This window comes from Rhizobium sp. BR 362, assembly GCF_036528765.1.
Classification (GTDB): Bacteria; Pseudomonadota; Alphaproteobacteria; order Rhizobiales; family Rhizobiaceae; genus Rhizobium.
This window is the reverse complement of sequence record NZ_JARWGH010000036.1, coordinates 1-45,989: the sequence shown is the minus strand read 5'-3', so window position 1 is coordinate 45,989 and position 45,989 is coordinate 1. Positions and strand designations below refer to the sequence as shown.

At 58.8% G+C, this 45,989-nt stretch carries 44 protein-coding genes and 1 pseudogene; 21 read left to right on the top strand and 24 right to left on the bottom strand.

What is annotated here, in order from left to right:
- The 5 genes and pseudogenes from QDY28_RS26455 to QDY28_RS26435 all read right to left on the bottom strand — a co-directional run.
- The coding region (locus QDY28_RS26455; protein ID WP_331383797.1) for a hypothetical protein at positions 1–233 on the bottom strand (233 nt) is incomplete at its 3' end.
- 180 nt (positions 234–413) lie between these two features.
- A pseudogene (locus tag QDY28_RS26450) lies at positions 414–603 on the bottom strand (FAD-dependent oxidoreductase); the annotation flags it as partial.
- A gap of 131 nt (positions 604–734) precedes the next feature.
- Positions 735–1,712, bottom strand: coding sequence for a glycine betaine/L-proline ABC transporter substrate-binding protein ProX (gene proX / locus QDY28_RS26445; RefSeq protein ID WP_331384337.1), 978 nt, complete (start codon positions 1,710–1,712; stop codon positions 735–737).
- 304 nt (positions 1,713–2,016) lie between these two features.
- Positions 2,017–3,120 (bottom strand): GlxA family transcriptional regulator, encoded by a 1,104-nt coding sequence (locus tag QDY28_RS26440; protein ID WP_331384336.1) that lies wholly within the window; start codon positions 3,118–3,120, stop codon positions 2,017–2,019.
- Positions 3,121–3,165: 45 nt separating this feature from the next.
- Complete coding sequence (locus tag QDY28_RS26435) at positions 3,166–4,716, bottom strand: trimethylamine methyltransferase family protein (RefSeq protein ID WP_331384335.1); 1,551 nt, start codon at positions 4,714–4,716, stop codon at positions 3,166–3,168.
- 170 nt (positions 4,717–4,886) lie between these two features.
- Here QDY28_RS26435 and QDY28_RS26430 point away from each other — a divergent pair, with 170 nt between their 5' ends.
- Entirely contained in the window at positions 4,887–5,837 is a 951-nt protein-coding gene (locus QDY28_RS26430; protein ID WP_331384334.1) for a LysR substrate-binding domain-containing protein, read from the top strand.
- Here QDY28_RS26430 and QDY28_RS26425 read toward each other — a convergent pair.
- Positions 5,814–6,917: a mandelate racemase/muconate lactonizing enzyme family protein gene (locus QDY28_RS26425; protein ID WP_331384333.1), complete on the bottom strand. Its 1,104-nt coding sequence runs from the start codon at positions 6,915–6,917 to the stop codon at positions 5,814–5,816. The genes QDY28_RS26430 and QDY28_RS26425 overlap by 24 nt on opposite strands.
- A gap of 162 nt (positions 6,918–7,079) precedes the next feature.
- Between QDY28_RS26425 and QDY28_RS26420 the strand changes: the two genes are divergently transcribed.
- The 3 genes from QDY28_RS26420 to QDY28_RS26410 all read left to right on the top strand — a co-directional run bounded on the left by QDY28_RS26420 (position 7,080) and on the right by QDY28_RS26410 (position 10,273).
- Positions 7,080–8,045, top strand: a complete 966-nt coding sequence (locus QDY28_RS26420) for an ABC transporter permease (protein WP_442967594.1) — start codon at positions 7,080–7,082, stop codon at positions 8,043–8,045.
- A gap of 11 nt (positions 8,046–8,056) precedes the next feature.
- Positions 8,057–9,079 (top strand): quaternary amine ABC transporter ATP-binding protein, encoded by a 1,023-nt coding sequence (locus QDY28_RS26415; RefSeq protein WP_331384331.1) that lies wholly within the window; start codon positions 8,057–8,059, stop codon positions 9,077–9,079.
- Positions 9,080–9,400: 321 nt separating this feature from the next.
- Positions 9,401–10,273, top strand: a complete 873-nt coding sequence (locus tag QDY28_RS26410; protein ID WP_331384330.1) for a TIR domain-containing protein — start codon at positions 9,401–9,403, stop codon at positions 10,271–10,273.
- A gap of 110 nt (positions 10,274–10,383) precedes the next feature.
- Here QDY28_RS26410 and QDY28_RS26405 read toward each other — a convergent pair whose 3' ends face one another.
- The 9 genes from QDY28_RS26405 to QDY28_RS26365 all read right to left on the bottom strand — a co-directional run bounded on the left by QDY28_RS26405 (position 10,384) and on the right by QDY28_RS26365 (position 19,919).
- Complete coding sequence (locus tag QDY28_RS26405; protein ID WP_331384329.1) at positions 10,384–11,556, bottom strand: patatin-like phospholipase family protein; 1,173 nt, start codon at positions 11,554–11,556, stop codon at positions 10,384–10,386.
- An 11-nt stretch (positions 11,557–11,567) separates the two neighbouring features.
- Complete coding sequence (locus QDY28_RS26400) at positions 11,568–12,311, bottom strand: acetoacetate decarboxylase (RefSeq protein WP_331384328.1); 744 nt, start codon at positions 12,309–12,311, stop codon at positions 11,568–11,570.
- A gap of 42 nt (positions 12,312–12,353) precedes the next feature.
- Entirely contained in the window at positions 12,354–13,160 is an 807-nt protein-coding gene (locus QDY28_RS26395; RefSeq protein ID WP_331384327.1) for a 3-hydroxybutyrate dehydrogenase, read from the bottom strand.
- Between the two features lie 281 nt (positions 13,161–13,441).
- A complete protein-coding gene (locus tag QDY28_RS26390; RefSeq protein ID WP_331384341.1) occupies positions 13,442–14,461 on the bottom strand; it encodes a LacI family DNA-binding transcriptional regulator in 1,020 nt (339 codons plus the stop codon).
- Positions 14,462–14,787: 326 nt separating this feature from the next.
- The gene (locus tag QDY28_RS26385; RefSeq protein ID WP_331384326.1) at positions 14,788–15,558 is read right to left on the bottom strand and encodes an L-iditol 2-dehydrogenase; all 771 of its coding nucleotides are present in this window, start codon (positions 15,556–15,558) and stop codon (positions 14,788–14,790) included.
- Between the two features lie 24 nt (positions 15,559–15,582).
- Complete coding sequence (locus QDY28_RS26380) at positions 15,583–16,692, bottom strand: ABC transporter ATP-binding protein (RefSeq protein WP_331384325.1); 1,110 nt, start codon at positions 16,690–16,692, stop codon at positions 15,583–15,585.
- Positions 16,693–16,701: 9 nt separating this feature from the next.
- On the bottom strand, positions 16,702–17,535 hold the full coding sequence (locus tag QDY28_RS26375) for a carbohydrate ABC transporter permease (RefSeq protein ID WP_442967593.1): 834 nt from the start codon (positions 17,533–17,535) through the stop codon (positions 16,702–16,704).
- A gap of 11 nt (positions 17,536–17,546) precedes the next feature.
- A complete protein-coding gene (locus QDY28_RS26370; RefSeq protein WP_331384324.1) occupies positions 17,547–18,455 on the bottom strand; it encodes a carbohydrate ABC transporter permease in 909 nt (302 codons plus the stop codon).
- Positions 18,456–18,605: 150 nt separating this feature from the next.
- A complete protein-coding gene (locus QDY28_RS26365) occupies positions 18,606–19,919 on the bottom strand; it encodes an ABC transporter substrate-binding protein (protein ID WP_331384323.1) in 1,314 nt (437 codons plus the stop codon).
- A gap of 285 nt (positions 19,920–20,204) precedes the next feature.
- On the opposite strand from QDY28_RS26365, the gene QDY28_RS26360 reads away from it, so the two are divergent.
- Both QDY28_RS26360 and QDY28_RS26355 read left to right on the top strand, forming a co-directional pair.
- Positions 20,205–21,194 (top strand): tagatose kinase, encoded by a 990-nt coding sequence (locus QDY28_RS26360; RefSeq protein ID WP_442967592.1) that lies wholly within the window; start codon positions 20,205–20,207, stop codon positions 21,192–21,194.
- The gene (locus QDY28_RS26355; protein WP_331384322.1) at positions 21,191–22,459 is read left to right on the top strand and encodes a class II D-tagatose-bisphosphate aldolase, non-catalytic subunit; all 1,269 of its coding nucleotides are present in this window, start codon (positions 21,191–21,193) and stop codon (positions 22,457–22,459) included. The genes QDY28_RS26360 and QDY28_RS26355 overlap by 4 nt, the downstream gene beginning before the upstream one ends.
- A gap of 123 nt (positions 22,460–22,582) precedes the next feature.
- On the opposite strand, the gene QDY28_RS26350 is transcribed toward QDY28_RS26355, so the two are convergent.
- Complete coding sequence (locus tag QDY28_RS26350) at positions 22,583–22,996, bottom strand: SgcJ/EcaC family oxidoreductase (protein WP_442967595.1); 414 nt, start codon at positions 22,994–22,996, stop codon at positions 22,583–22,585.
- A 222-nt stretch (positions 22,997–23,218) separates the two neighbouring features.
- Between QDY28_RS26350 and QDY28_RS26345 the strand changes: the two genes are divergently transcribed.
- The 6 genes from QDY28_RS26345 to QDY28_RS26320 all read left to right on the top strand — a co-directional run bounded on the left by QDY28_RS26345 (position 23,219) and on the right by QDY28_RS26320 (position 29,801).
- The gene (locus tag QDY28_RS26345; RefSeq protein WP_331384320.1) at positions 23,219–24,403 is read left to right on the top strand and encodes a LysR substrate-binding domain-containing protein; all 1,185 of its coding nucleotides are present in this window, start codon (positions 23,219–23,221) and stop codon (positions 24,401–24,403) included.
- Positions 24,404–24,810: 407 nt separating this feature from the next.
- Complete coding sequence (locus QDY28_RS26340; RefSeq protein ID WP_331384319.1) at positions 24,811–25,413, top strand: MFS transporter; 603 nt, start codon at positions 24,811–24,813, stop codon at positions 25,411–25,413.
- Between the two features lie 12 nt (positions 25,414–25,425).
- Complete coding sequence (locus QDY28_RS26335; protein ID WP_331384318.1) at positions 25,426–25,818, top strand: hypothetical protein; 393 nt, start codon at positions 25,426–25,428, stop codon at positions 25,816–25,818.
- A complete protein-coding gene (locus QDY28_RS26330) occupies positions 25,755–26,153 on the top strand; it encodes an MFS transporter (protein WP_331384317.1) in 399 nt (132 codons plus the stop codon). The genes QDY28_RS26335 and QDY28_RS26330 overlap by 64 nt, the downstream gene beginning before the upstream one ends.
- 333 nt (positions 26,154–26,486) lie before the next feature.
- Entirely contained in the window at positions 26,487–27,581 is a 1,095-nt protein-coding gene (locus QDY28_RS26325) for a glycosyltransferase family 4 protein (RefSeq protein WP_331384316.1), read from the top strand.
- 15 nt (positions 27,582–27,596) lie between these two features.
- Positions 27,597–29,801, top strand: coding sequence for an amylo-alpha-1,6-glucosidase (locus QDY28_RS26320; RefSeq protein ID WP_331384315.1), 2,205 nt, complete (start codon positions 27,597–27,599; stop codon positions 29,799–29,801).
- A gap of 772 nt (positions 29,802–30,573) precedes the next feature.
- On the opposite strand, the gene QDY28_RS26315 is transcribed toward QDY28_RS26320, so the two are convergent.
- Both QDY28_RS26315 and QDY28_RS26310 read right to left on the bottom strand, forming a co-directional pair.
- On the bottom strand, positions 30,574–30,897 hold the full coding sequence (locus QDY28_RS26315) for a hypothetical protein (RefSeq protein WP_331384314.1): 324 nt from the start codon (positions 30,895–30,897) through the stop codon (positions 30,574–30,576).
- 214 nt (positions 30,898–31,111) lie between these two features.
- Positions 31,112–31,852: a response regulator gene (locus QDY28_RS26310; RefSeq protein ID WP_331384313.1), complete on the bottom strand. Its 741-nt coding sequence runs from the start codon at positions 31,850–31,852 to the stop codon at positions 31,112–31,114.
- A gap of 36 nt (positions 31,853–31,888) precedes the next feature.
- Between QDY28_RS26310 and QDY28_RS26305 the strand changes: the two genes are divergently transcribed.
- The gene (locus QDY28_RS26305; protein ID WP_331384312.1) at positions 31,889–32,095 is read left to right on the top strand and encodes a hypothetical protein; all 207 of its coding nucleotides are present in this window, start codon (positions 31,889–31,891) and stop codon (positions 32,093–32,095) included.
- A gap of 38 nt (positions 32,096–32,133) precedes the next feature.
- Positions 32,134–32,505 (top strand): hypothetical protein, encoded by a 372-nt coding sequence (locus tag QDY28_RS26300; RefSeq protein ID WP_331384311.1) that lies wholly within the window; start codon positions 32,134–32,136, stop codon positions 32,503–32,505.
- A 576-nt stretch (positions 32,506–33,081) separates the two neighbouring features.
- On the opposite strand, the gene QDY28_RS26295 is transcribed toward QDY28_RS26300, so the two are convergent.
- Complete coding sequence (locus QDY28_RS26295; RefSeq protein ID WP_331384310.1) at positions 33,082–33,342, bottom strand: DUF982 domain-containing protein; 261 nt, start codon at positions 33,340–33,342, stop codon at positions 33,082–33,084.
- Positions 33,343–33,495: 153 nt separating this feature from the next.
- Positions 33,496–34,695, bottom strand: coding sequence for an ROK family transcriptional regulator (locus tag QDY28_RS26290; RefSeq protein WP_331384309.1), 1,200 nt, complete (start codon positions 34,693–34,695; stop codon positions 33,496–33,498).
- Positions 34,696–34,918: 223 nt separating this feature from the next.
- On the opposite strand from QDY28_RS26290, the gene QDY28_RS26285 reads away from it, so the two are divergent.
- The 6 genes from QDY28_RS26285 (at position 34,919) to QDY28_RS26260 (ending at position 40,981) form a co-directional block, all read left to right on the top strand.
- The gene (locus QDY28_RS26285; protein ID WP_331384308.1) at positions 34,919–36,157 is read left to right on the top strand and encodes an extracellular solute-binding protein; all 1,239 of its coding nucleotides are present in this window, start codon (positions 34,919–34,921) and stop codon (positions 36,155–36,157) included.
- A gap of 75 nt (positions 36,158–36,232) precedes the next feature.
- The gene (locus QDY28_RS26280; protein WP_331384307.1) at positions 36,233–37,117 is read left to right on the top strand and encodes a carbohydrate ABC transporter permease; all 885 of its coding nucleotides are present in this window, start codon (positions 36,233–36,235) and stop codon (positions 37,115–37,117) included.
- Entirely contained in the window at positions 37,117–37,962 is an 846-nt protein-coding gene (locus tag QDY28_RS26275; protein ID WP_331384306.1) for a carbohydrate ABC transporter permease, read from the top strand. Before QDY28_RS26280 ends, QDY28_RS26275 begins: the two co-directional genes overlap by 1 nt.
- Positions 37,959–38,981, top strand: a complete 1,023-nt coding sequence (locus QDY28_RS26270) for an SIS domain-containing protein (RefSeq protein ID WP_331384305.1) — start codon at positions 37,959–37,961, stop codon at positions 38,979–38,981. Before QDY28_RS26275 ends, QDY28_RS26270 begins: the two co-directional genes overlap by 4 nt.
- Complete coding sequence (locus tag QDY28_RS26265; RefSeq protein WP_331384304.1) at positions 38,982–39,911, top strand: PfkB family carbohydrate kinase; 930 nt, start codon at positions 38,982–38,984, stop codon at positions 39,909–39,911. It abuts the gene before it with no gap.
- A complete protein-coding gene (locus QDY28_RS26260; protein ID WP_331384303.1) occupies positions 39,908–40,981 on the top strand; it encodes an ABC transporter ATP-binding protein in 1,074 nt (357 codons plus the stop codon). The genes QDY28_RS26265 and QDY28_RS26260 overlap by 4 nt, the downstream gene beginning before the upstream one ends.
- Positions 40,982–40,987: 6 nt before the next feature.
- Here QDY28_RS26260 and QDY28_RS26255 read toward each other — a convergent pair whose 3' ends face one another.
- From QDY28_RS26255 to QDY28_RS26240, 4 genes are all read right to left on the bottom strand, one after another.
- Positions 40,988–41,737, bottom strand: coding sequence for a 2OG-Fe(II) oxygenase (locus QDY28_RS26255; RefSeq protein ID WP_331384302.1), 750 nt, complete (start codon positions 41,735–41,737; stop codon positions 40,988–40,990).
- A gap of 174 nt (positions 41,738–41,911) precedes the next feature.
- Entirely contained in the window at positions 41,912–42,535 is a 624-nt protein-coding gene (locus QDY28_RS26250) for a hypothetical protein (RefSeq protein ID WP_331384301.1), read from the bottom strand.
- A gap of 72 nt (positions 42,536–42,607) precedes the next feature.
- Positions 42,608–43,690, bottom strand: a complete 1,083-nt coding sequence (gene ada / locus QDY28_RS26245; RefSeq protein WP_331384338.1) for a bifunctional DNA-binding transcriptional regulator/O6-methylguanine-DNA methyltransferase Ada — start codon at positions 43,688–43,690, stop codon at positions 42,608–42,610.
- A gap of 141 nt (positions 43,691–43,831) precedes the next feature.
- Positions 43,832–44,281: an ester cyclase gene (locus tag QDY28_RS26240; RefSeq protein ID WP_331384300.1), complete on the bottom strand. Its 450-nt coding sequence runs from the start codon at positions 44,279–44,281 to the stop codon at positions 43,832–43,834.
- Between the two features lie 378 nt (positions 44,282–44,659).
- Between QDY28_RS26240 and QDY28_RS26235 the strand changes: the two genes are divergently transcribed.
- Entirely contained in the window at positions 44,660–45,727 is a 1,068-nt protein-coding gene (locus QDY28_RS26235; protein WP_331384299.1) for an IS110 family transposase, read from the top strand.
- Positions 45,728–45,989 lie beyond the last annotated feature (262 nt).

Genomic DNA, 45,989 nt, shown 5'->3' with positions numbered 1-45,989 from the left:
TAATATCTCCCCGTTGGCGGGAGGCGGAACCCCGAAAGGGGCGTGAACGGCAAAGCCAAACTCCTATACGAGGTCACCGGCCAGAACCGGGCCTCAAGATGGTCGTTCGGTAGCAGGCGAAGGCTAATCTCCTTAACAGGGTCCAATGCCCTAATTTTCGATCCAGCCTGAAACCTATCCGCCTCTCCCAACACCTTTAACAGCATCGGGCGCATCTGCCGCTCACCGACCATTCATGCCATCTCCTTAAACCGTATAGGAATGTGCTTTGAGAATTCTGCATCTTCGTCCCGAACGCCAGAGCCGTGAGGTGCAAAGTAGTGAGCGAGTTGAGTTCACCGGCTGAGATGTGCCTCAAGGCTTACCGTCGAAAGGACTGGCCGGGAGCACATATCAGTGTTGAAAGGAATGGCTTACCCTTCGCACCAGGCCTGAAACTCTTGGCAGCGGATCACCGAATTGATGCCGAGCCACGCAAACGGCTCTGGTGACGGTGCCGAGACCGTTTTCACAGCAGGCCGAAGACAATCCTTCCTCGATCTCGCCGAACGCCGGCACGTGATTGCGTTCGAAGGGTAGGCTCTTAAGGCGAGGAGACTTGGCGGCATGTTCGCGCGGCAGAAAGTTGGAACCGGCGCGGGCCTAGCTCTTGGCATCCAGGCAAAAATTCCACCGCCTGATCGTCCCAGACGCAGGCGATGACGCTGCCGCCTAATGCGGCAGCGTCTCTGCGACTACTTTGCGGCCTTGGCTTCGGCGATCCACTTGTTCCATTCGGACTTGTGTGCCCCGATCCAATCGGTCACATGCTTCATGATCTGGTCGTTGGATTTCTCGCCATCGTTCACGAGCTTGTTTTCAGCATTGATGTCTTCGATGGGGATTTGCGCCAGCTCAAACCATTTCTTGGCCGACGGATTGGCATTCACGAAGGCGGTATTCGCGATGACCATTTGATCATTCACCGGAAAACCGAGATTGCCCAGACCCGGAACCGTGGTGTTGTCCGTCTTGCCGTCGGGAAGATCGGTTTTCTTGACGTTCAGCCAGACCACTTCCTTGCCCGGCCGAAGCACAGCCGAAACCCAGAGCGGCGTCCAGGTGTAGTAAAGGGTGGGCTTGCCTTCCTTGATCCGCTCGATCGCATCCGGGATGATCGAGAAATAACCGCCCTGCTGATGCTCGACAGTGTCGCGAAGGCCGTAGGCATCGAGCTGATGTTCGATCACGCGTTCACAGCCCCAGCCGGGCTCGCAGCCGTAGAGGTCGGCCTTTCCATTGCCGTTGGTGTCGAAAAGCTTTGCCTTTTCCGGGTCTTTCAGGTCTTCAAGATATTTGATCCCGGTTGCGTCCGCTGTCTTCTTGTCGATGAGATAGCCCTGCAGGGAGTTGCTCGTGAGCTTTCCAAGCCGGATAAGCTTTGCGTCGCCGCCAGCTTCCTTCCAATAGGCTTCGTGGAGCGGCTCCCAATGCGCCGCGTAGAAGGTGAGATCGCCGTTCGCCACTGCGACGTGGGCAAGCTGGACCTGAGTTTGCGTGGGCTCGGCAACATCGTATCCGAGGTCTTTCAGCCCCTGCGAGACAATGTAAGTCTGGAAGAGTTCTTCAGTGATCCCGGACCAGGCCGGCTTTACTTGATCGGCTGCCGACGCGACGCTGGCCATTGCCAAAAATGATGCCAAAAGGGCAGCAGCAGTGGACTTTATCTTCATGATGTCAGTTCCCTTTTTTTGGATGACGCTCATCCTTCCGAACCGTGCAGCGCTGAGCGTCTTTAGCTCTGCTTTCCAATTTTCCTCCCGAGGAGTGATGAGATTGGTAACACATGTATTTCGAACTCAACGCCGCAAAAAAGTAGCCCGTCAGGTGACTTTAATGCACTGATCTCATTGCGTTGTTTGCCCTTGGTGAACGGATGCCGTCGCCCCGCCGCACGTGGATGCGACGAGGTCGTTCTGACCGAAATTTGCTCGCTGCTGGGGGATCGCAGACCCGCAAAGTGCCGAATGCGGCGCTTTACTGGAATGGGGTATGTTGCTTCTTCTTCCGAACGCCAATTGTCTTCATAGATTCCAGTCTCGTTTGCTGGGGGCTACATCCGTACAGAAGACGGTAGCATTTCGAAAAGTGAGTGGCCGAGACAAAGCCGCACGCGACCGCAATGTCGACGATCGGTTTGTTGGTCGCCTTTATCAGTTGCCTCGCCCGGTCGAGACGCAGCTTGACGTAATATTTATGCGGGGAGGTGCCGAGATAGGTCTCGAACAGACGTTCGAGCTGCCGCCTGGAAATCGTCAGAATATCCGCAATCCGGTCGAGCGAGAGCGGTTCGTCCAGGCACTTCTCCATCAGCGCGAGCGCTTCACGAAGCTTGTTGCTGGTGCAGTGAATGGCCCATGGATACCAACCCGTCTGTCGATGCGTCCGATCCCTTGCTCCGTCGGCGACATTGCGTTTGCAGACATCCACCGTGAGATATGTGCCGAGCGTCTGCTCGAGAAGCGCAACGGCCAGATCGAAGGCGGAGGTTTCCCCCGCACAGCTCCATATGCCGCTGTCTCCCGTGTAGATAACGTCGGTCACCTTTGGTCCGTTGAATGTCTCCGCAAAGGCGGCCAACTGTTCCCAGTGGATAGTGCACTCGGTGTTTTTCAGCGCACCCATTTCGGCCAGCAACCACGTGGCCGTTCCAAGCGCGACCACCGGTATATTCTGCCGGATGCAGAGCCGCAGCGCGCCAGACAGCTCTGCCGGCGCGCCGAGTTGCGTGGTGCCGTCCGCGACCAAGACGACCATTTCCGTGCGCGCTGAGGATGCCATTTTAGGCATGGCGTCCGAGAACTGGAATTGCGTCGGCATCGCCAATCCAAGGCTGCAGGTTTCGGAGACGCCCGATCTGCTTGCGAAAGTCCAGACGAACCTCCGCCTTCCCAAAATCGCGTTTGCCTTTTCGAACGGCGCGAGAAACGAGGATAGGCTGAGCAACGAGAAGCCGGGGAACAAAAGCACCGCAATCGTCGCTGTGTCCTGCAGACCGCGAGAGAGCGACGGGGCAGACGTAATCGCCTGACCCGCCAAGTTCGCTACTTCATCCTCCGACCATTCCGATATCCGTCTCATGTCTCCGCTCCCTTGCGAACGCGGCGTGCGAGGCAATGCGAAGGATCAATGATCTTCGTTCAGCGCGTCGACGGCAGGGATTTCGCGGCTGCGGCGGTCGATGTACGCACGCAGTTCCTCGTCGACGGATTCGTCGAGTTTGGGCTCCTGATACTCAGACAACAGGTATCGTGCCTGCTCCAGCGCGCGCTGCTTGATATCCTTGGACCCGTCGGCAATCCATTGCTCGATCGAGTTGTTGTCGAAGAGTCTCGGGATAAAGAATGCCTTTTCGAAGTTCGCCTGGGTATGCGGATGGCCGAGATAGTGCCCGCCAGGGCCGACGTCGCGAATGGATGCCAGCGCCTCGTCGAAGTCGTCCCATTTGATGCCTTCGGCCATGCGGTAGCCCATCGCGCAGACTTCGGAGTCCACCATGAATTTCGCGATCGAGCAGTGCATTCCCGCCTCGTTCCAGCCGGCCGAATGCCAGATGTAATTCGCGCCAGACATCAGGACTGCCATCATCGTCATGGCGCTTTCGTAGCCCGATTGAGCGTCGAACATCTTCGCGCCGCCCAAGAGGTTCGAGGTACGCCAGGGAACGTTATAGCGGCGCGCCATCTGGCCGATCATGAAGTTCATCAGGGAAATTTCGGGCGTTCCGGCCATCGGCGCGCCCGACTGCATCGAAACGGTCGATAGATAGTGCCCGTAGATCGCAGGGCATCCGCGGCGTACGACTTGCGTATAAGCGAGCGCGGAGAGAGCCTCGGCGTTTAGCTGGGCGACCGCGGCCGCGGTGGAGGCGGGAGTGTTGGCGCCGCCGAGCACAAAGGGCGAGCAAAGAACCGGTTGGTTTCGCCGATTGAACGCCCGCATGGCGCCCAGCATTGTCTGGTCCCAAACCAGGGGCGAGTTGCCGTTGCAGTTTCCGGTGGCGACCGCATGCGTTTCCATGAATTCCGCGCCGAACAGGATCGCACACATATCCAGCACATCTTCCGCATTCTTGGGCGACGTCGTCATACCCATGAACATCTTGTCCGAATATTTCATCGACGAATAGGTTATGTGGAGGTGGCGGTGGGCCACCACGATGTCCATAGGCTCGACGATGTGGTGCGCCGACGAGTGCAGCGCGGGCATCATGTGAGCGAGTTTGTGGAATGTCCCAAGGTCGGCGATCGTCGGCCCGCGGCGGACGTCATCGAGGTCACGCATGTAGGGTGCGCCCGTCATCGGCACGAAAATCGATTTCTTGCCGCCGAGCTCCACATTGTTTTCCGGATTCCGGGCGTAGTATTTGATGTCGGACGGGATGGTCTTGATGAGGTCCATGACGAGGGCGCGGTCCAGATGGACCCGCTCGCCCCTGACGTCTGCCCCCACGCCCTTCCAATCCTCAAGTGCGATCGGATCGCGGAAAACGACGCCGACCTCTTCGAGGATATCCAGCGAAGCGTTGTGAATCAGCTCGACCTGCTCTTCGCTCATCGGCTCCGTATTGGGAAGTCCGCGCTTCAGCGTCGGAAGCATCTGGAATTTCGGAGTGGTCCGTAGCATCCGGCGGGCGTCTCGGCCGCCCCTTCTTGCCGCGTTGGGTTGCACGCTCATAGCGCCTGTTCTCCCCTGAAATATTCTCTTGATGTGCGGGAAACTCGACGTCGCGCACAGACAAGACTAATGACCGAGGCCCGCGGAATAACCAAATGCAAAAGTCTCACGCGGCAGTTGACTATTATGCTAGCGTGCTGACTCGCCACTGCCTTCGGAGTTGAGGCCCTATGGTTCGCAGGTTTTACGACCTCCCATCGTTGACAACGCTTGCCGTCTTCGAGGCATCGGCGCGCCATCTGAGTTTCAAACTGGCAGCCAGCGAGCTGAACGTGACGCCGGGCGCCGTCAGCCGTCAGATCAAGGCGATCGAAGACGAGGTGGGTGTGCCGCTATTCGTCAGGAATGCGAAGGGTGTGGCCCTCACCCCTGAGGGGGAAGAACTCTATGGTGTGCTGGCCAGCGGATTTTCGAAGGCTTCGGAAGTGGTCCGCTCGATCAAGCGCGGCGATCGGGCGCGAAACGTGACAATCGCTTGCACCGACGCGTTCGCGACGATGTGGCTGATCCCGAGAATGCCTGACTTCTGGCGTCGACATCCCGAAATTGCGGTGGACCATCTCATTTCCGATAACGCCAAGGACTATCGACGAGCCGAAGTCGAACTTCGAATACGCTATGGGTTCGGCGCATGGCTCGATGAAACCGCAGAACTGTTGTTTGACGATACGATCTATCCAGTATGCGCTCCGGGTTTTGCTGCCGAACACGAAGGCGTCACCGCCGCGGGCCTGGGGGAATTGCCTCACCTGCATGTGGATTGGGTCGATCCGGATTGGGCAGGATGGGACGAGGTTTTGCTGCGGGCCGGAATCCCTCACGGTCACGGCGCCGGCCGGCGGTTCGGCAAATTCAACGTTGCGCTACAGGCGGCCATGGCGGACCAAGGCGTCGCGATCGGGTGGGACCGCTTGGTGCGCCATCTCATAGACGAAGCAAAATTGGTGCGGATCACCGACCTGGTGATCCCCGCACCGGGCGCATATTATCTGACCTGGAACAATAACCGCGAGCTTTCGGTCGCGGCTACTGTGTTTCGCGATTGGTTGCGCGAAATGGCCGAGCAGGAGCGGAAGATCACGCCCAACAAAATGGTATCAGCCAAAAGACAGGACTGGTGAGCCGAGCTTCGACCTATCCGGGTTTACGCCAAGGCCTGGTCCCGTCGGGACTTTGATGCGCCCGCCTTCGATACGAACGGGATTTTCCTGGTCGTAATGTCCTTCGATATAGGGCGCAGCGATCCAGGAGCCTTCGAACCTTGATGGCGCAACGGTGGCGCCCACGTGCACGCAGGCCGCGGCGATGATGTCGCCGCCCCAGGCGTCGTCGCAGGTATGCGGCAGGCCGCGCGCATCGCAGATGTCGCGGACGGTCCTCAAGGCCGAGATGCCTCCGAGGCGGGTCAATTTGAGGCCAAAACCGTCCACCAATCCTCCCGAAACCGCGCGCATCACGCTGTTCACGTCCTCCGCCAACTCATCCATGTAGACCGGATGGCAAAGCTGATGGCGAACGGCCGCGATCTCCTCCATCGTATTGCAGGGTTGCTCCATCACCATGGAGATATCCCGGCAACGCTGCGACAGGAACATCGCGTCCCGGCTCGTCAGGCTTCGGTTCGCATCGGCTGCAATCCTTATCCCAGGTTTGATCGCCTCCTTCACCTTATGCAGCGTCTCGATGTCTTCCTCGACATCGCGACCCCCGATCTTGAGCTGAATGCGGGCATAACCTTCCAGTTGGCGCTCCCGAGCTTCCCTCGCCATTTCGTCTGGTGAGGCCGTGGTTATCGAATAGTACGTCGGGATCGTGTCTCCGGTGGCTCCACCGAGAAGGTCGCAGACGCGTCGGCCGTAGCTTTTGCCTGCGATATCCCAGGCAGCAATGTCGACCGCCGCCTTGGCATAGCGGCTGCCGTTGAGCGCAGCGTCCATGGCGCGGTTCAAGTGGCCAATATTCCGGGGATCGAGGCCGATGAGACCGGGGCCGATCTCCTCCAGGGCGGCACGAGCGCCCAACATGTGATGCGGTTGATAGACCGGTCCGACCGGACATGTTTCCCCGTAGCCAGTGATGCCTTCATCCGTGACGAGCTCGACCACAGTGCTCTGCAGGAACGTCACCGTCGCGGACGCCATTTTGTATCCGCCCGCAACCGGCAGATCGACATTATATACGTTTATTGCCGTCAGCTTCATCGAGATCTCCATCATTGCAGATGAGCCGAAGCTACGGCGTTTAGCCCGCCCGATGAAAGCTGAAATAAAGTCACCTGACAGTCTATTTTTTTGCGCCGGGTAAAGAACGCCGGATGTGCTATTCAAAATTATTAACAAGACCTAATAAAAAGAGGGAACATAATGGCGGACTGCGGAATTCTTGACCCGTTTGCTTGTGGTAAGCTTCCACTTGCGGATTGGATGACGGTCGGTCTCAGATGGTTGGTGGAGAATTACCGCCCCTTCTTCCAGGCCGTGAAAGGCCCTATCGACTCGATGCTCCAGTCGTTCTCGGCTGCGCTCAGCGCGGTGCCCCCGACGGTGGTGATCGTCGTGGTCACGCTGGTGGCCTGGCAAATCGCGGGCATGCGGTTGGCTGTCGGGCTGGCTGCGACCTTGATCTTCGTGGGCTTCATCGGGGTCTGGCCGGAGACCATACTCACCTTGTCGATCGTCCTGACCTCGCTGATCTTCTCCATCGTGATCGGTCTCCCGCTCGGCATATGGGCGTCACGCTCCGAAACGCTTCACGCGATCCTCCGACCCCTGCTCGATGGGATGCAAACCATTCCGGCCTTCGTTTATCTGGTCCCCGTCGTCATGCTCTTCGGTATCGGCAACGTGCCGGGAGTGATCGTCACCGTCATATTCGCTGTCGCGCCCGTTATAAGGTTGACATATCTCGGGATGAAGCAAGTACCGGTCGACGTGGTCGAAGCGATGCGGGCCTTCGGTTCGACCGAGTCTCAGCTACTTTGGAAGGCGCAGTTGCCGTTGGCCTTGCCCACGATCATGGCGGGCGTCAACCAGACTCTGATGATGTCGCTTTCGATGGTCGTCATCGCTTCGATGATCGCCGTCGGCGGCCTCGGCCAGATGGTGCTGCGGGGCATTGGACGTCTCGATATCGGCATAGCGACGGTCGGCGGTCTCGGAATTGTCGCCCTGGCGATCGTGTTGGACCGCCTGACGCAGGCGCTCGCGAAACCGACGAAACGGGGTGAATGGCTCAGGCGTGGGCCGGTCGGCCTCATCCGGTCCTGCATCAGGAGCTCTTATGGCCCTGCCGGTCAGGACGTGCCGCAATCGTCGGCCATCAAGAATTGAGGAATGCACCCATGACCGAGACAGTCATCGAATGCACGAACGTTTGGAAGATTTTCGGCGAAAAGTCGAAAGAGGCTCATAGGGCCATCAACGATAACGGGCTGAGTAAGAGAGAAATACTGGAACGATACGGCTGCGTCGTCGGCGTGGTGGACGTCTCGTTCACGGTGGGAAAAGGGGAGATTTTCTGCATCATGGGGCTTTCCGGTTCCGGAAAGTCCACATTGGTCCGGCATATCAATCGCCTTATCGAACCGACAGCGGGCGAAATTCGCGTTGCCAATCAGAACGTCAACTCGCTGCAGGGGCCGCAGCTCAGGCAACTGCGGTCTCAGAGCGTGGGAATGGTCTTCCAGAACATGGCCCTGCTTCCACACCGTACGGTGACCGACAACGTTGCTCTAAGCCTGGAGCTACGTGGTATGAACCGGAACGAGCGTCACGAGATCGCAGCCGAAAAGCTCAAGCTGGTGAGTTTGGATGGCTGGGGCGATCGCTTCCCCGATGAGCTATCGGGCGGAATGAAGCAGCGCGTCGGCCTTGCGCGGGCAATGGCCGCGGATCCGGAGATCCTGCTGATGGACGAGCCGTTCTCCGCCCTCGATCCACTTGTCAGACGACAGCTCCAGGAGCAGTTCCTCGAACTATCGAAGGTGCTCAAAAAGACGACCGTATTCATTACGCATGATCTGGACGAGGCGATCCGCCTCGGAACGCATATCGCCATCATGAAGGACGGACGGTTCGTCCAGGTGGGAACTCCCGAACAGATCGTGACGGAGCCGGCGGACGAGTACGTCGCCGATTTCGTGAAGGGAATTTCCCGATTGGAGTTGGTCTCCGCCGGAAGAGTGATGCAACCTGTCGGAGCGACCCATCTTTTCGCGTCCGGTCCAACGGTCCTTGCAACGGACAAGTTGTCGAGGCTCCTGCAAATCGCCAAGGAGCATGATGGCGAAATCACCGTTCTCGACGGCGAAAGGCCCGTCGGGGTGATTTCTCGGCACGATCTCCTGAATGCGGTCAGCGGATGATTTCGATCTCGACCGAGCTGGTCCGATAGACCTCCCAACTTGTCGGATTTCTCCTAGTTCCCGGCAAGTGCCTTGCTGGCAATGACAGCGTCATTGCCAGCATTTTTCTGCCAGCGGCGTCCCGATGTTCTCGCCCGCCGCGGAAAGGGATGGCACCAATGCTCGCCGTGACGTTGATCGGCGTATTGTTCGACACGATTGACTGCGAAGATATCGCCGCATTCAATCTAAGCGTTCATCAGCTCGTGACTTTATGGCACCAACGGTTTATTTGTTAGAGACATAACAGTGCCATGCACGGTGAAATGGTGGGAGGGCGGCATGTACAATCTGATCGTCTCCAGCAGAGAGGAACCGTGGGACGGAACGCCATTGGACATCGATCTCAGTCGTTGCGTCAGCATATTTGAATATACAGAACAGGCGATTGCCGACAAATTCGACGTAACCGCAGAGGCGTCACAACTGCAACTCATGCGGTTGCCGACCGTATTTGCGCACGAAACCTTCCGCGAGCGTTCCCCGCATTTCGGCGTTATCCGAGATATCGCCGTTCGCGAAAGGCGTGTTCACGTCGACTATGAAATTCAGCCGCTTCCAAAGTTTCTCACATGGCATGATATGGTGGACAAGCAATTTGTCCTCGGGCTTGGCGATTGGGAAATGAACCGCACTCATTGGGCGGTAAAGGACGTAAACTTACCCAAAGAGCTGCAGCTCTTAGGACTTACGCTGCCCTCTTGGACGAATCCTGTGGGCAGTGCGGTGAACATAAACTCTCATCGCTTCGACGTTGGCTTGTCGTTTCCTGCTGACGCAGCAAGCTTTGTTGCAAAAGTTGCGGCTCAACTAGAAAAGCACATTGGCCCTCATTACTACTTTTACGATTATAATTACCAAGGACAACTAGCGCGACCAACAGCCGACACCCTGCTGCAGGACATTTATCAGAACCGCTCCAAGCTGATTGTCATGTTTGTCGGCTCCGATCATCAGTCGAAGAAATGGTGCGGCATGGAATGGAACACCATCCGCCAAATCACAGCGCAACGGCAGCGGGACCGCGTCATGTATATTCTGCTGGACCATGGCGACTTTGAAGGCGTTTTGGGGACTGATGGGTACCTGGACGCCCGCGACTTCAGCCCCGGCGAAATAGCCGATGCAATCACGGAGAGAGTTCAGTTTCTTTAGCTCGCGGACGACCACACGACCTATCCGATCAGCGCATGTGGCGAAACTCGCCCATCGCAACGCTCTTTGTTGAGAGCGTTACGGGTCGTCTGGGATAAATTTTAGCGGGATCAGCTCGGATCGTTCCGGTGAACGTCGTGCACGGTCATGCCGATCGATTCCGGCGGCTTTTCCAACCAACGGCGATGCTTCAGGGTCTTGCGCGTGTCCTGATAGCCGGAATCCCAGTGCTCGCGCATCGAGGTGCCCGAGAATTCGTAGTCCTTGGCGTCGCTCTCATAGATCTTCTGCTGGTAGATGAGATGGACGATATTGATTTGCGGCACGTCCTCCATCGCCAACAGGAATCGCCGGTCATCGTCGGTCAGCGCTTCCGGCGGCACGCGCAGCAGCGCCTGGCGCAGCTTCAGCCGCAGATTATGCATGCGGCGGAACGTATCCGTATTGTTGCGCGTACGGCTGGAATACATGATGTCCTTGTGCCGGGCGAGCACATCAGCCATGTCGCGGGGTAGGATGCCGCGCGCGCTGAAGAGGTCGACCTGGAAAACCAGCGTGTCGCGCACCTCCTCCTGCTCCAGGAGATATTGCAAAGGCGTGTTCGAGACGATGCCGCCGTCCCAGTAATATTCATTCTCGATGCGGACGGAGGGGAAGGCCGGGGGCAGCGCACCGGAGGCCATGACATGCTCCGCGCTCAGCACCTCGAGATGGCTGTCGAAATAGCGGTAATTGCCCGTGCGCACATTCACCGCACCGACACTAAGCCTCTGTCGGCGATCGTTCAGCAGGTTCCAGTCGATCAGGCGGTTAAGCGTCTTCTTCAGCTCCGAGGTATCGTAGAAGCTCGTTGCGCCCACAGCACCCGGAAGCTGGAACCAGGGATTGATCTGATTGGGCGTGAAGAAGCCGGGCAGGCCCGACATCATCGTCAGCATCGAACTCGTCTGGTTGCGCATCTTGCGGAACGCATCGCCTTCCGGCGTGAAATGCCAGATCTTGCGATGAGAGATCGTCTCCCAGAAATCACGCAGCCGGTCGAGGCGGTTGCCACGCGTATTCCCGGCGATGATCGCGGCGTTAACCGCACCGATCGAGACGCCGGAGAGCCAGTTGGCCTCGATGCCAGCTTCGTGGAGTGCCTGGAAGACACCGGCCTGGTAGGCGCCAAGCGCGCCGCCGCCCTGGAAAACGAGGCCGATCGACTGATAGGCCGCAAGAAGATCGGCGATATCGGGCGTTTCGGATTTAAGCTCGGGCTGGAGCTTGATCTGTTCGTCCATGATCCTGCTCCTCAGGCCGGTTCGCGCATGTAGTCATGCACGACCTCGCCGAGACCCAGCGTCAGGTCGGCGATAAAATGCATGGCCGAAACAATCTCCACGACCGGCAGACGGGCGACGTCGGCGATGACGTGACGGAAGAGCTGCAGGTCGGCAGGTCCCGTCCAGGCACCCTTCACGTTGATGTCTTCGAGATGATAGCGCACCAGCTCGCAGATGCGCGGCGTCGCGTCGACATGCGGGATGATCTTGACCAGGAAATTCGGCTTGGCAAGCGAATGGGCGACCTCGGCAGCGTTGAGCGTGCGGTGTTTGTAGCCCATGCTAGCGGTAGCGCAGAGGACGGAACCGTAGTGCAGCGTGCCGACGATTACCTCACCCTCGTGGACGAGCTTGGGATAGGCGAGCTTTTTCGGAAAGCCCCAGATTTCCCGGCCGCCGGCGATCGGCGCATCGTCGTCGAGATACATGGCGTGCACATAAACGCCCTCTTCGCCCCGGAAGCGGACAGGGATCACCTGTCCGGACTCCGTGTAGTCGCCGAAGCCGGTCGAGTCCGGCATTTTGATGAACTCGTATTTCACGATGGGATCGACGATCTCCAGCGGCTGCGGCACGATAGCCCTAAGCGCGTCGGGATCCGTGCGATAACTGATGATGACGTATTCCCGGTCGATGAAGCGATAGGGACCTGGCGGGTAGGCAGGGTTTGTCAGCGGCATGGCATAGGCGTTGCGTACGTCGGCGGCTTTCATGTCGGGCGTTCCTCGTCATAAGAAAATTGGACAGGTCGGCGATCAATACGCAGTCCAGCCGCCGTCGACGGGAAGGATCGTGCCGGTCATGGAGGCGGCTTCCTCGCTGGCAAGGAAAAGGGCCAGGCCCGCGACCTGATCGACCGTCACGAACTGCTTGGTCGGCTGCGCTTCGAGGAGCACATCGTGGATGACCTGCTCCTTGGTGAGGCCGCGCGCCGCCATCGTGTCGGGAATCTGCTTTTCGACCAGCGGCGTACAGACATAGCCGGGACAAATTGCGTTGACCGTGACGCCGTTGGTGGCAGCTTCAAGCGCGACGGTCTTGGTGAGGCCGGCAATGCCGTGCTTGGCCGCCACATAGGCGGACTTGTAGGGGGATGCCACGAGGGCATGGGCAGAGGCGATGTTGATGATGCGGCCGAAACCACGCTGTTTCATGCCGGGCAGCGCCGCCTTGATGGAATGGAAGGCGGCGATCAGATTGATCTCGATGATTGCCTGCCATTTCTCATCCGGAAACTCGTCGATCGGCGCGACGTGCTGGATGCCCGCATTGTTGACGAGAATGTCGCAGCTACCGAAACTGTCGAGCGCCAGCTTGATCATCTCACCGATTTCGGCGCCGGAGAGCATGTTGGCCGGCGAATAGAGGCAACGAACACCGAAATCCGTTTCGATTCCGGCGCGCTCTGCCTCGATGGCATTGGCGTCGCCCAACCCGTTGATGACGATATTCGCGCCCGCGGCGGCAAAGCGTCGGGCAATGGCAAGCCCGATGCCGCTCGTGGAGCCGGTGACCACGGCGGTTCGGTTGGCAAGGGCTTTCGGCTGGGTCGCGTCGCTCATCGGGTTCTCCAGTGTCGCTTTGGCGAAGGGCATCTTCACGTAGCTTTGGATCACGCCGACATGTCGCTGGTATGACTAGCCCAGCATAGCACTTAAAAGTTGCCGTGAAATGGAGACCTATAGGAAGTCTGGATCGCTTGGTCCGATGTAAGCTGGGCGCGAAACATCGCAAATCCGGATCAAATCACCGGTGCGGACCCCAAATGCGTTGTTTCAAATGCCGAGACGTAACATCTATTTGATCGGTCACTGACGACCACGTCGATCAAACTTTGCCTCCGTCACGCGGATTCCCGAAGCATCAGATCGCCAGACAACAAGAAGCGACCCGTGGGGCTGAAGTTTTCTCTCTCTGAATCGGCCTCGCCAAGCATGGCAAGAAGCATATTCACGGCGCGTTCGCCGATCTCGCTGACATTTTGGGCGACCGTCGTTATCGGCGGACAAGCGTATCGCGACAAGGGATGATCGTCGTGACCGGCTATTCTGATGTCGGCGTTGCTCCCATGCCCGACCTTCAGCCCCAATTTGTAGGCAGCCGCGATTCCACCGAATGCAATACGATCGTTGGCGCAGAGGATGGTCTTGGTGGGCAGGCCGTTTGGACTCCCTGCAAGACGCATGGTTTCCTCGAAGCCAAACCGCTCGAAGTCCCAGGTGCGGACCTTCGGCACCGGCAACACGTGCGGCGTCATTCCAAACTGAGCCATTGCATCGAGATACGAGTTCTCGCGTGTCCTCGCATTGGTATTGACGTCCGGCATGCCAAGATAGCTTGGGGGCTCTCCGGAACGACACAGGTAGTCGACTATAAGCCGGAAGCTCTGCTCATTGTCGGTTCCGACGAATGCGGACGTGTCATCCAACGGCGAGTCGACGTAAACAAGAGGAACACTCCGCCCGTACTCGGCCAGCGTTCGCTGGTGAGACTCCACGCCAAGCGGCGCAATGATCGCACCGGCCACATTCAGCGATTTGAGGGTGCGGATCGCCCTGTCCTCGAGATCGGCCTGACCATCGGTCGACAAAACAAGCGGGAAAAAGCCCGCTTCCGTCGCCAGCGCCTCAATCCGGCGCGTCAGAGCCATGTAGAAGGGGTCGATCGAGCTCGGAATGATGATGCCGACAATATTCGTGCGCCGGCGATTGAGATTGACCGCGAAAAGGTTCGGCCGGAAGCCGGACTTTTTCAGAGCGACCTCGATGGTTTCCCGCGTCTTCTTTCGAACGGAGCTCGGATCGTTGAAGTATTTGGATACGGTAGGACGGGATAGACCGACAAACTCTGAAAAGTCCTCCATCGTTTTGATCGGTTTCGGCACGACCCATGTCTCCTAACGTTACCATAGAGTGTCTATCCGACTCTCTTCTGATGGAAAAGAGTGTTCCCCCGATCGGGAAAAACCGAAAGTCGATCCGCCGCGAACTGCACCTTCCTCATGCGTGATCCTCCACCTTTCTCGAAGAAGGGCAGCATCTCCGATAACGGAAAAACGATACGATATCAGCCGCACCCGGCCGCCCTGACGTGCACCAGCGCGTGGCCGGCGGCGCGTGAAGGAAGCGGCACGTCTGCCAGTGCCGCGGTCCCCTTCTTTAAAAAGATCTGGCTTTCACCGTCATTTTCTCAGCTCAGCCAGTTGCCGCCGTCGACGTTGTAGGTCTGGGCGAGGATGTAGTCGCTGTCGGACGATGCCAGGAAGACCGCGAGCCCCTTGATGTCATCAGGCGTTGCGAACCTGCCGATCGGCACGGACTTCGCGACGGCAGCCTTCTTCTCGCCAGGCTTCAGTCCTTCCCATTTGGCGAAGTGGGCGTCGACAATGTCCCAATGTTCGCCATCCACCACTCCGGGAGCGATCGCGTTGACATTGATGCCATACTTGACGAGGCCCAATGCCGCGGACTGTGTCGCTGAAATGATTGCGGCCTTTGACGCGCAATAGAGCAGCACGAGCGCCTCGCCTCGACGGCCCGCCTGGCTTGCCATGTTGATGATCTTTCCTCCGCGACCGCGCGCGATCATGACATTGGAAACGGCCTTCATCATAAAGAGAGGACCCTTCAGATTGATCGCGAAGACCTTTTCATAGCTGGCTTCGGTAATTTCGTTGATCGGAGCCATGTCGAAGATTGCGGCGTTGTTCACCAGAATGTCGATGCCGCCGTACTTCTGATCGATCTCGCTCACGACCGTGTCGATGGCAGCGAGATCGGTCACGTCAAGCTTCATGGCGGAAACGTTTGGGCCCAGCTCTTGGGCGGCCTGCGTCGCGCGCTCGATGTTGATATCGGCAATCACCACCCTTGCGCCTTCCTTGACGAAGGCCTCGGCAAAGCCGAGGCCGATTCCGCGCGCGCCGCCCGTGATGAGGGCAATTTTGTCTTTCAGTTTCATGGTTCTTCTCCCTAAGTGAGCGTCCTAGTGGGACGCATGGACAGAGATTGTGCTCTGAGCCCTTTGCAGGGCAATGCCGTTTTCATCGAACAAATGGCCGTCGGCAGGATTGAAGGACAGCGAGACCCGTTCATGCAATCGATGCATGTCGGCACCGTCCGTTTCCACGATGACAAGCTGCTCCGGTGCGACCTGCACGTAGACGTAGGTATGGCCTCCAAGGCGTTCGACGACCATGACCTCGCCTGATATCTGGCCTTCCCTGCAGATCCGCAGATGCTCGGGTCGGATGCCCAGCGTCAGGCTCGCCCCGGAGCCGACGTTGCCAGCGGCCGGGACCTGCAAAGTCGAGCCGCCAGGCAGGGACACCGAAACGCCGGACGCGCTGGCGTTTAAAGCCGTAACAGGAAGGAAATTCATGGCGGGCGAACCGATGAACCCCGCAACGAACCGGTTCACGGGGTTGTGGTAGAGTTCCATCGGTGCACCGACCTGCTCGATCCGGCCGTCGCGGAGCACCACGATCTTGTCCGCCAGCGTCATAGCCTCCACCTGGTCGTGGGTGATGTAGATCATCGTCACTCCGAGTTGGTCGTGGAGACGGGCCAGCTCGATGCGCATCTGCACGCGCAGGGCAGCATCCAGGTTGGAAAGCGGCTCATCGAACAGGAAAATTCGCGGTGAGCGGACCATCGCACGCCCGATAGCCACGCGCTGCCTCTGTCCGCCGGACAACTGCTTTGGCTTGCGGTCGAGAAGGTGCCCAAGCTGCAAGAGGGACGCTACCTCGGTTATTTTGTGATCGCGCTGCACTTGCGGAACGCCCGCAAGCTTCAGCGCAAATCCCATATTGTCCTTGACCGTCATGTGCCGATAAAGCGCATAGGTCTGAAATACCATCGCGAGCCCGCGCTGGTCGGGTGGAACGTCATTGGCATGGTCGCCGTCGATAACGAGATCGCCGCTGCTGATGTCCTCGAGCCCGGCGATCATGCGCAGCAGCGTCGACTTCCCACATCCGGACGGCCCGACGAAGACCACGAACTCTCGATCCTTGATGTCGAGATCGACGCCTTTGATGACGTCGACCGCACCGAAGGTCTTCTTTACTTCCTTGAGACTGAGGGTAGCCATGTCGTTTTCCTATTTAACCGCGCCGAACGTCAGGCCGCGCACGAGTTGGCGCTGGGTCATCCAGCCGAAGACGAGGATTGGGGTGATAGCGAGCGTGGATGCCGCCGAGAGCTTCGCCCAGAACAATCCCTCCGGCGAAGAAAACGAGGCGATGAAAGTCGTAAGACGTCCGGCCTTGGACGCCGTCAGGTTCAGGCTCCAGAACGCCTCGTTCCAGCAGAGAATCGTCGACAGAAGGGCCGTGGAGGCGATCCCAGGCAGGGTGAGCGGGAGCAGGAGATACCAGATCTGTTCAAGGGTGCTCGCGCCATCCATGCGGCTCGCTTCGAGAATCTCGTGTGGCACGTCCTTGAAGAATGAGTACAGCATCCACACGACGATCGGCATGTTCGACAACGTGAACACGATGACCATGCCGCTACGGGTATCGAGAAGGCCGGTGTCGCGGAACAACAGATAGATCGGTACGAGCACTCCGACGGCCGGAAGCATCTTGGTCGACAGCATCCACATAAGCAGATCCTTGGTCCGCTTGCCCGGAAAAAATGCGGCCGCGTACGCCGCCGGAATCCCGATAACGAGGCATAGAGCAGTCGAACCAAGGCTTTCGATGATGCTGTTCAGGGCATATTGAAGATAGTCCGCGCGCGCATTGACATCCACGAAGTTCTCCAGCGTCGGCGTGAAGAAGAGTTTCGGAGGAGTCGCTACGGCGTCGATCTCGGTCTTGAACGCCGCCATCAGCATCCACAGGATCGGGAAGAACATGAGGAAGGAAGCGGTCCAGCCTCCAATGCCGCACCACAGCTTCTGAGAGCGGAAAATGTGGTTTCGTTTAGCCAAATCCGTTCTCCTCAATTTTCCAGGTTGCGTGCCACCGTCCGGATCAGGAAGGCGGCGACGATGTTGGCCAGGATGATCGCGAAGACGCCACCGGCAGAGGCCGCGCCCACGTCCCACTGAAGAAGGGCCTTGTTGTAGATGAAATAAGTCAGGGTCGTCGTTGCAGTCCCCGGCCCGCCCGCCGTCGTGACCTGGATTTCGGCGAAGACCGCAAGCAGGAAGATGGTCTCGATCATGACCACGACCGAGATCGGCCGAAGCAGGTGCGGCAGAATTATGTGAACGAATGTGGACCACCCCTTGGAGCCATCGAGACGTGCCGCTTCCATCTGCTCGCGGTCCAAAGACTGCATGGCCGTCATGAGGATGAGCGTCGCGAAGGGTATCCACTGCCAGGCGACGATGATGATGATCGACGTCATCGGCATCTGCACGAACCAGTCGATCGGCGTCAATCCGACAAGCTTGGCGAGATAGGCAAAGAGCCCGTTGACAGGATGCATCAAGAGGTTCTTCCATATCAACGCCGTCACCGTGGGCATCACGAAAAACGGCGCGATGATCAGCAGGCGGGCAACGCCACGTCCCGCGAACTCGATGTCGAAAAGGAGCGCGAACATCACGCCGAAGCCGACCGAAAGTGCGAGGACAGCGAAAAGGATGACGAGAGTCCTGAGGATCGCCGCCAGAAGACCGTCGTCCGTTATCAGATAGGAATAGTTGTCGAGGCCTGCGAAGCCCGCGCTCAATGGATCCAGCAGATTGTAGTACTGCATGGAGAACCAGAGCGTCAGCACGAGCGGAACAATCATCCATGCGAGGAGAAGGCCGACGGCCGGAGCTAAAAGCGGGCCTGTGCGGACCGAACGGCCGGAGCGCCTCTGCGTCCGCCGGATGAATTCACCCGAAATCGTTGTCATCGAAAACCTCTTCGCAATGCGTCGGCCGCTGGCCGGCAGCGATCAACGGAGCGATTGGAGAGAAGATAAAACCGGAGTTCCGGCGGCTGACGCTGCCGGAACCCTCCGGGAGGAGCCCGCGGTAGCGACACCGCGGGCGAAGCCGCTATCTCACTTGAGGTAACCGGCCTTTTTCATTTCGCGCTCGACCTGCTTCTGTGCACTGTCGAGTGCAGCATCAACCGTTTGCTGACCGGCAAGTGCCGAGGCGATCTGCTGACCGACGAGGGTGCCGATGCCCTGGAACTCGGGGATGGCGACGAACTGGACGCCGGTGTAGGGAACCGGATCCTTGGTCGGGTGGGCTGGATCGGCTGACAGGATGGCCTTGAGTACGGTATCGGCGAACGGAGCCGCCTTCTGATATTCAGCCAGCTCATAGGTCGATTTGCGGGTGCCGGGCGGAACCGCAACCCAGCCTTCCTTCTCGCCCACCATCTTCACATACTGTTTGGAGGTGGCCCATTTGATGAAGGATTTCGCTGCTTCTTCCTTCGTGGAAGATGTCGGGATTGCGAGGTTCCACGACCAGGACCAGCTTGATCCATTCGGCGTCACGTTAACCGGGGCTCGCGTGAAGGCAATCTTGTCCGCCACTTGGCTTTGCTTGGGGTCGTAAACACGGCCGGCTGCCGAGGTAGCGTCGATCCACATCGCGCAATGACCGGTCGAGAACAGAGCCTGATTCTCGTTGAAGCCGTTCGAGGTCACGCCGGGAGGGCCGTCCTTCTTCATAAGGTCGACGTAGTCGGTAATGGCCTTCTTCCATGGTTCCGAGTTGACCTGGGGCTTCCAGTCCATGTCGAACCAGCGGCCGCCATAGGTGTTGATCATGGTTCCGAGAAAGGCCATGTTCTCGCCCCAACCCGGCTTGCCGCGCAGGCAAAGGCCGTACTGCTCCTTGGACTTGTCGGTGAGCTTGTCGGCGAATTCCTTGATCTGATCGTAGGTTGGCTGATCGGGCATCTTCAGTCCCGCAGCGTCGAACAGATCCTTGCGGTACAGGGTAAACGAGCTTTCTGTGTAGAACGGTATCGCGTAGAGCTTCCCGTCTACGGTCAGACCGGATTTGATGGGCGCAAGCAAATCGCCGTAGTCATAGTCGTCGCCGAGGTCGTCGATCGGCTGAAGCCAACCCTTCTTGCCCCAGATCGGCGCCTCATAGCCGCCGATCGTCATGATATCGTACTGGCCACCCTTTGTTGCGATGTCCGTGGTCAGCTTCTGGCGAAGCACGTTTTCTTCCAAAATGACCCAGTTCAGCTTGTTGCCGGTTTCCTTTTCCCATTCCGGCGACAACTTCTGCATGATGATCATATCGCCGTTGTTGACGGTCGCGATGGTCAACTCTTCGGCTTGAGCAAGACCCGCCGCGAGCACGCAGCCGGCGACAGACGATAGCAATACTTTCAGAAAATTCCCCATTGTCTCGGTCCTCCTTACGAGCGTTAGCGCACAAAAGTTACGTGCGTAAATATTAAATCCATCAAATGTTATGTTCTTGTCAACACAAAGATTCCGATACGAGCTGGAAAGACCCGCCGTTGTGCATGCAATATACTGGAATTGATTATGAATTTTTTTCTGCTTACAAACAGGGCTACAATTACGCCGATCGAAACCAGTGCACTCACAAACTTTTCGTGCGTAAATTTTATTGACATAATCACGCGCGACGATTATTCAAAGCCGATAGCATGGAGGACGAATATGGCTATGCCTGCCGCAAAACTGGCACCCGAAAAACTAGGGCCGACGATCACCGTCGGTGAAATCCTCGTGGAAGTCATGGCAACCACGACAGGCTTTGGTTTCAAGGAAGCACAGATCCTGTATGGCCCGTTTCCGAGCGGAGCGCCTGCAATCTTCATCGATCAGATTGCGCGTCTAGGCGGCGCGGCGGGAATTATCGCAAGCGTCGGCAATGACGATTTCGGAGCCCTGAACGTCGAACGGCTGCAAAACGACGGTGTCGATACTTCGGCAATTTCCGTATCCCCGGATCGTCCGACGGGGAGTGCCTTCGTCCGCTATCGAGACGATGGATCGCGAGACTTCATCTTCAACATCATGCATTCGGCTGCCGGCGCAATCGAATTGAGTGCCGAGGCAAAGGCGCTCATCGCGCGGGCTGGTCATGTTCACGTCATGGGATCGGCTTTTGCGATACCCGGAGCGGATGTTGCTATCAGGACTGCCATCGAAGCCGTGCATCAAAGAGGCGGATCGGTTTCATTCGATCCGAATGTCAGGAAAGAGCTTCTCGGAAGCGGCAGCCTTCGGCAACAGTTCGAATACATGCTTCGGAATGCCGACCTGCTTCTGCCGTCGGGAGAGGAACTCTTCGTTGCTGCCGGTATCGAGAACGAGGCCGCCGCTATAACACGCCTGCTGGATCTCGGCATCGATGAGATTGTTCTCAAGCGTGGCAAAGACGGCGCGACCTACTTCGGAGCTGGAGGCGCGCGATATGATTTCTGCGGTTTTATCGTTGAGGAAATCGATCCTACGGGCGCAGGTGATGCTTTTGGAGCGACCTATCTCACATCCCGGCGTCAGGGACTTGGGCCAGAGGCCTCCCTTGAGCGGGCAGCGGCGGCCGGAGCCCGCAACGTGACCCTGCAGGGACCAATGACAGGTCTCCCTAACATTGCCGAACTGGACGCATTTATCGCGTCTACCCCGCGGAGAACAAAATGAGCGCTTTTCTTCGAAACCTCGCCGAGGCACGACGCGCAGGGCAACGGGTTGGAATAACCTCCGTCTGTTCGGCTCACCCCTGGGTGCTCGATGCGACCATGTCTCTGGCTCGCAAGAACCCCGGGCCGGTGCTCATCGAGGCAACCTGTAATCAAGTCAATCGGTATGGTGGATACACCGGCAAAAATCCTGCTGACTTCGCAAAAGAAGTCCTCGAATTGGCAGGGGCCAGAGGTATTCCGGCATCCGACATCATCCTCGGCGGCGATCATCTGGGGCCAAACCCATGGCGCAAGGAGACCTCCGCAGCCGCTATGACTAAGGCCGAGGAACTGGTCGCTGACTATGTGAAGGCCGGCTTCACAAAAATACACCTGGATGCGTCCATGCCGTGCAGCGACGATCCTAAGGTACTCGGCGATACGATAGTTGCAGAGAGAGCAGCAAAACTTGCCGCCGTCGCCGAGCGTGCCGCAAAGGAGATCGGAACGCAGCCGCTCTATGTTCTCGGAACTGAAGTTCCCGTGCCAGGCGGCGCGAACCACGTCCTTGACATAGTGGAGCCGACGACAGCTTCGGACGCGCAAGCAACGATAGATACCCACCGCGAGATTTTCACGCGACATGGCCTTTCTGAAGCATTCGACCGGTGCATCGCCTTTGTCGTCCAGCCCGGCGTCGAATTCGGCAGTGAAAACGTTGTCTCCTACAAGCCCGAACTTGCACGCGAACTCACCAAGGTTCTCGACAAGGAGGACAATTTAAATTTCGAAGCCCATTCGACGGACTATCAAACCGAAGCGTCGTTGGCTGCCTTGGTTCGGGACGGTTTTCCGATTCTGAAGGTAGGGCCGGGCCTCACCTTCGCGCTGCGTGAGGGCCTGTTTGCGCTTGATCTGATCGCGACCGAATTGAACCGTGGCTACTCCAGACGCCTCGCCTCAACGATGGAGCGGCTCATGCTGGAGAACAAGAGCGACTGGCAGGGTCACTACCATGGCAGCCACGCCGAAATCGCTTTGCAATTGCTTTACAGCTACAGCGATCGCATCCGCTACTATTGGGGCCTACCCGCTGCAGTGCAGGCAGTCCGAGAGTTAGAAAATACCTTGCGGGGTCGCTCCATTCCGGAGACGCTGGCAAGCCAGTTTCTTGGACGTATTGCCGAAAAGATTCGTCCAGGCGATGACGTTCCGACCATCGTAAAGCTCTATGTGTCCGATGTTCTCGATACATATGGCCGCGCGTGTCGCTCAGCAACTTGATCTTCGCGCGGTATGACAGGCGTCACAGTCGCCGATGGTGACCAGACCTGCGCCGATCGATTTGGTCGAGGTGTCAATTTGGAGGAGCGCCGAGGAATCCCGGCGCTCCGTTCGTAAATGGGCTTAGCTCGGATGCTTTTCCGGCATGGCGGATGAATGGTGTGTCGAGATCAGCCACTTTCCATCCTTGAACTCATAGGTGAAGGTGTAGCGTGCCGGCACCTTGGTGCCATCCTTCAGGATGAAGGTGTAGATGCCGGTATCAAGCGCGTCGTTGCAACCGACTTTGATCGTGCGACTGTCGATCTTCCCCTCCGGGTGCTTTTTCAGAAAGTCGACGAAATATTCCTTGCGCTCCTCTTGCGTCAGCCGCGGCTTGTTCGACAGGGTCGGGAGCAGAACGGCATCAGGGGCATAGTTTTCGACGACCTTTTCCGGGTCGAGCGTCGCCAGGGACGCGTTCCAGCGATCAAACAACTGCTCCACCTGGGGTTTGGTGATCGGCGCACATTCTTCAGCCAGAGCCGGCGTCGCCATAAGAGCAATCACGGAAGCGGCAAGCAGGCGTCTTTTCATATCAGTCTCCATCTTCGATCTTATCTTCCGGCAACACTTGCGCCGGCGTCTCAGAGATGGTTTGCCGCTTCCTAGACCGCGTCTGCCGAATGGCGCCAATCGCATATGCCGAACAGCATATGCATTATGACCGATCGACATCTATCTAAGGAGCGCCAGGGCGCTCAAAGGACCAGAAAGCACATGGAAGAAGCAATCGATGCAATGGCGTCGCCCATTCGCGAATTGCGGCGGCTTTACAGAGACGCTGAAGCGAAGGCTGCTCGGCTGCGGCTCATCGTCGACGTGCGCTCCATGCTCGATCGCGCGCCGTGGGAGGCTACCGTCGGCGAGGTTCTATCCGCGATCGCTGCCTTTGCCGGCGCAAATACGGCTTCGATCCGTTCACAGACCGGCGAGATTTGGCAGTGCGCCGGACAGGCGGGCTCAAGTCAATCGATCTCTGATATCGCCGAGACGAAGTTCATGGGCACTGCGTGGATGGCCGAAGAGCAATTGGAACTGCGTCTATCGAAAACCGCCTTTCCCATTCATGACGATGATCGCAAGACGATCAAGATCGTGGCGGATCAGCTTGCTGCGTTTTTGAAGGCCGAACGCCAGCATGCTGTCCGCGAGCGGCTAACGTTCGATCTTCAAGCACGCGAACGCGAACTGGCTCGGCTCGTAGAGGCGATGATTGGTGCGCAAGAGCAGGAGCGCCGCCCCGTCGCCTATGATCTGCACGATGGCGTCGCTCAATCCTTGGTGAGCCTGCTTTTTCATCTCGAGGCGGCAGGCGTTGCGACCCATGCGATGAACCCGGCCAAACAGGCCATCGAGGGCGTCTATGCCGAACTGCTCGGCGGTCTGCGGCGCGGCGAGATCGATTTCCTGATCGGGGCGATGCGCAATCCGCTTCCGATCGATGACGTCGAGCAGGAAACGCTGTTTAATGACATCGTGGTGATCGTCTCAGGCAAGCGCCACCCCCTCGTCGGAAAAGACTCGATATGCATAGGCGATCTGGCATCCTATCCCTGGGTGGTTGCAACAAGCGGCACGCCGATCAGAACCCATTTCGACGCCCTGTTCCAAGGCCGATCGCAGGGACCGAGAAGCGTGGTCGAGTCCAGCTCGCTGATCCTGATGCGTGAACTCCTCGATCAGACCGACCATCTCGGTTTCGTTTCGGGTGGCCAAGCGGCGGCGGAGATCAAGCGCGGCCTTATGACGTCCCTGCCGTTCGATCTCACCCATACCGAACGGCCGATCGGCATCACGATGCGCAGGGGGGTGGCTACCCACAGCCGCTCAGGCAGCTTTTCTCGACGAGATCCGCGAGGAAGCGGCCGCGAGGCAAACTTGCGGCCTATAGCCTTCCCTTAAGACGCTTTCCTGAAATGGCCATGCGGCATATCCGCCGTCTTGATACGAGCGCGCCCAGGCCGTGGGCCCATCTCAGGAGCCCCGAACCATTGGCTAGATGCGCCGGATTGCGGCGCGAAATGGTGGAGGTTTCGGAATGTTTTCGATCTTCCAGACTATCTCGCCTGCGATGCAGTCCCTCTATAGCCGCCGCTTATGCAGCGGACCTCTGATTGGATTGGAGGTCGTCATGCAAGACGCGTACTGCTTGGCCCGTCAACGCGGCGCAGGGCGGAGGAGGTTGACGGCGAAAGTCGGTCAAGGGCTTCCACAAAGCCATTTCCCCAAGCGGATTGCCCATGGGTGAACCAGAACGCCCAGCATCAAGCCTCGCGCGCAGACGCGCAACCATCATGTCGGAGGAGTACATGACACAGCCATCCGTCCTGGAGATCAGGTCTTACATAAACAGCCGCCCGATGTCGCGAATGCAATGGACACTGACTGTTCTCTGCTTCCTGATCGTCTTCTGCGACGGCATGGACGTCGCCATCATGGGCTTTCTCGCTCCGGCGATCACGGGCGATTGGGGCATTTCCAAGCCTGCCTTCGGTCTGGTGATGGCCGCCGCGCCGGTTGGTCTGGCCATCGGCGCGATCTTTGCGGGCTCGTCTTCCGATTGGTTCGGCCGTCGCCGCGTACTGCTCGGCTCGGTCTTCGCCTTCGGCGTCCTGAGCCTCCTCACTGCGCTCGCTCAAAGTCCGACAGAGATGGCGGTTCTCCGTTTCCTGACCGGCCTCGGCCTCGGCGCCGCAATGCCCAACACGACAACGCTGCTATCTGAATACGTCCCCGAGCAGAAGCGCTCCGTTCTTCTGGCGATCATGTTCACTGGCTTCAACTTCGGTTCGGCGATCATCGGCTTTGTGGCCGCATACCTGTTGCCGAAGTTCGGCTGGCATTCGGTGCTCGTCTTCGGCGGCGGCGTGCCGCTCGCGCTTTCCGTGATCCTGTTTTTCCTCCTTCCGTAATCGGCCCGCTTCATGGTCGTCCGCGGAGCTGGGACCGATCGCATCCGCAAAGAGCTATCGCAGGTGGCGGGCGAGGATTTCAGGTCGGTCAGCGAATTCACGCTCGAAGACGAGCCGGTGACCGCGAGCCAGCCGGTCACGCTTCTGTTCACGCCGGCATTCATCATCCGCACCCTGTCGCTGTGGCTGTGCTATTTCATGGGGCTGCTGGTCATCTATCTGACGACGAGCTGGCTGCCGACGATGATCACGGATGCGGGCATGCCGATCGGGACGGCAGCGAATGTCACCGCCAGGTTCCAACTCGGCGGCACGATTGCGCTGTCGTGGTCGGCTTTGCGATGCAACGCATCGGTTCGAAGAGCGCCATCTCGATATCATACCTGCTCGGCGCGGTTGCGCTGATAGCGCTTGCCTTCAGCGGGCTGACGTCGGCAGTCCTCGCACTGATCGTCGGAACAGTCGGCTTTTTCATGAGCGGCGGCCAAACCGGCCTCAATGCCTACGCGCCAGGCCGCTATCCCACCTTTGCCCGCGCGACCGGTGTGAGCTGGATGCTGGGCATCGGCCGGCTGGGCAGTATTCTCGGTTCATCGATTGGCGGTCTGCTGCTCGGCCTCGGCTGGGACTTCCGCGGCATCTTCTGCGCGCTCGCGGTACCCGCGGCGATCGGCGCCGCTGCAATCCTGATCAACGAACTGCAATTGACGCCGCAACTTCAACAACGAGCGACGAGATAATTGCCCATGCGGCTCCCAATCTGAGCCGCATATTTTCTCTGCAATGACGTTTCCGCTAGCAATATCCGAAGAGGCCTTCCAACGTCCGACACAGGTGCAATCGAACCTTGCCCGCTTTGCATCGTTATCTAGTCATGAAATGCATCATGTCCTGTAACGAAGTTCTGGAAGCATTGAAGTCGCTTGGTAACGACCAATTTTTCGCGCCGCAACATCTAGGTGTTTGTGTCGATCTCTTCAAAGCTTGCCGCTCCGATCGGTCTGCCCCCCGTCCGCGTTTAAGCGCCCGGGTGGGATGGCCGACGACGTTGCTCTCTTGAGGAGGTTTCACTGATGAAGATTGCTCAGATTGCGCCGCTCGCAGAAAGCGTTCCGCCTAAGCTTTATGGAGGAACCGAACGCATCGTTTCCTATCTCTGTGAAGAACTTGTCGCCCAGGGGCATGACGTGACCCTTTTTGCCAGCGGCGATTCCGTCACGAGCGCGAGGCTGATACCCTGTTGCGACGTGGCGCTGAGGCTCAACGATGCAGTCAAGGACCCCGTGCCGCATCATGTTCTGATGCTGGACAAAGTTTGCCGGCGGGCGGATGCGTTCGATATCCTGCATTTCCATAACGACGTGCTGCATTTTCCGCTGATCCGCGATTTCGTCGATCGTGCGGTAACCACCCTGCACGGGCGTCTCGACCTGCCGGACCTCTATCCCTTCTACCGGGCTTTTACAGACATTCCACTGGTCTCGATCTCCAACGATCAGCGCCGGCCGATGCCCCCGGTCAATTGGTCGGGAACGGTCTATCATGGCTTACCGGCAAATCTGCTTCCCTTCACGGAGAAGCCGAAAGGCAACTACCTTGCCTTTCTTGGCCGCATCTCACTCGAAAAGCGCCCTGACCGCGCGATCGAGATCGCAAGCCGATCAGGCATGCCCCTGAAGATCGCGGCAAAAATCGACAATGTCGACAAAGAATACTGGAAGACGGTGATCGAACCGATGGTAAAAAGCCATCAGAATGTCGAATTCATCGGCGAGATCAATGACCAGCAGAAGGCCGATTTCCTCGGAAATGCCCGCGCGCTGCTCTTCCCGATCGACTGGCCGGAACCGTTCGGCCTTGTTATGATCGAGGCAATGGCGTGTGGTACGCCCGTTATCGCCTTCCGTTGCGGCTCGGTGCCGGAGGTGATCGACGACGGCGTCTCCGGCATTCTGGTCGACAGTGTCGCCGAAGCGGCAGAAAAACTCGAATGGGCGCTGAAGCTCGATCGCCGAAGGGTGCGGGCAACTTTCGATAAGCGCTTTACCACGGAGCGGATGGCCAGGGACTACCTGGACATATACCGGCAACTACCCGGTACCTGCAAGAAGGTCGCCCCGCTGCACTCCTCCGAGGACTACGCCGTGGGTCTGGAGGCCGTCAATTAATCAGAGGAGAGGAAAATGCCGATCGTTTCCTCCGACAGTCTTCCGGCGCCAGCCGCGTCCGGTGCGCCGATCGCTCAGTTCTTCGTTCCGGCTACCGCTTCGCTGCATGAGCGGCAGCCGCTGACCTTGAAGCATGGCGACACTTTCGCCGTCTTCGATCGCAATGGGGACGTCCTTTCCGGACCGGATAGTCCGGAGGGAATTTTCCATCGCGACACCCGCTATCTCTCTCACCTTCACCTGACGATCAACGGCCAGAAGCCGATGCTGCTGTCTTCGACATTGCGCGACGACAATGCCACGCTCACCTGCGATCTCACCAATCCAGATCTTTTCGACAGGACCGGAAAGCTCATCCTCGGACACGATCACATCCATCTGCGCCGCACCCGCTTCTTGTGGAACGGGCGTTTTCACGAACGGCTGACCGTGCGCAACTTCGATGAGGGACCGCTGAACGTCCGCGTCGAGATTGCATTTGCAGCCGACTTCGCCGATCTCTTTGAGGTACGCGGCACGGTGAGAGCAAAGCGCGGCCGTCATCTCCCGCCGGCCGTCTCGGAAGACGGCATCCTTCTTGCCTATGAAGGGCTCGACGATCGCGCACGATCGACGAGGCTCTCCTTCGACCCTCTTCCGGACGAATGTGGCAATGAACACGTATTTTATGACGTGCAGCTTGCTCCGCACGAAACCCGATCACTTTTTATCGAGATTGCCTGCGATCCCGCCGAAACCGACAAGTCAAGCTACTGGTCCTTCTTTTTTGCCTTGCGTGACGCGCGCCGTGCACTGCGCGCCCGGTCGTCGAGAGCAGTTTCGATCGTTACGTCCAATGAGATATTCAACGAAGCAGCACGGCGCTGCACTTCGGATCTGAATATGTTGATGACCGAAAAGCCGGAGGGGCCTTACCCCTATGCCGGCATTCCGTGGTTCAGCACAGTCTTCGGCCGCGATGCGCTCATAACCGCCCTGCAGGTACTTTGGCTCGATCCCGAGATTGCCCGCGGCGTTCTCGGCCATTTGGCGACGAACCAGGCGACGGAAATGGATCCCTCCTCGGATGCCGAGCCCGGCAAAATTCTGCACGAAGTCCGTTGCGGCGAAATGGCCGAGCTTGGGGAGGTACCCTTCCGGCGCTACTACGGCAGCATCGACTCCACGCCATTGTTCGTGATGCTGGCAGGCGACTATCTCAAACGGACCGGCGACCTTGCGGCCATCGAGCGCCTGCTGCCGCATATCGAGGCGGCCTTGTCTTGGATCGACGACTATGGCGATCGCGACGGCGACGGCTTCGTCGAATATGGGCGGCTGACGAAAGAGGGCTTGATCAATCAGGCTTGGAAAGACAGTCATGATTCCGTCTTTCATGCGGACGGAACGCTGGCCAAGGGTCCAATCGCAATCGCCGAAGTCCAAGCCTATGTCTATGGCGCCTGGCAGGCTGCAGCGGAGATATTCCAGCGGCTCGGGCAGGCGGAGCGCGCCGCAAACCTGGTTGTGAGGGCCGATGGGCTGCGCCGAGCCTTCGATGAGGGCTTTTTCGACGAGGAGCTCGGCACCTATGCGTTGGCGCTCGACGGCGATAAGCGACCTTGCAGGGTTCGATCGTCGAATGCCGGCCATGCACTGTTTACCGGCCTTGCCTATCCGGAGCGGGCAGAACAGGTTGCCCGCACATTGATGACCGCCTCATCCTTCTGCGGCTGGGGCATTCGCACCATCGCCTCGACGGAAGCGCGTTATAATCCGATGAGTTACCACAACGGCTCGATCTGGCCGCACGACAATGCGCTGATCGCCAGGGGCCTTGCAGCCTACGGTTATCGCGCGGCAGCAGCGAGGATATTCGACGGGCTCTTTGCCGCGTCCACCTATATCGACCTGCGGCGGCTTCCCGAACTTTTCTGCGGACTATCGCGCCAGCGGGCACAAGGGCCGACCTTCTATCCCGTGGCCTGCTCCCCGCAAGCCTGGGCGGCGGCCGCACCGCTCTTCCTGCTTCAATCCTGTCTCGGCCTCAGTTTCAATCCGAACAAGCTGCAGATCAGCTTTCATGAGCCGCAGCTTCCCACATTCCTTGATGAAGTGATCTTGCGGCGCCTGCAGATCGGTTCCGGTTCGGCCGATGTCGCCTTGCGCCGCTCTGGTCGCCATGTCATGGTCGACGTTATCGATCGCAAAGGCGATATCCGGATTCTCACGACTGCATAACCGAGCGAAATCATGCGGGCGCTAGCTTATCAGGGATCGGCCTCAGCCGATTTGGCGCCTACGACGGCTGATTTAACAAGCCGAGATAGAGCTGGGCTTCTTTCTCCAGATCGTCGCAGAGCTCCTCGTATTCTCCCAATTGATCGGCATTGACTCGTGTCAGCCGCAGCCGATCTCGCTGCAAGACCGCTTGGCTATAGCTTTTGCATAGATCTCTGAACCAAGGAGCATTGTTGGGGTGCGCACGAAGGCCGGGGCATCTTATCGCGAGGGAAGCCCAGCCATGTCTGAAAAGATTGATACGTCTGCTTTCCATAGCGAACGATCTTAGATCAGAACGAGCTAATCTTTGCAGTTGGCCGATTGGCTTCGTTCATAAGCCGATGGAACAAGTCGTTTTCCCTGGCGTTCACCCAAACGGGCGAGTCGATCCCCGTCCTCGCCTGGTGGCTCCAAAAGGCGCCACGAGAAGGTCTGTCGCCAGCATTGCGGCCCCGCCGGCTGACGGCAGACTTGTTTGAAGTTATGATCTGCCTACTCCGCAATATCGGCTGCGCGCCTCGCGCGGAAAGTTCAGCAGCGTTCAGGTGTGGATGCGGACCGAATCCGACGCCGCGGGACGGATAGCTGGATTGATCCAGGAACCCGCCGCTGGCAGGGGCGCCGCCAACGACGGGTTGGCTTGGAGGCCGGTCGGAAAGGGGAACTTTCCAACTAGTTTGCAAACGGTGTCCTACTAGGTTTGTTCCACCAAAGCGGGATTTTATCGGCATTAACGAGGGCGATGGCTCTCGTTAATGCCGACAAGCGCGACAAGCTGATGTTCGTCGTGAACCCCTTCCCTGAAAAGCTCGATGATCATTGCCGCCACTTGCTCGCCTTCTTCGCTTTCGCGCGAAATATTCCTTTTGAGCAGAATGGCATCAAAGGCGCGCTGACAGGTGTCCAAGTCGATTGAATCGAGAGCCAAGTCACGCTTGCTGAGATACCTGCTGATCATTCCGTCCTTCCTCCGCCTGGCGCATTTGCCGATTGGAAATGATGTAATTTTCGGTCTCTGCAATTTCAAGAATTTGCCGGGAACCGAAGACAGCATAACGCTTTTCAGACCAAGTACGCTAAGCCACTGTCATTAGGCTGAACGTCGCTCTTTCAGGCGTGGTTTTTCGGAGGGGCACTGTTGGACGAGTTGGCCGTCATCCGCATGGTGCGGTTTCGGGGATAGAACTGCCGCTGCTCCCTTTCAATCAGGGGAAGATGCCCGCAAGGCACGCCTTGCGGAGATAGAAAGACGGGCGCCAGGTCATATATCAATTGGCTTCAGAAACTGGCGTCGACAGCAGATTGATCAAGGCTTCGAATTGGTAGGGCTTGGGCAGAAACGATACTCCGCTTGCCAGGTCGAAATTGCCCAACCCGACATGCCCGGACGTGACCACGACCCTCGTCTTAGGCGAAAGGGCACGAATCCGCGAAACCAGCCCGAGGCCGTCCATTGATCCGGACATATTGATATCAGTGAACACGGCATCGACGTTCCTGCGGTTCAGCAGGATAAGAGCCTCATCGGCGTTGGCAGCCTCCCAGACCTCAAACCCCGCATGCTCGAGCGCGTCGACAGCGGCGAACCGGATTATCGGTTCGTCATCGACGACCAGAACGCTTTTAATCTCGTCCCATTGCTCGTCGGTAGTATCGGAAGCGCCCGCCTCTTCAAGTTCGAGTTGCTCACGTTCGGCCACAGCTTGCGACCAATGTTCGCGGTCTCGTCCGGAAGGGAACCCCTCCTGCTGCCAGATCTCGTGTGCGCGTCTGCTGATCCAATTATAGCGATCCGTGTCCATGGATAATCCTCGTTCGTCGCCTTCCCAACGCTGCTGCCCCAGCGCGGTTCCTTCGATTTCCATGTGATTTCGATCAAGCACGACCAGATGCAGGTTCCGAGCTCGTCCACTCAGGTGGCCGCCGCCGTAGCAACCGGAATCCGCCGCGCGCACTATCCGTGGATCAGCGGAGTTTTGGTTCTCCTGCTTCTTGACATCGCTCGGCAACCTCCAATCTCCGCCTAATAAAGTGGAGGAGAGCTTATGCAAAGGACGTGGTACGTCGAGACCTATTTGGAAGATGGACTGTCTGCGGACGGCTTTGAAGAGCATGCCACCTACGAGGCGGCATTGAATGCCGTGAAGGCTATTCGCGACGCTGGCAAGTCTGCGCGCTTCATGGCCCCGGTCGGCGCGACAAAGGAGCAGATAGCATCATTCGATGAGCTTGGAATGGTTCAACGGATCTAGCTGCGGTCTTCGTCAAATTACATCAACGAGATGATCAAATGGTCGACGGTATGAGAGATGACCTGCTGCAGCAGCGCAAGACGTTGTCTCGTCAGGTCGAAGCTGCAAAACAACTGTTGGCGGACCTTGAGCGGGAAGACGTTCAAATCGTCAAGGGCCAAGTCGATCCTATGGTCGACAAGGGAAATTTGACGCGAAATTTCAGCCGGGAGCTGAACAAGCAGATCGAAGTGATGGCGGATACTATCGCGCTGATGGATCACATCATCGTCCATCTGGAAAAAGATGAGCCTTATTCGCCTAAAGATAGCGGGGCATCGCCAAGGTCTTCAATCGACACCAATAATCGCGAAGTGATCCAATATCCCGAGTTCCTGGAAGGCGACGGCGGTCCGGGAAGCGGCGGGTGAACCCACGGCCGAACTCCGCCGCCAATACTCGCCACGCGTCCACTTTTGCAGAGATGACGGCTCTCCAAAACTACTCTGCCGGCGTTCAGCGAGGCGGTCGCAAACTCGCCTGGCGGCTTGACTTTCCAATGGGTCGGCCCATTTCCTCCCCATCGTCAGCAACCGAACACAGAGGCGCTGACGGCTGAGAGATTTTAAGCGCTCCCGCCTGCATCCACGGGTGTGGCGATCCGATGTTCCACGCGAAAGAGCGGATTCATTAAATCGCACTCAAAGTCACGATACTCGATCGCCGGAATCCTCTCCTTCGAAAGACCATCGATCATCAGAGAACTGCCGTTGATTTCTGGTGTTTTCGCCGGCATTCGACCATGGCATTCCGATCAGGCGGAGACGGAAAAAACATGGTTGAGCAAAATCGCAGTCTTCGGCGGGAACAATGATCACACCGGCAAGTTCGATGCGCCGCCGGAGACACACCTTGCCACTGATGTGACCAAGGTGATGTGATTTCCTGTTGCCGTTAGCAGAAAACCCGTCGCTGCTAACGGCACTTTTTTGCGTGCTCTTCTTAGATTAGGTTTTGCCGGCAGCAAAACGCAGCCCGGCATTTTCGACTGCCGTCATGAAGGCGGCGCGCGCATCGTCAATCGGCAGCTTTCCGTCATGAGCATCGAAGAGAGCTTGCATCACCGCCTGAAAAGCCGTCTCGCTACGCTCGCCCCGCCACTCCTCAAACATGTATTGCGCAGCACTTTCGGTGCTGTTGACAATGACATACCTGCCAGGAACGTAGGTTTCGACGTTTACGGGATCATCCCACCACTGACGTTTCATCTTCTTGAATCCCCGGCGTGCCGAACTCTGTCAGAAAAAATTGTTCCTTGCTCGCAGACAAGAGCGATCACCATCCATTTTTCGGCCGCTTATCATCCACGGTGCCGATCGATAGGGCACTGGCTCGGGCTGGCGGGAAATTCCTAGAAGTCACTAGTCTTTCAAAATCGCCGCATAGCGCGGGTCGAATTCCTGGCTGATGGGGCCGGCGGCCGCTCCGAGCGCGACGGACCAGGGGTCGGCAATGCCGGTCTGCAAACGCGCGACTGTACGATCGCGGCGCTCGGCGATCGACGGCAGCAATGGCCCCATGGCCGTAATGAGACGCTCCACTAAGATGCGCGGTGCACTGCCGCACAGGATGACGGTCTGCGGGTCGAAAATGGTTTCGATCAGATGCACGCTCCATCTGAGATCGGAGGCGGCGGCTTCGATCCATGCAACGATTCTGCGATCATCGGCCGATACAAGATCATGGATTTTGGCATAAAGATCCGGATCGGCCGGGTCGAGCGATAGATATTGATAGAGTGAGGCCAAGGACGCGCGATGTTCGAGCGGGGTCGACCGGCCTCCCACCGTAAGCAAGGCCATCCCGATTTCGCCGGCATTGCCGTTCGCGCCGGTATAAAGTTCGCCGCCGAGAATAAGGCCGGCACCGATGCCATAGCCGACATAGAGGCAGACCGCATGATCAAGCCCGTGCGCTGCCCCCACCATGCGTTCGGCAATCGTTGCCGCGGCGGCATCGTTTTGAATGCTGACATCGAGACCGGTGCCGACGGCAAGGGTCTCAAGCAATGGAAACTTCTGCCAGGCCTCCATCATCCAGGGATCGTCGCCATTACCGGCGAGCCCGAAGGGGCCCGGCATCGCCGCACCGAGACCGATCAGCCTCTCCTCGGATTGCATCGCGATCTCCGCCAATTGCCGCCGGACATCCGCCACAAGGTCGAGAATGACCTTGGCCCCCGTCGCCGGTCCACCCGAGGGAAGCTTCGCCTCCAGCCGGACAAGCACATTTCCGACGAGATCGACGGCAATCGCTCTCGTCATATGCCGATCGATTTGCAGGCCGATCGCAAACGCCCCTTGCGGGACAAGGACATATGGCGTCGAAGGCTGCCCGCGGCCGTTTCGCACCGTCTGCTGAGACGTCACCAGACCATCGCGTTCAAGCTCGTCGATAATGTTGGAAACCGTCTGCTTCGTCAGCCGCGTGGCGCGCGCCAAATCCGCCCGCGAAAGCGCTCCATTGACGCGCAATGCGTCGATCATAACCCGGCGGTTATGGGCACTGGTGCCTTCGTGGTTGGTGCCGCTTTTGGCGCGGATCGGACGGGCATCGTTCATCTGCAATTCCCTCTTGACAGCAGTAGAATATTGAAGAAGTAATTAAGTCAAGACAATTGACTTAATAGAAACCGGAGAGTTTCGTGGGAACAAGAGGGCCGGTAGACGCCCGACGATGATCCGAAAATGATCGGGCATCCGATTTCGGCTGCCTTCTTCAAAAACCGATCGCGACGAAAGCCGCCGTCGGAAAATCGCGTGAAGTCAAAAACTGGAGGGTGGAATGTTGAAATCCCTAAGCAAGACCTTGTTTGGCGCTGCGCTGATCGGCGCGTCTTTTGCATCGCATGCATTTGCTGAAACGACGATCAACGCGCTTTTCATGGCCCAGGCCGCTTATAGCGAAGCCGATGTGCGCGCCATGACCGACGCCTTCACCAAGGCCAATCCCGATATCAAGGTCAATCTCGAGTTCGTTCCCTATGAAGGCTTGCACGACAAGACCGTGCTGGCGCAGGGGTCCGGCGGCGGCTATGACGTCGTGCTCTTCGACGTGATCTGGCCGGCCGAATATGCGACGAACAAAGTGCTCGTCGATGTGTCCTCGCGCATCACCGACGACATGAAAAAGGGCGTGCTGCCCGGCGCCTGGACCACCGTCCAGTATGACGGCAAATATTTCGGCATGCCGTGGATTCTCGATACGAAATACCTGTTCTACAACAAGGAAATTCTCGAAAAGGCCGGCATCAAGAACCCGCCGAAGACCTGGGACGAGCTCACCGAACAGGCAAAGACCATCAAGGACAAGGGGCTGCTCGCCACGCCGATCGCCTGGAGCTGGTCGCAGGCCGAAGCCGCCATCTGCGACTACACGACGCTCGTCAGCGCATATAAGGGTGATTTCCTGAAGGACGGCAAGCCGGCCTTCCAGACCGGCGGTGGTCTCGACGCCCTGAAATACATGGTGTCCAGCTATAAGTCCGGACTTACCAATCCGAACTCCAAGGAATTCCTGGAGGAAGATGTCCGCAAGGTCTTCGAAAACGGCGATGCCGCTTTCGCGCTGAATTGGACCTATATGTACAACATGGCGAACGACCCGAAGGACAGCGAAGTGGCCGGCAAGGTCGGCGTCGTCCCGGCGCCGGGTGTGGCAGGCAAGAGCGAAGCCTCCGCGGTGAACGGCTCGATGGGCCTCGGCATCACCACGGCCAGCAAGCACCCGGATGAGGCCTGGAAATACATCAGCTTCATGACCTCGCAGCCGACGCAGAACCAATATGCCAAGCTCAGCCTGCCGATCTGGGCATCCTCCTATAGCGACCCGGCCGTGACCAAGGGACAGGAAGAACTGATCGCAGCGGCAAAGGTCGGCCTTGCAGCCATGTATCCGCGCCCGACGACGCCAAAATATCAGGAGCTTTCGACGGCACTGCAGCAGGCGATCCAGGAATCGCTGCTCGGTCAGTCCTCGCCGGAAGACGCGCTGAAATCGGCTGCCGACAACAGCGGTCTTTAAGGCCGCCGCCAACGGGTGGCGCACCGCGCCGCCCGTTTCCGATCCAGTCCGACGAATAAAAAGGGTGGCCCAAAAATGTCCGGCACCTGGATGACAACCCGCGCGTGGCTTTTGATGCTGCCGCTCCTCGTGATCATGATCGCCGTCATCGGATGGCCCCTGGTGGATACCGTCCGTCTCTCCTTCACTGACGCCAAGCTCGTCGGCACGGAAGGCAATTTCGTCGGGATCGACAACTACACGAAGATGATCTCCGGTTCGAACTTCCAGCGGACCCTCATTACGACGGCTTTGTTTGCCATCATTTCCGTTGCGGCCGAGATGGTGATCGGCGTGCTTGCCGCATTGCTGCTCAATCAGGAATTCCGGGGCCGCACCGCATTGCGCGCATTGATGATCCTGCCGTGGGCACTGCCGACGGTCGTGAACGCGACGCTCTGGCGGCTGATCTATAATCCGGAATATGGCGCCTTGAACGCGGCGCTGACGCAGCTAGGCCTGATCGATGCCTATCGCTCGTGGCTGGGAGAACCCGCCACCGCATTGTCAGCGCTGATCGTCGCCGATTGCTGGAAGAACTTTCCCCTTGTCGCGCTGATTGCACTGGCGGCACTGCAGGCGGTGCCGCGCGATATCACCGCTGCCTCGCTGGTCGATGGCGCCGGACCGATCGCCCGCTTTCGTTTCGTGATCCTGCCCTATCTCGCGGGTCCGCTGATGGTGGCGCTGGTGCTGCGGACCATCGAAGCCTTCAAGGTGTTCGATATCATCTGGGTCATGACGCGCGGCGGCCCCGCCAACAGCACGCGCACGCTGTCGATCCTCGTCTATCAGGAAGCCTTCTCCTTCCAACGGGCCGGATCCGGCGCCTCGCTGGCATTGATGGTGACGCTGCTGGTGACGGTGCTCGCCGCCGGCTATGCCGCACTGGTGCGCAAGACGGTGGGGAGCGCCGCCTGATGGAACGCAGAAGCCCGATCTTCACCATCTTCATCTATATCGCGGCGGTTTTGCTCGCCGCCGTCATTCTCGCGCCGATCCTCTGGCTGTTCGTCATGAGCATCTCGCCAGCCGCCGATCTTGCGGCGAAACCGCTGCGCTGGTGGCCGCAGACGGCCGATTTTTCCCGTTACCGGCTGTTGTTCTCGACAATCGAAAACAGCACCGGCGCCGCCTTCACCTCCTCGTTGCGCAACAGCATCGAAATCGCCGGCATGGCGACGATTGCGGCTATCGCGCTTGCAATCCCCGCCGGCTGGGCGGTGTCGCGCACCCCTTCCGTCGGCTGGTCGCTGTCCATGGTGATCGCCACCTACATGCTGCCGCCGGTAGCGCTCGCCGTGCCGCTCTACATGGGCCTTGCCTATCTCGGCATGCTGAACAACGTCTTCGGGCTTGCGCTCGTCTATCTCACCATCCTCGCGCCGTTCACGACATGGCTCATGAAATCCGGTTTCGATTCCATTCCGAAAGAGATCGAATCCGCCGCCATGATCGACGGCGCCGGCCTCCTCCAGACTTTGAAGATCATCACGCTGCCGCTTGCCATGCCAGTGATTGCGACATCCGCGCTCTTCGCCTTCTTGCTGGCCTGGGATGAATTCTTCTATGCGCTGCTCTTCACGTCAGACCAGCGTGCGAAGACCCTCACCGTCGCCATCGCCGATCTGGCGGGCGGACGTGTATCCGATTACGGACTGATTGCGACCTCCGGTGTGCTTGCCGCCCTGCCTCCGGTGCTCGTTGGTCTCGTCATGCAACGCGCCCTGATCTCGGGGCTGACAAGCGGCGGCGTCAAGGGATGACCATGACCGGACAAAAAACACGACCCGCAGGACTTGTTGCGATCGATCGCGAAATGGCACGGCAGCATGCGGATGCCATCGCCTCCTACGAAGGCGCCGCCGAAATGGCCGTAAAGGCAGCCTCCTCACTGAAGAAGACGCGAAGGCTGCTGCTCCTCGGCATGGGAGGATCGCATGCCGTCAACCGCGCAGTCGAACCGCTTTATCGCGCTTTGGGCATCGACGCGATCGCGACACCGTTGTCCGAACAGCTCGGCCAGCCGCTCTCGCTGGAGGGCCGAACGATCTTCGTAACCTCGCAATCCGGCGAAAGCGCCGAAGTCATCCGTTGGTTCAACGAGACCGGCGGCACGGACGAGACGTTCGGGCTGACACTCGAAGGCAGCTCGTTCCTGGCAAGAACAGCGCCGTCCTTGATCGGCGCCGGTGGCACAGAGCTGGCCTTTGCTGCGACGCGCAGCCTGACGGTCACCTTTGCTCTCCATCTTGCGATCCTTGCCGCGTCTGGCGAAGATCCGGCGGCGGCACTTGACGTGCTCAAGTCGCCCCAAAACGTCGAGATCGCGGCGGCCCTTTCCGCGCTCGCGAATGTCGAAACGGTCGTCACGTCCGGCCGCAGATTGCAGGGTGTGGCCGAAGCGCTGGCACTCGGTTTGACGGAGCTGTCTCGCCGCCCATGCTTTTCGCTCGAAGGCGGGCAGCTTCGGCACGGGCCGATGGAAATGCTCGGGCCTGGTATCGGTGTTGTTCTCTTCCGCGGGCAGGATAACACGGCAAGCCTTGTCACCGCGATGATCGTCTCGGCCGTGGAAACTGGTGCCCCGACCGTCGTCTTCGATGCCTCCGGTGAAGAGCCGGTGGTGGGAGCAGTGACGCTCCGCTTCGAGCCGGCAAGCGGCCTTGCAGCCATCTTCGCCATGCTGCCCATCGCGCAACGGCTGATGATCGCCTTTGCCGAAGCTCGCGTCGACAATGCCGGAACGCCGGTCCGCTCGACGAAAATTACGCGGAGTGAATGAATGAAGCCGCTTGCAGTCATCGGCAATGTCAATGTCGACCTGATCCTCGGGCCCGCCGCGCCCTGGCCGAAAGCGGGCACCGAGATCATCGTCGACCATGACGAACTGCGTGTCGGCGGTGCGGCGGGCAACAGCGCGCTTGCCTGGGAAGGCATGGGCGTCGGCTTCGAGATCGCCGCGAGCGTCGGCAGTGACGAGTTCGGCCGGTGGCTGAGCCAAGCCTTCGGCGAACGGGCTGCTAAGTGGCCGGTGCATCCGGAGGGCACGACGCTTTCCGTTGGGATCACCCATCCGGACGGCGAACGGACGTTCTTCACAACGCGCGGTCACCTGCCACGCCTCAGCCTTGCCGATGTCTTTGCCGTTCTCGACGGATCGACGCTTTCCGGCGGCTACGCCCTTCTATGCGGCCCCTTCCTGACCGACGATCTGACACGGGATTACGACGCATTGTTCGATTGGGCCTATGAACATGGGATTACCCTTGCACTCGATACCGGATGGCCGCTCGATGGCTGGACGGATGAAAATTGCGCCGCAACGCGCGGATGGCTGTCGCGCTGCGGCATTGCCCTGTTGAATGAAGTGGAAGCGACCACGCTCGCAGGTCTGGACGATCCCGCCGACGCCGCGCGCCATCTTCGCTCGCATATGCCTGAAGGGGCGATCGCCGTCGTCAAACGCGGACCTGACGGCGCGATCGCCATCGACGCGGATGGAGCACTCGTGGCGGTCACCGCGCCTCAGGTAAAAGTCGTGGATACGATCGGTGCCGGCGACGTCTTCAATGCCGCGTTCCTGGCCGCGCTTGCCCGCGGCGAAACGCTTTCTACCTGTTTGGCTGCGGGAACGGAGGTCGCCTCGCGCGCCATTTCCACCCTTCCCCGCAGCTATGGCGAGCTCAAGGCGACGAAGGAGGCCGCACGATGAGCGCGCTCGAAATCCAGAATATCCGCAAGACCTATGGTCAGGTCGAGACGCTGAAGGGCATCGATATCGCGCTTGAGAGCGGCGACTTCCTGGTGCTGCTCGGCTCTTCCGGCTGCGGCAAGTCCACCCTGCTGAACATCATCGCCGGTCTTGCCGAGGCGACAAGCGGCGACGTGCGGATAGGCGAACGCTCGGTTCTTGGCGTGCATCCCAAAGACCGCGACATTGCCATGGTGTTCCAATCCTATGCGCTCTATCCAAACCTGACGGTCCACCGCAATATCGGCTTTGGCCTTGAGATGCGCAAAGTGCCAGCGGCAGAGCGCGACAAGGCCGTGCGCGAGGCTGCGAAACTGCTTCAGATCGAAAATCTGCTGGACCGCAAGCCTAGCCAGCTTTCCGGGGGCCAGCGGCAGCGCGTCGCCATCGGCCGCGCGCTCGTGCGCAAGCCGGAAGTCTTCCTTTTCGATGAACCGCTTTCGAACCTCGACGCCAAACTGCGCATGGAAATGCGCACGGAGCTCAAGCGTCTTCATCAGATGCTGAAGACGACGGTCGTCTATGTCACCCACGATCAGATCGAGGCTATGACGCTCGCCACCCGGATCGCGGTCATGCGGGACGGAAGGATCGAGCAGTTGGGTACGCCGGAGGAAATCTATAACAGTCCTGCAACGCTATATGTGGCAACCTTCGTCGGCGTCCCACCGATGAATCTCCTGAAGACCACGGTTCACGCGGATGGGCTGCAGTTACAAGGCGGAGGCAGTCGCCTGCCGCTCCCCGAACGCTTCAAAGGTAAGGTTAAGGAAGGCCAGAATCTCAATTTCGGCATCCGGCCCGAAGCGCTGCGTCTGGAACGAGGTGCTCTGTCGATCGAAGCAATACCCGAAATTGCGGAGCTGACGGGCCCCGAACTTGTCGTCACCGCGATCGCCGGAGATCAACGGCTGACCGCTTCGCTTGCTCCGCGCACGCCGATCAGCACCGACCGCAAGCTGACGCTATTCTTCGACGACGAAGCCATACATCTCTTTGATACGGAAACGGGCCTTAGCTGCCTTCGTTAGGCTCGTTCATTTCGCATCGTGAAAGATGATGCCGACGGTATGGCGCATGCCTGAACGAAGACGGCTGACGCCGTGCCGGAGGTTGACGCGATAGTTTCCCTTGGAGCCTTGGACCGGACGACTGTGGACCGCAAAGGCGACCGCGTCGCCCTGGCGCAGCGGCACGACCTCGACGCGGCTTTGCATACGCGGGCGCTGTTCCGTCAGAACGAACTCGCCGCCTGTGAAATCCTTTCCCGGTTCGGAGAGCAGGATCGCCACCTGCAGCGGAAATGCAAGATCGCCATAGAGGTCCTGATGCAGGCAATTGAAATCGCCTGGAACATATTGCAGAAGCAGCGCCGTCGGCCGCGTCTGGCCTTGATCATGGCACTGTTTCAGAAAGGCGGCATGGTTTTCAGGATAACGCTGATCGATGCCCATACGTGTGTTCCAGTCGTTGGCAACCTCGGCCAGCCGCGGAAAGAGCGCCGTGCGCAGACCGCCAAGCAGATCCGGCAGCGGATATTTGAAATAGCGGTATTCGCCTTTGCCTAACCCATGGCGCGCCATGTGAATATGGCTGCGAAAATGCTCTTCCTGCGGATAAAGGCCGGCGATCTCCCGGCACTCCTCGGGCGACAGCAGCTTTTCCATGACAGCGCAGCCGAACCCGCTCAGTTCCTCCGACAGCTTCTGCCAGTCATACCCGGCGACACGCGCCTCTGCGGAGGGGTCGGAAGAGGCACTTAGGGTGGGTTTCGAATGAGAATTCATGATCTGGCCTCCTTATCGCCGGCAGCTTGCGCGCGAAGGAATGTCCGTTCCATAAGATCCATTTGTAAAACTCCATGATCTGTCTGACGATCGACAATAGAGCTGCGGCCGTCCGTCCTCACTCCGGTCCTTGCTTTCAAATCGGCAAGTTTTTCGCCTGCGGGAAAAATAATTTTATTTCCGGATCATAGGATGAAGAATCGGCCGGTAGCCGGCTTGAAGCGCCATGAATATGGACGGCGGGGTCAGCATGCCGGCGGCGTGAGTGAGCTTCTGCGACTGCTCATAGCCATGCTCGGCCCAACGAAAAGCACGGCCGTCGGCGATCGTATAGGCAGAACCTGACGCCGCGATGACCGTACCATCCGGCAGCTCGGGGAGAGGTCCCGGAAGCGGATGTATCCGTTTGCGTCCGCGCTCCATGCGTTCACTGTGGAGGACTGCATCCATGGCGGCGGCCGACGGTTCAGCCTGACCTCTCGCACCGGCCCACGCGGCGCGAAATGCCTTGGCGGCATCGCGCCGGCAGAAGAAACAAGGACGGTGACCGGCGGCCAGCGCCACAGCCTCGTCCAGAAAAAAGAGTTCGGTCCAGCTTCGGCTGGCCATGACATCGCGGCGGCGGCCCTTGTATTCGCAAGTGCAGACCAGCCATGCCTTACTAGACCAGCGCTTGTTCAGCAGGGTTTTGGTCGCCGGATCGTGGATGATGCCGCGATTGCCGGTGAACAGTCCGCGTTGCGAAATCGCTACGATATCGCCGAACGGGGTGACGCGGTTCTGAAGGGGAGCGTTCATGTCGGCATATTGCCTCGCTCACACGGCATGCGCCAGAGGTACCGCGCGACGACAGTATTATGCATCGGGCGCTCAGTGGCCTTGCGCCGCTTCGCGGTCAAGCAGAACACGTTTTCGCTCCACTCCCCAGGCATAGCCGGAAAGCGAACCGTCGTTCCGCACCACCCGATGGCATGGGATTGCGACGGCCAGATTGTTAGCCGCGCATGCTCCGGCGACGGCTCGCACCGCCTTGGGCGAGCCGATCCGGCGGGCGATTTCCATGTAGGAGACGGTCCGGCCAACCGGAATCTCCTTGAGTGCCTGCCAGACCCGCTGCTGAAACGCTGTGCCGCGAACGTCGAGCGGCAAGTCGACCCCCAAGCCTGGCGCCTCCACAAGCCCGACGACACGCGCCACCAGGGCTTCGTACTCCCCGTCCGCACCGATCAGGTTGGCGTTGGGAAAGCGGTCCTGAAGATCGCGCAGCAGCGCGTCTGGATCGCTGCCGAGGAGAATGGCCGCCACGCCCTTCCTGCTCGACGCAACCAGAATCGCGCCTAGTGACGATTGGCCGACGGCGAAGCGGATATCTTCATTCGCGCCTCCCGATCGATACTGGCTCGGCGTCATTCCGAGCATATCGGTGGATTTCTCGTAGAAGCGCCCGCTCGAATTGAACCCGGCATCATAGATCGCCTCTGTGACGCTGTTGCCGCTCGCAAGGCCTTCACGGACTTTCGCCGCGCGGTGGGCCGAGGCGTAGTCCTTGGGCGTCACGCCGGTTGCGGATTTGAACAGCCGGTGGAAATGGCTGGCACTGCGTCCGGCCGCATCCGCGAGCTCGTGCAAAGACGGTTCCTCCTCGCTCTCTTCGATCAATCGGCAAACGCGCGCGATGATGGCAGCGTTCTCTCCGTCTGAAGAAAGACCGTCCGGCTTGCACCGCTTGCAGGCGCGAAAACCCGTCGCTCTGGCGGCTTCTAGTGAATCATGCAGTTGCACGTTCTTGGGGTTCGCAGTTCGCGATGGACAGGAGGGCCGGCAATAGACGCCGGTCGTTGCCACCGAATACCATAGATGGCCATCGGCACTCCGGTCTCTAGCGACGATACGCGCCCAACGCGGATCATCGACCACCGCGGTCTGTATAAAAGTCGTCCGGTTTCTGGGCATCACGGTCATATCGTTTGTCCCTGTGTGTTCCAGCGTAGGTGCATCATTCCTGGCAGCGGGAGAGCCGCACTGCCACCCGATTCCTGCGCGACCTGAGATCATCCGAAGGTCGCCGCCCCGATGATGAGCGGCGACCCTTTATCAGGCGGCCTTGATGAGGCCGAGCTGCGTGAGCGCCGTCACGCCATCGTCGAGGCCGATTTCCTCGGCAATCTTGCCATTCTCGATGCGCAGGATGGTGGTGCCGGTGAAGCGCATCTTGCGACCGGTCGCAGCCGGCAGCGATCCGACCAGAAAGTCGGCAAATGCCGGGCCGGTGTGCGTGCCGCCGCCCTCCCACTGCCCGACGACATAGTCGCCTTCGGCAATGAGATCGGCGGTGCCCCAGAAATTAAGATCTGGGAACGCCGCGCGGAAGCCGATCATAAAAGCCTTGATGTCATCATGGCCGCGACGCGGCTCATGCAGCGAGTACTTCAGCAGCATGTCCGGCGCGGCGATTTCGTCAACGACGGACAGATTGCAGGTCTCACCCCAGAATTCGGTGAACCAGCGCACGACGATGGCCTTGTTGTCTTCTTCTTTGCTCATGTGGATTTCCTTCCTGATGTATCCAGCGGATCATCGATCTCGGTCGATGATCTGAGCAAAGGGATAGGTTGATCGGGCAGGATCAAAACTCCGGTTCTTGCTCCGCAATCGAAACCAGCGAACAAAAGCTTTCGGCTGCGGATGATGACAGGCGCCCTATAAAAAGAGATGGTTGAGTTTGAAAGCAAGGAACGGGGTGCCGGAGGACCGGATCGGTGGGAAAGTTCGCCGGTTGCAAAGGAGATGGCATGAAAGAGGCCGCGCCCGTTGGGAGAACGGATCACTGAGATACAGGTGATGATCGAGGGACAGTCACACTTCCAGCCTTTCGGCTTACCTTATTGGGGTTTTGCAGATCTCAACAAGGGAGTTGGAAGCATGACTGCCTCTTATSAWTACCATATYGGCGTCGACTACCACAAATCCTACAGCCAYCTGGTGGTGCAGGATTCGACTGGGAAAACGTTGCGCTCCGGTCGGGTGAAGAACGATCGCCAGTCTCTGGGTGGGTTCCTGGAGCGCTACCGCGAGAACTCGCATGCGGTTGTCGAGGCGACGCGCAACTGGATGGTGATGTACGATTGGCTCGACGACATTTGTGACGATGTCGTTCTCGCCCATCCGCTGAAGGTSAAGGCGATCGCCGRCGCCAAGATCAAGACGGACAAGATCGACGCAACGGTGCTGGCGCATCTGCTCAGGGCCGACCTGGTGCCGGAGGCCTGGGCCCCCAGCGACAAGGCCCGCGACCTGCGCATTGCCCTGCGCGAGCGGATGTTTTACGTGCGGCTGCGCACGATGACGAAGAACCGCATCGTCACGGTGTTCGATCGCTATCCSGAGCAGACGGCGCAGYTGAAGAAGCTYGGCGACCTGTTCGGCAAGGCCGGCCGCGTCCAGCTGGCGCAGGTGAAGGTCTCAGAGATCGACCGCATCCAGATCGACCGTGGCCTCGCCTTCATCGCCGACATCGATGTGCGCATCAAGCAGTCGGAAGCAACGATCCGGGCGATGACCAAGGCCAATGCCAATGTGAGGCTGTTGAAGACGRTCCCCGGKATCGGCGAGTTCTTCGCCCGGCTGATCGATGCCGAGATCGACGACATCAAGCGGTTCCGCAACGCCAAGAAGCTTGCCGCCTATGCCGGGCTGGTGCCCTCGACCTATTCCTCCGGCGGCAAGACCTTTCACGGCAAGATCATCCGGCAGGGCAACAAGTGGCTGCGCTGGGCCTTCGTCGAGGCGGTCTCTCCCGCCATCGCCACGGATGGGCAGCTTCGCGCCCAATACGAGCATCTGAACTTCAGAGGAACCAACAAAGCGCGGGTTGCCATTGCGCGCAAGCTTTTAACGATCGCCTTCCAGATCCTGCGTGATCAGCGCGCTTACGAACCGCGCGACACCAGCCCCATGGAAGGCGCATCGACGATATCCCGGTTGTCCTAATGGGCGGCTAGCGAGCCCGGTAGAACTGGGCTGCGCTCTTAAAGGAGAATGGGAAGCCGGGAGCCGCACGCCATTCTGTGACCGAAGTTAACKCATCAGGGTCACGTATTGGAGCATGGTTCAAGACCGAAGGACAGAAACAATCTGTCCAGCGGAAGGAAGAGATTTAGCCGATCGGTCAAAACGCCGGTCAGAACATAACCGAACCCAAGGAAAAGCCGCCACTTGAAGGTGTTTTGTCCCTTGTGTTCTTTCATTGGAG

Coding starts and splice junctions, on each gene's coding strand:
- proX (WP_331384337.1), bottom strand. CDS start 1,712: ATGAAGATAAAGTCCACTGCTGCTGCCCTTTTGGCATCATTTTTGGCA.
- QDY28_RS26440 (WP_331384336.1), bottom strand. CDS start 3,120: ATGAGACGGATATCGGAATGGTCGGAGGATGAAGTAGCGAACTTGGCG.
- QDY28_RS26435 (WP_331384335.1), bottom strand. CDS start 4,716: ATGAGCGTGCAACCCAACGCGGCAAGAAGGGGCGGCCGAGACGCCCGC.
- QDY28_RS26430 (WP_331384334.1), top strand. CDS start 4,887: ATGGTTCGCAGGTTTTACGACCTCCCATCGTTGACAACGCTTGCCGTC.
- QDY28_RS26425 (WP_331384333.1), bottom strand. CDS start 6,917: ATGAAGCTGACGGCAATAAACGTATATAATGTCGATCTGCCGGTTGCG.
- QDY28_RS26420 (WP_442967594.1), top strand. CDS start 7,080: ATGGCGGACTGCGGAATTCTTGACCCGTTTGCTTGTGGTAAGCTTCCA.
- QDY28_RS26415 (WP_331384331.1), top strand. CDS start 8,057: ATGACCGAGACAGTCATCGAATGCACGAACGTTTGGAAGATTTTCGGC.
- QDY28_RS26410 (WP_331384330.1), top strand. CDS start 9,401: ATGTACAATCTGATCGTCTCCAGCAGAGAGGAACCGTGGGACGGAACG.
- QDY28_RS26405 (WP_331384329.1), bottom strand. CDS start 11,556: ATGGACGAACAGATCAAGCTCCAGCCCGAGCTTAAATCCGAAACGCCC.
- QDY28_RS26400 (WP_331384328.1), bottom strand. CDS start 12,311: ATGAAAGCCGCCGACGTACGCAACGCCTATGCCATGCCGCTGACAAAC.
- QDY28_RS26395 (WP_331384327.1), bottom strand. CDS start 13,160: ATGAGCGACGCGACCCAGCCGAAAGCCCTTGCCAACCGAACCGCCGTG.
- QDY28_RS26390 (WP_331384341.1), bottom strand. CDS start 14,461: ATGGAGGACTTTTCAGAGTTTGTCGGTCTATCCCGTCCTACCGTATCC.
- QDY28_RS26385 (WP_331384326.1), bottom strand. CDS start 15,558: ATGAAACTGAAAGACAAAATTGCCCTCATCACGGGCGGCGCGCGCGGA.
- QDY28_RS26380 (WP_331384325.1), bottom strand. CDS start 16,692: ATGGCTACCCTCAGTCTCAAGGAAGTAAAGAAGACCTTCGGTGCGGTC.
- QDY28_RS26370 (WP_331384324.1), bottom strand. CDS start 18,455: ATGACAACGATTTCGGGTGAATTCATCCGGCGGACGCAGAGGCGCTCC.
- QDY28_RS26365 (WP_331384323.1), bottom strand. CDS start 19,919: ATGGGGAATTTTCTGAAAGTATTGCTATCGTCTGTCGCCGGCTGCGTG.
- QDY28_RS26360 (WP_442967592.1), top strand. CDS start 20,205: ATGGCTATGCCTGCCGCAAAACTGGCACCCGAAAAACTAGGGCCGACG.
- QDY28_RS26355 (WP_331384322.1), top strand. CDS start 21,191: ATGAGCGCTTTTCTTCGAAACCTCGCCGAGGCACGACGCGCAGGGCAA.
- QDY28_RS26350 (WP_442967595.1), bottom strand. CDS start 22,996: ATGGCGACGCCGGCTCTGGCTGAAGAATGTGCGCCGATCACCAAACCC.
- QDY28_RS26345 (WP_331384320.1), top strand. CDS start 23,219: ATGGAAGAAGCAATCGATGCAATGGCGTCGCCCATTCGCGAATTGCGG.
- QDY28_RS26340 (WP_331384319.1), top strand. CDS start 24,811: ATGACACAGCCATCCGTCCTGGAGATCAGGTCTTACATAAACAGCCGC.
- QDY28_RS26335 (WP_331384318.1), top strand. CDS start 25,426: ATGGTCGTCCGCGGAGCTGGGACCGATCGCATCCGCAAAGAGCTATCG.
- QDY28_RS26330 (WP_331384317.1), top strand. CDS start 25,755: ATGCAACGCATCGGTTCGAAGAGCGCCATCTCGATATCATACCTGCTC.
- QDY28_RS26325 (WP_331384316.1), top strand. CDS start 26,487: ATGAAGATTGCTCAGATTGCGCCGCTCGCAGAAAGCGTTCCGCCTAAG.
- QDY28_RS26320 (WP_331384315.1), top strand. CDS start 27,597: ATGCCGATCGTTTCCTCCGACAGTCTTCCGGCGCCAGCCGCGTCCGGT.
- QDY28_RS26315 (WP_331384314.1), bottom strand. CDS start 30,897: ATGCTGTCTTCGGTTCCCGGCAAATTCTTGAAATTGCAGAGACCGAAA.
- QDY28_RS26305 (WP_331384312.1), top strand. CDS start 31,889: ATGCAAAGGACGTGGTACGTCGAGACCTATTTGGAAGATGGACTGTCT.
- QDY28_RS26300 (WP_331384311.1), top strand. CDS start 32,134: ATGGTCGACGGTATGAGAGATGACCTGCTGCAGCAGCGCAAGACGTTG.
- QDY28_RS26295 (WP_331384310.1), bottom strand. CDS start 33,342: ATGAAACGTCAGTGGTGGGATGATCCCGTAAACGTCGAAACCTACGTT.
- QDY28_RS26290 (WP_331384309.1), bottom strand. CDS start 34,695: ATGAACGATGCCCGTCCGATCCGCGCCAAAAGCGGCACCAACCACGAA.
- QDY28_RS26285 (WP_331384308.1), top strand. CDS start 34,919: ATGTTGAAATCCCTAAGCAAGACCTTGTTTGGCGCTGCGCTGATCGGC.
- QDY28_RS26280 (WP_331384307.1), top strand. CDS start 36,233: ATGTCCGGCACCTGGATGACAACCCGCGCGTGGCTTTTGATGCTGCCG.
- QDY28_RS26275 (WP_331384306.1), top strand. CDS start 37,117: ATGGAACGCAGAAGCCCGATCTTCACCATCTTCATCTATATCGCGGCG.
- QDY28_RS26270 (WP_331384305.1), top strand. CDS start 37,959: ATGACCATGACCGGACAAAAAACACGACCCGCAGGACTTGTTGCGATC.
- QDY28_RS26265 (WP_331384304.1), top strand. CDS start 38,982: ATGAAGCCGCTTGCAGTCATCGGCAATGTCAATGTCGACCTGATCCTC.
- QDY28_RS26260 (WP_331384303.1), top strand. CDS start 39,908: ATGAGCGCGCTCGAAATCCAGAATATCCGCAAGACCTATGGTCAGGTC.
- QDY28_RS26255 (WP_331384302.1), bottom strand. CDS start 41,737: ATGAATTCTCATTCGAAACCCACCCTAAGTGCCTCTTCCGACCCCTCC.
- QDY28_RS26250 (WP_331384301.1), bottom strand. CDS start 42,535: ATGAACGCTCCCCTTCAGAACCGCGTCACCCCGTTCGGCGATATCGTA.
- ada (WP_331384338.1), bottom strand. CDS start 43,690: ATGCCCAGAAACCGGACGACTTTTATACAGACCGCGGTGGTCGATGAT.
- QDY28_RS26240 (WP_331384300.1), bottom strand. CDS start 44,281: ATGAGCAAAGAAGAAGACAACAAGGCCATCGTCGTGCGCTGGTTCACC.